This window comes from bacterium, from assembly GCA_021372615.1.
Classification (GTDB): Bacteria; Armatimonadota; Zipacnadia; order Zipacnadales; family UBA11051; genus JAJFUB01.
In genome coordinates this window covers 1-48,184 of the sequence record JAJFUB010000159.1, presented here as the reverse complement: position 1 = coordinate 48,184, position 48,184 = coordinate 1, and the positions used below count along the sequence as shown (strand labels likewise).

At 68.9% G+C, this 48,184-nt stretch carries 42 protein-coding genes and 1 tRNA gene; 21 read left to right on the top strand and 22 right to left on the bottom strand.

Annotated elements, in window-relative coordinates:
• Nucleotides 1-13 precede the first annotated feature (13 nt).
• Complete coding sequence (locus tag LLH23_22540; protein ID MCE5241253.1) at nt 14-1,546, bottom strand: hypothetical protein; 1,533 nt, start codon at nt 1,544-1,546, stop codon at nt 14-16.
• Between the two features lie 167 nt (nt 1,547-1,713).
• Here LLH23_22540 and LLH23_22535 point away from each other — a divergent pair, with 167 nt between their 5' ends.
• Complete coding sequence (locus LLH23_22535; protein MCE5241252.1) at nt 1,714-3,105, top strand: hypothetical protein; 1,392 nt, start codon at nt 1,714-1,716, stop codon at nt 3,103-3,105.
• Between the two features lie 85 nt (nt 3,106-3,190).
• A complete protein-coding gene (rfaE2, locus tag LLH23_22530) occupies nt 3,191-3,691 on the top strand; it encodes a D-glycero-beta-D-manno-heptose 1-phosphate adenylyltransferase (protein ID MCE5241251.1) in 501 nt (166 codons plus the stop codon).
• 113 nt (nt 3,692-3,804) lie between these two features.
• Here rfaE2 and LLH23_22525 read toward each other — a convergent pair whose 3' ends face one another.
• The 4 genes from LLH23_22525 to LLH23_22510 all read right to left on the bottom strand — a co-directional run bounded on the left by LLH23_22525 (nt 3,805) and on the right by LLH23_22510 (nt 8,730).
• Nucleotides 3,805-5,295, bottom strand: a complete 1,491-nt coding sequence (locus LLH23_22525) for a hypothetical protein (GenBank protein ID MCE5241250.1) — start codon at nt 5,293-5,295, stop codon at nt 3,805-3,807.
• Between the two features lie 49 nt (nt 5,296-5,344).
• Nucleotides 5,345-6,682: a hypothetical protein gene (locus LLH23_22520; protein MCE5241249.1), complete on the bottom strand. Its 1,338-nt coding sequence runs from the start codon at nt 6,680-6,682 to the stop codon at nt 5,345-5,347.
• A gap of 3 nt (nt 6,683-6,685) precedes the next feature.
• A complete protein-coding gene (locus LLH23_22515) occupies nt 6,686-7,885 on the bottom strand; it encodes a glycosyltransferase family 9 protein (protein ID MCE5241248.1) in 1,200 nt (399 codons plus the stop codon).
• A 101-nt stretch (nt 7,886-7,986) separates the two neighbouring features.
• Nucleotides 7,987-8,730 (bottom strand): DUF1559 domain-containing protein, encoded by a 744-nt coding sequence (locus LLH23_22510; protein ID MCE5241247.1) that lies wholly within the window; start codon nt 8,728-8,730, stop codon nt 7,987-7,989.
• 317 nt (nt 8,731-9,047) lie between these two features.
• Between LLH23_22510 and pdxS the strand changes: the two genes are divergently transcribed.
• Genes pdxS through LLH23_22490 form a run of 4 tightly spaced genes read left to right on the top strand, consistent with a single transcriptional unit; the run spans nt 9,048 to nt 10,690 of the window.
• Nucleotides 9,048-9,938: a pyridoxal 5'-phosphate synthase lyase subunit PdxS gene (gene pdxS, locus LLH23_22505; GenBank protein MCE5241246.1), complete on the top strand. Its 891-nt coding sequence runs from the start codon at nt 9,048-9,050 to the stop codon at nt 9,936-9,938.
• Complete coding sequence (locus LLH23_22500; protein MCE5241245.1) at nt 9,938-10,180, top strand: type II toxin-antitoxin system HicB family antitoxin; 243 nt, start codon at nt 9,938-9,940, stop codon at nt 10,178-10,180. The genes pdxS and LLH23_22500 overlap by 1 nt, the downstream gene beginning before the upstream one ends.
• Nucleotides 10,180-10,401 carry a type II toxin-antitoxin system HicA family toxin gene (locus tag LLH23_22495; GenBank protein ID MCE5241244.1) on the top strand — a complete coding sequence of 74 codons (222 nt, stop codon included), beginning with the start codon at nt 10,180-10,182 and terminating at the stop codon, nt 10,399-10,401. Before LLH23_22500 ends, LLH23_22495 begins: the two co-directional genes overlap by 1 nt.
• A 34-nt stretch (nt 10,402-10,435) precedes the next feature.
• A complete protein-coding gene (locus tag LLH23_22490; protein ID MCE5241243.1) occupies nt 10,436-10,690 on the top strand; it encodes a hypothetical protein in 255 nt (84 codons plus the stop codon).
• Here the strand turns inward: LLH23_22490 and LLH23_22485 are convergent.
• The gene (locus tag LLH23_22485; GenBank protein ID MCE5241242.1) at nt 10,687-12,882 is read right to left on the bottom strand and encodes a hypothetical protein; all 2,196 of its coding nucleotides are present in this window, start codon (nt 12,880-12,882) and stop codon (nt 10,687-10,689) included. The genes LLH23_22490 and LLH23_22485 overlap by 4 nt on opposite strands.
• Nucleotides 12,883-13,017: 135 nt before the next feature.
• On the opposite strand from LLH23_22485, the gene pdxT reads away from it, so the two are divergent.
• On the top strand, nt 13,018-13,602 hold the full coding sequence (pdxT, locus tag LLH23_22480) for a pyridoxal 5'-phosphate synthase glutaminase subunit PdxT (GenBank protein MCE5241241.1): 585 nt from the start codon (nt 13,018-13,020) through the stop codon (nt 13,600-13,602).
• Between the two features lie 87 nt (nt 13,603-13,689).
• Here the strand turns inward: pdxT and LLH23_22475 are convergent, their stop codons facing one another.
• From LLH23_22475 to LLH23_22465, 3 genes are all read right to left on the bottom strand, one after another.
• Nucleotides 13,690-14,991 carry a sugar ABC transporter substrate-binding protein gene (locus LLH23_22475; protein MCE5241240.1) on the bottom strand — a complete coding sequence of 434 codons (1,302 nt, stop codon included), beginning with the start codon at nt 14,989-14,991 and terminating at the stop codon, nt 13,690-13,692.
• Between the two features lie 79 nt (nt 14,992-15,070).
• Nucleotides 15,071-16,003: a fumarylacetoacetate hydrolase family protein gene (locus LLH23_22470; GenBank protein ID MCE5241239.1), complete on the bottom strand. Its 933-nt coding sequence runs from the start codon at nt 16,001-16,003 to the stop codon at nt 15,071-15,073.
• Nucleotides 16,004-16,018: 15 nt separating this feature from the next.
• A complete protein-coding gene (locus LLH23_22465) occupies nt 16,019-17,782 on the bottom strand; it encodes a glycoside hydrolase family 127 protein (protein ID MCE5241238.1) in 1,764 nt (587 codons plus the stop codon).
• Nucleotides 17,783-17,891: 109 nt separating this feature from the next.
• Here LLH23_22465 and folE2 point away from each other — a divergent pair, with 109 nt between their 5' ends.
• From folE2 to LLH23_22450, 3 genes are all read left to right on the top strand, one after another.
• Nucleotides 17,892-18,665 (top strand): GTP cyclohydrolase FolE2, encoded by a 774-nt coding sequence (gene folE2, locus LLH23_22460; GenBank protein ID MCE5241237.1) that lies wholly within the window; start codon nt 17,892-17,894, stop codon nt 18,663-18,665.
• A 50-nt stretch (nt 18,666-18,715) separates the two neighbouring features.
• Nucleotides 18,716-19,711 (top strand): hypothetical protein, encoded by a 996-nt coding sequence (locus LLH23_22455; protein MCE5241236.1) that lies wholly within the window; start codon nt 18,716-18,718, stop codon nt 19,709-19,711.
• Between the two features lie 81 nt (nt 19,712-19,792).
• A complete protein-coding gene (locus tag LLH23_22450) occupies nt 19,793-20,020 on the top strand; it encodes a hypothetical protein (GenBank protein MCE5241235.1) in 228 nt (75 codons plus the stop codon).
• A gap of 49 nt (nt 20,021-20,069) precedes the next feature.
• Here the strand turns inward: LLH23_22450 and LLH23_22445 are convergent, their stop codons facing one another.
• The 4 genes from LLH23_22445 to LLH23_22430 all read right to left on the bottom strand — a co-directional run bounded on the left by LLH23_22445 (nt 20,070) and on the right by LLH23_22430 (nt 25,204).
• Nucleotides 20,070-22,340, bottom strand: coding sequence for a carboxypeptidase-like regulatory domain-containing protein (locus LLH23_22445; protein ID MCE5241234.1), 2,271 nt, complete (start codon nt 22,338-22,340; stop codon nt 20,070-20,072).
• A gap of 191 nt (nt 22,341-22,531) precedes the next feature.
• Entirely contained in the window at nt 22,532-23,737 is a 1,206-nt protein-coding gene (locus tag LLH23_22440) for a PmoA family protein (GenBank protein ID MCE5241233.1), read from the bottom strand.
• Nucleotides 23,738-23,853: 116 nt separating this feature from the next.
• Nucleotides 23,854-24,984, bottom strand: a complete 1,131-nt coding sequence (locus LLH23_22435) for a M20 family metallopeptidase (GenBank protein ID MCE5241232.1) — start codon at nt 24,982-24,984, stop codon at nt 23,854-23,856.
• A 142-nt stretch (nt 24,985-25,126) separates the two neighbouring features.
• Nucleotides 25,127-25,204 (bottom strand) — tRNA-Pro (locus LLH23_22430).
• 106 nt (nt 25,205-25,310) lie between these two features.
• Between LLH23_22430 and LLH23_22425 the strand changes: the two genes are divergently transcribed.
• The 10 genes from LLH23_22425 (at nt 25,311) to LLH23_22380 (ending at nt 33,714) form a co-directional block, all read left to right on the top strand.
• Nucleotides 25,311-25,868 carry a GNAT family N-acetyltransferase gene (locus LLH23_22425; GenBank protein ID MCE5241231.1) on the top strand — a complete coding sequence of 186 codons (558 nt, stop codon included), beginning with the start codon at nt 25,311-25,313 and terminating at the stop codon, nt 25,866-25,868.
• 84 nt (nt 25,869-25,952) lie between these two features.
• Entirely contained in the window at nt 25,953-26,510 is a 558-nt protein-coding gene (locus LLH23_22420) for a GNAT family N-acetyltransferase (GenBank protein ID MCE5241230.1), read from the top strand.
• A gap of 138 nt (nt 26,511-26,648) precedes the next feature.
• Complete coding sequence (hisC, locus tag LLH23_22415; GenBank protein ID MCE5241229.1) at nt 26,649-27,740, top strand: histidinol-phosphate transaminase; 1,092 nt, start codon at nt 26,649-26,651, stop codon at nt 27,738-27,740.
• Between the two features lie 141 nt (nt 27,741-27,881).
• Nucleotides 27,882-28,904 (top strand): 3-deoxy-7-phosphoheptulonate synthase, encoded by a 1,023-nt coding sequence (gene aroF / locus LLH23_22410; GenBank protein MCE5241228.1) that lies wholly within the window; start codon nt 27,882-27,884, stop codon nt 28,902-28,904.
• Complete coding sequence (cmk, locus tag LLH23_22405; protein ID MCE5241227.1) at nt 28,905-30,458, top strand: (d)CMP kinase; 1,554 nt, start codon at nt 28,905-28,907, stop codon at nt 30,456-30,458.
• Nucleotides 30,451-31,149, top strand: a complete 699-nt coding sequence (locus LLH23_22400) for a 1-acyl-sn-glycerol-3-phosphate acyltransferase (protein ID MCE5241226.1) — start codon at nt 30,451-30,453, stop codon at nt 31,147-31,149. The genes cmk and LLH23_22400 overlap by 8 nt, the downstream gene beginning before the upstream one ends.
• A 32-nt stretch (nt 31,150-31,181) precedes the next feature.
• Complete coding sequence (locus LLH23_22395; GenBank protein ID MCE5241225.1) at nt 31,182-32,090, top strand: sugar phosphate isomerase/epimerase; 909 nt, start codon at nt 31,182-31,184, stop codon at nt 32,088-32,090.
• 21 nt (nt 32,091-32,111) lie between these two features.
• Nucleotides 32,112-32,498 carry a VOC family protein gene (locus LLH23_22390; GenBank protein MCE5241224.1) on the top strand — a complete coding sequence of 129 codons (387 nt, stop codon included), beginning with the start codon at nt 32,112-32,114 and terminating at the stop codon, nt 32,496-32,498.
• A 152-nt stretch (nt 32,499-32,650) separates the two neighbouring features.
• Nucleotides 32,651-33,160: a nitroreductase family protein gene (locus LLH23_22385; GenBank protein ID MCE5241223.1), complete on the top strand. Its 510-nt coding sequence runs from the start codon at nt 32,651-32,653 to the stop codon at nt 33,158-33,160.
• A gap of 20 nt (nt 33,161-33,180) precedes the next feature.
• The gene (locus LLH23_22380; protein ID MCE5241222.1) at nt 33,181-33,714 is read left to right on the top strand and encodes a hypothetical protein; all 534 of its coding nucleotides are present in this window, start codon (nt 33,181-33,183) and stop codon (nt 33,712-33,714) included.
• A 118-nt stretch (nt 33,715-33,832) separates the two neighbouring features.
• On the opposite strand, the gene rbsK is transcribed toward LLH23_22380, so the two are convergent.
• The 7 genes from rbsK to LLH23_22345 form a co-directional block, all read right to left on the bottom strand.
• The gene (gene rbsK / locus LLH23_22375; protein MCE5241221.1) at nt 33,833-34,786 is read right to left on the bottom strand and encodes a ribokinase; all 954 of its coding nucleotides are present in this window, start codon (nt 34,784-34,786) and stop codon (nt 33,833-33,835) included.
• Nucleotides 34,787-34,985: 199 nt separating this feature from the next.
• On the bottom strand, nt 34,986-35,765 hold the full coding sequence (locus tag LLH23_22370) for a YjbH domain-containing protein (protein ID MCE5241220.1): 780 nt from the start codon (nt 35,763-35,765) through the stop codon (nt 34,986-34,988).
• Nucleotides 35,766-35,786: 21 nt separating this feature from the next.
• Nucleotides 35,787-36,773, bottom strand: coding sequence for a hypothetical protein (locus LLH23_22365; GenBank protein MCE5241219.1), 987 nt, complete (start codon nt 36,771-36,773; stop codon nt 35,787-35,789).
• A gap of 3 nt (nt 36,774-36,776) precedes the next feature.
• On the bottom strand, nt 36,777-37,886 hold the full coding sequence (locus LLH23_22360; GenBank protein MCE5241218.1) for a prolyl oligopeptidase family serine peptidase: 1,110 nt from the start codon (nt 37,884-37,886) through the stop codon (nt 36,777-36,779).
• 37 nt (nt 37,887-37,923) lie between these two features.
• On the bottom strand, nt 37,924-39,273 hold the full coding sequence (locus LLH23_22355) for a sulfatase (GenBank protein MCE5241217.1): 1,350 nt from the start codon (nt 39,271-39,273) through the stop codon (nt 37,924-37,926).
• Nucleotides 39,274-39,319: 46 nt separating this feature from the next.
• Entirely contained in the window at nt 39,320-41,731 is a 2,412-nt protein-coding gene (locus LLH23_22350) for a BNR repeat-containing protein (protein MCE5241216.1), read from the bottom strand.
• A gap of 107 nt (nt 41,732-41,838) precedes the next feature.
• The gene (locus tag LLH23_22345; protein MCE5241215.1) at nt 41,839-42,537 is read right to left on the bottom strand and encodes a hypothetical protein; all 699 of its coding nucleotides are present in this window, start codon (nt 42,535-42,537) and stop codon (nt 41,839-41,841) included.
• A 200-nt stretch (nt 42,538-42,737) separates the two neighbouring features.
• Here LLH23_22345 and LLH23_22340 point away from each other — a divergent pair, with 200 nt between their 5' ends.
• Complete coding sequence (locus LLH23_22340; GenBank protein ID MCE5241214.1) at nt 42,738-44,081, top strand: copper amine oxidase N-terminal domain-containing protein; 1,344 nt, start codon at nt 42,738-42,740, stop codon at nt 44,079-44,081.
• A 248-nt stretch (nt 44,082-44,329) separates the two neighbouring features.
• On the opposite strand, the gene LLH23_22335 is transcribed toward LLH23_22340, so the two are convergent.
• Nucleotides 44,330-45,349 (bottom strand): hypothetical protein, encoded by a 1,020-nt coding sequence (locus LLH23_22335; GenBank protein ID MCE5241213.1) that lies wholly within the window; start codon nt 45,347-45,349, stop codon nt 44,330-44,332.
• Between the two features lie 235 nt (nt 45,350-45,584).
• A partial coding sequence (locus LLH23_22330) for a hypothetical protein (GenBank protein ID MCE5241212.1) occupies nt 45,585-48,184 on the bottom strand: 2,600 nt, incomplete at its 5' end.

Below are 48,184 nucleotides of genomic sequence, written 5' to 3'. Positions count from 1 at the left end.
GGGACGGGGGACGTCACGCCTGCACGAGCGCCAGCCGGTCGTGCAGCAGCGCGATGAGCACGGCCTGCGCCAGCACTAGCACCACCAGCAGCGGCCGCGAGGTGCGCTCACCCAACTCGGACAACGCCATCCCCGCGCCGGGCAGCAGCAGCGCCATCAGAAAGAGCCAGATCCTCCCCACCTCGCCCAGCGTCGAGCCGGACAGCCACACCAGGCCCAGACTGACGAACGCCCCGACGAGATAGCAGCGCGCACGCAGCGACAGTTGGCGCGCGAGCGGCAACGCCGCACAGGCCGTGAGCAGCAGCGCCGGGCCCATGAACAGCATCACGTCATAGAGGTTGCCTGTCAGCCAGGCGAAGTAGCTGCGCTTGCTGTGGGCGATGTCCGCCGACTGCCACGCCACCGCCACCCTGATGTTCCCCAGGACGTTGTAGCCGCCACCCAGCAACAGCACGAGGATGACGCCCACGACCGCAGCGGCGACCACAGCGCCGGTGACGATGCGGCGGCGTGAGGCGGGGTCGCGCAGGGATGGGATCGCGCTGGCCGCCATCGCCACTGCCACAGCCAGCAGCCCGAAGGACCAAAGCAGGGCCGCGGCCATCGCCACGCCCGCGCCCACGAACCAGCCGTACCCACGCCCCCCCAGCCCCCGCAGCCATAGCGCCACCGGAACCATCGCCAATACGGCGGCCGCACCGTCAATGCCGGGGATGAAGACGACCGCCGAGGGGACAGCCGCCGCGGCCAGGGCGCCCATCAGCCCGGCCCGGCGACCCTGTAGCGGCGCGAGCGCGAGGTACACCGGCAGGGGTAGCAGCGCTCCGAGCAGCGTGCAGGCCAGCCCGAGTATGACGGCCGGGGCGAAGTGGTACGCCTGTACGCTCGGCATGGCGGTCCAGCGGCTGAGCGCCTGGAAGCGGGCGGGGGTGAGTGCGTAGGCTCGGGCCGCCCAGCTCTCGACGGCCAGCGTCAGCTCCGGCACCTGCTCCAGCACGCGCAGCCCCACGTAGTAGAACAGCACCGGACCAGGCGGGTGGGTCTGCACGCGGGGGGGCATGGACAACTGGCCGCTCTCCCCCGACAGGGCGGCGAAGATGCTGTGGACATCGGGCGTGGCGGTGGCGAAGCTGAAGTAGCCGGTGGCGGGGAGACTGGCAGTCGTGGTGGCCAGGTGCAACGGCCACACCGGCTCATCGGTCTCCAGCACGACGATAGAGCCGGCCGCCGCGAGGCAGCACAGCGCCACGAAGCCCGCCGCGGCGCGGCGTGACACCGTCGGGCGCCGCAGCAGCCACAGCAGCACCACCAGCAGCAGGGCGTACATCGGCACGACCGACCAGGCGCGTCCGGAGCCGCTGAGGCTCGCGTCGCGCCAGGGCCATTCCCACTCACCCGGCACTCCGGTCGGCAGCAGCCTGAGCGCCAGGAGCACGATCACGCCGAGGCTCAGCGCCAGCCCCAGGCCGATCAGCAGCAGCGCCGTGCGCCGCGCCGAGGCGGTGGCCCCGTTGGTCGGGTCAGTATGCTCAGGGCAGCTCATCGTGGGCAGTGAACCTAACACAAAGCGATAACACCGGCGGCCGAAGGACGGGTTCCGCCAGCGAAGCTGCCTGCGCCCGGCCCGAGGCAGGGCCAGTAGCCGCCGATGGGGAAATGCCCCTCAGCCCTGCGGGCGCGTGCCGCAACCACAGGAGGACATGCCAGGCGATGAGCGCGACATGCGGCGTCCCAGAGGACCTGTCACCGCAGCCGAAGACGCCGGGCGGCTGTCTCCGGGAGCACTGGCCACTGCTCGCGGTGCTCGTGCCTGCGCTGGCTCTGTACCTCTACCTCGGTCAGGCGTGCGTCACTCCGGACTATGGCCCGGATGAGCCGTACCACATGGAGTATCTGTACATCGTGGCCAAGGAGCACCGCGTCCCCACGCTGGATGACATCCATCTGGCGCAGCATGGGCCACTGTACTACCTGCTCCTCGCCCCGGCCTATCTGGCGCTGGACCCCCACGTCCGCCCCTTGTCGCTCCCGGTGGGCCCGACGCGGGCGGCGCTGCTGAGCAGTCAGTACCTCCGGGCCCAGCGTGTGCTGCGCGCGACCAGTGCGCTCATGGCCGGTGTCACACTGGTCCTGGTCTATCTGTCGCTGCGGTGCTTCGTGTCCCAACGGCCGCGAGTGGTCTTCCTCGCCCTGGCGCTCCTGGCCTTCATTCCACAGTTTGCTCTGACCGCAGCCGTGGTCAACAACGAGAACCTGGCCTACATCTTCAGCGCGTGGGCCTTCCTACTCCTGGCGCCCATCCTGACCGGGCAGCGGCCGGTCACCTGGCAGCGCTGCCTGTGGCTGGGGGCCGTGATCGGGGTGGGGGGCGTCGTCAAGATGACCGTGTGGTACGTGCTGCCCCTGGTCCTGTGGGCGGTGTACGTCCGGGCGCAGGGGGCCTGGCGTTACCGCGCTCCCGCGGTTCTGCTGGCCGCCTTCGCGGCCGGCGGGGCGTGGCTGCTGGTCCACAACACCCTCACGTACGGGGTGTTCCTGATCCAGTCCAACACCCCCCGCGAGTTGGAGCAGGACCTGCGGAACCTGCTGCTGCTGGATCCGCTGCGGGCCGTCCGGGAGCTGGCGCCGGTCGTGTGGCTGGTGCCGGTGACCGCCATCGTCCCGGAGTGGACGTGGCAGAGCGTCGGCTTCATGCAGAAGATCTGGGTCGGGTGGCTCATCGGCGGGCTGGCTGTCCTGTTCGCGACTGTCATGACTGTGACGCGACTGCGCGTGGCGCGCCTTCCTGATGAGCAGCGCCCCGCCTGGCAGGTGGGGCCGCTGTGCCTGGGCCTGGCCGCAACGGCGCCCTTGCTGCTGTGGGCGATCATCGCCCGACAAGCGCTCCTCTGGGACATTGCGCTCATCGTGGGGGGGCGCTATGCCCTGAACGCCGCGCCCTGGCTCTGCCTCCTGCTCGTGGGCCTGGGCGAGCGGGTGACGTGGCTGGCGGGTCGGCGGTGGGTGAGGGACGTGCTGTTCTGGCTGCTGCTGGTGTTGCTGGCCGCGGTGACCATCTGGATGGCCTCCCACCTCCACGCCTGGTACGCCGCGCTCCACTGAGGGCGTGCCGGCGCCGCCCCGGGAACCGTCGGCCACCGCCGGGCGCTATGCTGAGTGAGACGACGCTTCGTCAGGAGCCACACCCATGGGTCTGATCGTCAGTCGTGAAGCCTTCGCGGCGTTCCGCGATACCCTGAGGCCCACCGCGCGGGTCGTGTTCACCAACGGGTGCTTCGATCTGCTGCACGTGGGCCACATGAGCCTGCTCAACTTCGCCCGCAGCCTCGGCGACACCCTCGTCGTGGGCCTGAACTCGGACGCCTCGGTGAAGCGCTTCAAGGGGCCCGATCGGCCTATCGTCAGCCAGGATGAGCGAGCCGAGGTGCTCGCCGCCCTGCCGCCGGTGGACTTCGTCATCATCTTCGATGAGGACGACCCGCGCGAGACGATCAAGGCCGTCAAGCCGCGCTATCACGTCAAGGGCGCCGACTACGCCGGACGGCGGCTGATCGAGGCCGATGAGGTCGAGGCTCACGGGGGGGAGGTCGTGCTGGCGCAACTGGTGGACAATCGCTCCACCACGCGGCTGATCCAGGGGCTACGCAACGGGAACGACACGGCGCGAGGCGACGAACCGCCGGCCTAGTGTCGTGTCCGGCACATCCCTTGCGGCACTGCAGTAGCGCGGGCGGCCCGCCCGCGCGGGCGGGCGAGCCGCCTGCCCTACTGGATGATCGGGCACCTCAGGCGGACATGACGCTAGAACCCCCACACATGGACGCAGTGCCGCACGATCACGGTGTACGCCGCGGCCATCAGGGCCACCCAGGCGACCCGTGAGCCGGCCCCCTCCTCGGTGCCGGCCACCCCACACGTCAGCGCAAACCACGGCGCCAGCAGGAGCCACATGCGGCTGGTTTCGCCGCGGATCTTGCCGCTGACATCCAGCACGATCAGCATGACCGGCAGGGCGATGATCACCGCGGCCAGCAGCGCGTGGCTTGCCCGGTCGCGCCAGGCCAGCCATGTCCCCCATGCCCCCGCCGCCAGCAACGGCCCGACAAACGCCGCCGCCTCGATGAGGTTGCGCCACAGGAACGGCATGTACGGCCGCCCCCATAGGTGGTTGTAGCCGTACATGCGGTAGGCGTCCGACACCCGCATGACGCTGAGCATGTCATAGCCGGCCACGAGCTTGAGCCCGGCGAAGACGACCAGCACGGGGGCCAGCCCGGCGAGCAACACCGGCCCGAGCCGCCGCAGCAGAGGCACGCGCTCGCTCGCGTCGCGCTGGAGCAGCACCACCAGCCCGATGATGATGACAAAGCCCGCGCCCACGACCCCCATGCCCAGCGACAGGAACAGCCCCAGGGCCAGCAGCAGGCCTGCCAGGAGCGCCCAGCCCACGGCGGCGCGCTGGCGGCCCGCTGCGCAGGCCCGGTAGCCCCGCACGAACCCCAGCATGGTCCCCGCGACCACCAGCGGGTAGGCCTGGTCCATCGCCCCCGAGTACAGCGTCAGGCTGGGCAGCACGGCATAGGCCCCGACGGCGGCGACGGCCAGCTTTCCACCCCCGAGTCCATAGCCCAGCGCGTAGAGCGGAATGAGCGCCAGTGCCGCCAGCAACACCATCGTCCAGCCACACCCCAGCGCCGAAGCCACCTGCTGCGCGGAGATGTCGTAGCTCCAGAACCGCGAGTACTGTTTGGCGAGGAAGTCCCCCGTGACGCCGGGCCGCAGCGCCAGCAGCGTCTCGGCCACCGGCTGCGTCGTCGGCAGGGCATCGAGCAGGCGGCTCAGCAGCCCGAAGCACACAACTGGCCCGGCGCCCTGCGTCTGGGCATGGGAGGAGAAGCCGGTCATCTTGGCATCGTAGTCGCGCAGGAGATCGGACAGGCTGCCGGCTTCGCGGGCCGTCTGATAGTAGCTGTTGCTGGCCGGGTTCAGGACGAGGGCGGGCAGATAGCCGAAGCCCCACTCATGGGTGACCGTCAGGCCGCCAGCCAGCAAGGTCAGCCCAATGACAGCCACGAGCAGATAGGCGCCGACCTGGCGCGTCGGCCCCGGCCGCCGCCACATCTGCATCAGCGCGTACCCTAGCAGCACAAGACCCAGCAGGGGCAGGACCAGCCAGGCACTCGGCGCCAGCACGCGGCGCTGAATCTCCGGCACGATGAGGCGCGCTAGCAGCAGGGCCAACTCCACGAGGCCCACCAGGGCCGCTGCGCAGACCAACCCGAGTCGCTTCATCGGTATCCTCGGAAGCGCGTCCGGCGCAGGGGCACGCGCGGGCGCGGCGTCACTGCAGATGCCCCAGGACGAAGGGATTCCAGTATGTGATCAGCCGGTACCAGGCCAGGGGGCTGAGCGCCAGGAACAGCGCCAGGAAGGTGAGCGCCAGGGGCAGGCGCGGCCGGGGTGGGATGAGGCTCTGCAGGCCCAGTGTCAGGAACGCCGTCAGCCCCGGCAGGAACGGCAGCAGGTAGCGCCCTCCCTGGAAGACCCCCAGGTGTACGAAGGTGGCGATGTACAACGCCGCCGCCAGCAGCAGACCAAAGCCGAGCAGCGGCAAGATCAGGGCCGGGTGGTCCTCCGCCGCGACGACGGCCCTCCGGCGGCAGGCGAGGGCTCGAACCCAACCGGCCAGGGCCAACAGCGTCACGAGCAGCAGTCCCCGGTAGACGAAGGGCGCAGCGGCCGGTGGGAACCACCCCACCTGCGCCCACACGCTCGTCCACAGGCCGTTGACTGCACGCAGTAGCAGCCGCCCGACCAGGCCCACCGCTACGGCTTCGAGCTTGCTCACGCCTTCGGGAATCGGGCGCGCGAACTCCGGCACCGGCACCGGGCTGAACTCACCATAGAGCATGTAGTTGCGCCCCAGCCACCAGCCACACACCAGCAGCGCCACGCCCACCCCGGCGGCCAGCCGCCCCCACAAGCGCCCGTCGGCGTACCAGCGCTTCCCGTGCTGCATCACCAGCGCGGCCGCCAGGACGAGCACCCCCGGCGGCAGGGCCGAGGTCTTCATCAGTGTCGCAAGCCCGACGACCGCGCCCCACAGCGCCGCCGAACCCACATCCCGCCGCTCCCAGTCGCGCACGACGATGAGATACACCAGCAGCGCCGACATGACCAGCAGCCCGACATCATTGTTCAGCGCCCCTGCCGGCACAAACAGGTGCGGCCACCACGCGGTCAGCGCGAAGGCGAACAGCGTGGGACCGCGCCGCCTCCCGCACGCGCGGTACAGCACCGGCAGCCATAGCAGCAGCGTCAGCAGGATCAGCGGCGGTGAGGTCAGCCGCAGGGCGCGCAGCGCCGCCATGTCGCCATACGGCCGGAACAGCAGATACACCGGCGTCAGGAGGGCATAGTACAGCGGCGGGTGGATGTCCAGCGCGCCCCCCTCGGCGCCCTCATCGCCCACGGGCAGACGCCACTGGGTGGCCAGGAACTTGACATACGGGAAGTGGCGCGAGCTTTCGTCCGGCGCGTGCCCCAGAGCCATGGTGAAGCTGTACGTCACCGCGAGGGCCAGATAGACGGCCAGAATAGCCCACACGACGCGGTCGCGCAGGGGCTGCCACCGGGCCGCCGGGGGCGTCTGATCGGCCGAGGCTGTCGGCTGCTCCATGGCTTAGTGTCTCTCCGCCGGTTCAGGTGCGGCCGGGGTGCGCACGATCTCCCGTACCGCCGCCAGCACCTCGCTCACCGTGATGTCCTGCACGCAGCGGTTGTCACAGGTGAAGTCCACGACCTTGTCGTTGAACACACTCAGACAGGGGCTGCAGTACAGGCCCTTATAGATGACGCGGTGGTGAGGCCCGCGTGGCCCGTACAGGACCGGGGTCTCGGTGCTGAAGAGCGCCACCGTGGGCGTGTCCAGACACGCCGCGAGGGCGACGGGACCCGAGTCGCAAGCCGCCAGCGCGCCGGCCAGGCTCAGCACTGCCGCCAGCTCGCCCATGCTCGTCTGGCCGGCCAGTGAGTGGACGCCGGTCGCGGGCGCGCAGAGCGCCGCGATGCCGTCCACATAGGCCACATCGCTCGGGGCGCCGACCATGACACAGGGCAGGCCCGCCTCGCTCCGGAGCCGGTCGGCCAACTCCGCCCACCGCTCCTGGGGCCAGCGCCGCAGCTCGGCGCCGAAGTCGCTGACGTTGGGGGACAGGACGACGAAGGCAGTGTCATCGGCCAGGCCGGCTTCGCGAAGCTTGGCGCGCACGGAGGCCAGGTCGGCCGCCTCCACTCGCGGCGCGACCGGTGTGGCCGCGTCGCAGGGAGCGCCGGCCAGCTCGGACAGGGCGCCGAAGATCTCAGTCACATGGCGGTAGGGGTTGTACGTGCAGCGGTCGGTGAACAGGTCGCCGCAGGACTTGCCGCGGGCCCAGTAGCCCAGGCGGCGCGGCGCACCCGACAGGTACGTGAGCACGGCCGGCAGACGGGAGAAGAACTCGAGGTCCAGCGCCAGGTCCACATGCTCGCGGCGGCAGCGCCGCAGGATCGTGGACAGGTCGCTCAGCGCCCCCAGCACCCCGCGCGTGCCGATCGTCCACACCTCATCCGCCAGGCCCAGGGCCTCGGCGGCCCAACGGTTCTGCGCGAAGGTCAGGAAGATCAGCTTCGCCTGGGGATAGGCTTGCTTGAGGGCCCGCTGGACCGGTCCGGTCAGCAGCACGCTCCCCAGGCCCCACAGCTTGATGAGCAGGATGGCCCGCGGGGGCTGCACCTGTCGCCGGCCAAGCAGGCGCCCCAGCGTGTGGCGATGCCCGGTCAGCAGCCAGCAGGCCAGGATCCCCAGGTAGCGGTCCATCAAACGCATGAAGTGCAGACTCACGGCAGGGCGCGGTCTCCTCGTGGTTGCCAACACAAAGGGATACTGCCGGGGTTCCCCTCCGGCCCCGGCAGTTCCTGCGTTGTCCACCCCCGGTGACAGGCTTACGAGGGGTTGCGCCGCCAGTCATTGCTGCTGTAGCTGTGCCAGGTGTCCTCGACCCGCGTCCACTTGCTGTGGCCGTCGGCGTAGGTCACGTTCGCCCCGCCGTTGTGCCGGGCGATCATGCGCGCCTGCTGCTGCGCGTCCGGCAGTGCCGAGTCATCGAAGGCCCACGGCTGCGGGTACATGCCGCCGCGCGAGGCGACCCCGCTGGCTCGCGCGGCATCCCCCAGGATGATGAACCGCGACGGGTTGGTGATGCTGCCGATGGAGGTCGTCTCGTTGAACCCGAAGTCCGGGTTGGCGATGTACCAGGCCTGCTGGGTCGCGGCGGGAAGATTGGCCTCGTTGTGGTTGTTGCCGTAGTCGGTGGTATACCACTTGCCGGCCGCGGGCGCAGGCCAGGCGGCGGCGGAAGGGCACTTGAAGACTTGCGTGTTCTTGATGTAGGGCTCCAGTTTCGTCCGGTAGCTGTACGGCGCGCGCGCCGCTGCCGTGTCCGGAGTTCCGGACGGGGCGGTGCGCTCGGTCACATGCGGCGGGAAGACCTCGTCATAGTCCTGCAGGTACTGCATGTAGGCGAGGCCGAGCTGCCGCACATTGGACAGACAGCTTGCCTGCCGGGCCTTCTCGCGGGCTTTGGCGAACACCGGGAAGAGGATCGCGGCGAGGATGGCGATGATGGCGATGACGACCAGCAATTCGATCAACGTGAAACCGTGCGTCCGCGACGTCCTGCCAAGCATGGTCCTGTCTCCGTTCGAGCCAGAGGCGTGTAGTCGTTGTGAGTGCCAGGGGGTAACTGCGGACGGGCGGGCCGCAGCGGCAGACTCCCCTGGCACTCATCGAGGACTCTTATAGCACTCTAATCAGAGTGTAGCAAGCGAAATCTGCGCGTGGCCACGTTGGCCGGAGATGCGCCCCAAGGCCGTGTCGGAAGCCGCCCAGCGCCCCTTGCCACTGGGTGCGGTTTGCAGTAAGATGGGTGTCCGTATCAGGAGTTGAATCTCACGACGGCAGCCACACACTGCCGCGTTGTGTTGTGTCTACAGCCCAGGAGGCGATGATGGTGACTGACGTATCCACTTGGCGAAACAAGGTTGGCCTGGCCGAGATGCTGCGGGGCGGCGTGATCATGGACGTGACCACGCCGGAGCAGGCCAAGATTGCCGAAGACGCCGGCGCGGTGTCGGTCATGGCGCTCGAGCGGGTGCCCGCTGACATCCGCAAGGAGGGCGGCGTAGCCCGCATGGCCGACCTGTCGGTGATCGAGAAGATCATGGAGGTCGTGACGATCCCCGTCATGGCTAAGGCCCGCATCGGTCATTTCGCCGAGGCCCAGGTGCTCGAGGCCATCGGCGTGGACTTCATTGACGAGAGCGAAGTGCTGACACCCGCCGACGAGAGCTTCCACATCTGGAAGCACGACTTCAAGGTCCCGTTCGTGTGCGGCTGCACGTGCCTGGCCGAAGCGCTCCGTCGCATCGGCGAGGGCGCGGCGATGATCCGCACCAAGGGCGAGGCCGGCAGCGGCAACATCGTCGAGGCCACCCGCCACATGCGCACCGTGATGACGGAGATGAAGCACCTCACGCAGTTGCGCGATGATGAGCTGATGACCGAGAGCAAGAACCTGGCGGCTCCGTTCGAGCTGGTCAAGCAGATCGCCGAGACGGGCAAGCTGCCGGTGCCGAACTTCTCGGCCGGCGGCATCGCCACGCCCGCCGACGCGGCGCTGATGATGCAGCTGGGCGCCGAGGCCATCTTCGTGGGCAGCGGCATCTTCAAGAGCGAGGACCCGGCCGAGCGCGCGCAGGCCATCGTCCATGCCTGCACGTACTACCAGGACCCGATGGAAGTTGCGAAGGCCTGCCGTGGCCTCAAGGGCGCCATGCCCGGCCTCGACGTCCGCACCATGCCGGAAGAGGAGCGCCTGGCGAACCGAGGGTGGTGATGATGTCAGCACAGTACCTGAACCTGTCTGTGATCATCCGTCTTGACGCAGAGGCCGGGGGCTATGTCGCCGAGTGCCTGGACATCCCCGGGTGTCTGAGTGAGGGTGATACCGTCGAGGAGGCGCTGAGCAACATCCGCGAGGCGGCTCAGGGATGCCTGCTCTCGATGGTCGCTCACGGCGACCCCCTGCCGGCGGGCACGACCTTCCTGGCCAGCGTCCCGGTGGAGGTCGCGAGCTGATGCCCAGGCTGCCGCGCATCTCGGGGCGGAAGGCGCGGGCAGTGTTCGAGAGGGCGGGCTACCGGCACGTCAGGACGCAGGGCAGCCACTTCATACTGCGCCACCCGCAGACGGGCCAGCACCTGTCGGTACCCGACCACGATCTGCTGAAGCCCGGGCTGCTGTCCGCTCTGGTGAAGCGGGCCGACATGACCGTCGAGGAGTTCATTGCGTCCCTGTAGTGAGGCGTGGGCAGCAGGGGGAGGGTGGTGAGCCGTGAGGGTACGTGGGGTGTCGTGGACCCGCGCCTTCCGTATGGTGCTCGCGGCGATCTTCGGCGCGCTGGTCGGGTTCGGCGTCTTCGTGGCGGTGGATGTGGCGATCGCCGGCCATCAGATGGGGCTGGCGCACGGGCAGGAGGCGGCTCCGCAAGTGCGGGAGCACCTGCTCCCCCAGAGCCTCTTGCCGCTGGCGATGTTCGTCGGAGCCGTGGTCGGCGCGTGGCTGGCCCGGGTCGGCAAGCGCGGCTAGCGGCCTACCCCCTCAAGTTGCACAGTCTCCAGAGCCTGCCCCTCGGCCGTAATGGGTAGCGCTATCCCGGTGGCCCTGTCCCGTACGGTCAGGGCCACCGTTCGCCACTCCTGGCCGGTCGGCGGCAACGGCACGTCCTGTATCTCCACTTCGCCGATGTGCCACTGCGCCGGCGCACCGCCGTCAGCCGACAGGGCGACGGTCAGCGCCGAGTCATCTGCCGGCTGCAGCACCACGTCGTAGTCGCCCGGCGCCGTGCGGGCCTGCCAGAAGAGCTCCAGCGTCGCCGGCTTCCGGCCCGGCGAGGGCGGCGCATAGCCCAGGAGCCGCAGCTTCCCCCCGAACTCCGGCCGCGCCACGCCTGCATTCCACGGCGGCAGGGCGACCCGCAGCACGCGCGCATCGTCGAAGTCCTGCAGCGGCTGCAGGCGATCGGCCCAGGCGGGCAGAGCCGCCTGCAGCGCCTCCCACTGCCCCGCCTCGTAGTCTCCCCGGTGTAGGATCACCAGGTCCACCCGCAGCCCCTGCAGCCACCGCAGCGTCGCCTCATCCGGGAAGCGCTGCGACGCGGCGGCAATCGCGCCGTAGGCCCTGGTCAGGAAGCCGCTGTAGCCGTTGACGGTGCGCTGCCAGTGCCCGGTGGAGTAGTACTGCCGGGCGCATTGCGTGAAGGCCTGGAGTGCCGAGTGGCTCGGGATCGGGAGTTCAAGGACGACGGGGCGGTCCGGCTGCTGCCCCAGCCACTGGTACACGGCGGGACCCTGGTTGGGCGGAGGGACGATCACGCCGGGCCAGTTCATGAAGCCGGCCTCGACCATGGCGAGCAGGCACAGGAGCGGGGCCACGTAGCGACGCCACGACCCGACTCGGCCGAGCAGGCGGTGCGCCCCGACGCCGCCCAGGAAGGCGACCAGCAGCGCCACCATCGTGACGAGCCGCGCCGGTGCCCGGATGCTGCGGAAGCCCGGCAGGTAGTCGAAGACGAGGGTATACGGCAGCGACACACTGCCCAGCTTCGGCCCCCACGACAGGACGATCAGCACGGCCGTCACCCCGGCGAACACCCACACCCGCCGCCGCTGTGCACCGCTCTCCGCGCGTCCCAGCAGGGCCAGTAGCGCCAGCCCCCAGGCGATGAGGCCCAGGAAGAGGAAGTGTTCGCCGCCGCGCATCTCGCCCCAGGCGAGCGTCCGGCCCACGCTGCCGTAGAGCCAGTGGGCCGGGTCGGGGGTGAGGTAGTTCAGCGGGGCGGCGCTGAACAACGGCAGGTCGGCCACCGACCGCTGCATCTGCATCTGTCGCGCCAGGGTGAAGTACGGGGCCGCCAGCGGCAGGTTCACGGCCAGCGTCACGGCCAGGAAGGCCCCGCCCTGGAGGAGCAGACGCGGCGACAGCCGAGCCAGCCCCGCTACCAGGTAACCGGCCACCAGCAGAGCGAGCAGCAACGCCGCGAACAGCCCGACGTTCATCCCACACAGGAACTGCAGGCTGAAGAACATTGCCAGCCCCAGCCAGTCCCGCCAGCGCCCCTCGCGCAGCAGGCGGTCAGCGAAGTAGACGATCAGGGGCAGCCACTGCGTCGTCAGCAGTTGCACGTGCGTGAGCGCGGCGAAGCGCTCGAGCTGGAATGCGTACACCGTCCCGGCGATCAGTCCGGCCCAGCCGCTCCCGGTCATCCGACTGACCGCGAAGTACATGCACCAGCCACCCAGAATGAAGCTGGCCAGCACCACGGCATTGCACGCCAGCAGGGGATTGCCGGTGAGGGCGATGAGGGGGCCGGCGAGGGGCAGGTCGCCCAGTAGCGTCTCGGAGTAGGCCAGCGTCAGGGGATACGGGAAGAAGATGTTGGTGTCGAAGAAGTGCCTCAGCCCGCCGGTCAGGGCATGCACGTCCCAGGCCATGATCCAGCCATTGAGGAGGGGATCGCCGGGATCAGGTGCGAAGACGTCGAGGTTCAGCACCATGCGGTAGAGCAGGACGAGGGTGGCGACGGTGAAGAAGCCGAGGGCTGCCAGGTCGCGCCTGACCCGGGGACTGAGCGCCGGCAGGCGGCGGGCGTGCCAGGCGGTCGGAGACGTCGCGGACGGTGCGCTCTGCCTGTCGTCGGCGCCGGTCACGGCCCTACCCTCTCCCCCGGGCGCCACGCAGGCGTCCGGGCAGACTTCCGGCCCCGGCAGATGGGCAGTCATGCCTTGCACGATGGGCCTGGCTGAGCTATTGTAGCACATCGTGCGCCGGCCGGGCACAAGTCGTGGCCCGGGTTGAGCGCCAGCGCCATGCCTGACGGGACCGAGGCCCTGTCTGTAGAGAGTTGAGTTGTCAGTATGAGCAAGCGTATTGGAGTACTCGCCATTCAGGGCGACTTCGCGGAACACATTGCCGCCATGAACGAAGTCGAGGGCGCCGAGGCCTTCCCCGTCAAGAAGGCCGCAGAGATCGCCACCCTTGACGGTCTCATCATTCCCGGGGGCGAATCCACCACCATCGGCAAGCTGTGCGAGCGGTTCGGGGTGGATCAGGCCATCATCGCCGCCCATGCCCGCGGCATGGGCCTCTGGGGCACCTGCGCCGGCCTGATCTACATGGCCAAAGACATCGCCGACTACCCCGAGCAGCAGCGACTGGGGCTGCTCAACTGCCGCGTGAGGCGCAACGCTTTCGGGCGCCAGGTAGACAGCTTCGAGACCGACCTGCCGTTCCGGGGCCTCGAGGGCGGAGAGACGCGCGCGGTGTTCATCCGCGCCCCGTACGTGGAGTCAGCCGGCGAGGGCGTGGAAGTGCTGTCGGTCTTCAACGACCGCATCGTGGCGGTACGGCAGGGGAAGTTGCTGGGGACGGCGTTCCACCCGGAGCTGACGGACGACCGGCGCGTACAGCGGTTCTTCCTGCAGATCGTTGCGGAAGGCTGAACGGCGGCCTACCCCCCAACCCCCTCCCTGAAGGGAGGGGGAGTACGGCGGCCTACCCCCCGGCCCCCTCCGGAGACGCTGCGCGTCTCACAGGGAGGGGGATAGCGGTAGCAGCCAGGCGGTTGCCGGCTGCGCCTCAGCCAGGACCTTGTCCACTCGCTCGTCTATCCGCTGCGTCACCTGCTGGACTGTGGCCTGGCCCGACCATAGCAGGTCGAGTTCCTGCTCCCAGATGTTGCTGATCTCGGTGTAGCGCGTGGTGAAGGGCACGGGGCGCATGACCTTGAGCCCCTGGGCGAAGGCACCGGGGCCGCTGTTCAGCAGGCCGCCGGTGAAGTACTCGGAGTGCACGAGGACCTCACGCGCGGGGGTGGAGAAGCCGCCAGCCAGCAGTTGCTTCTGGCCATCGTTGCCGGCCAGGAAGGAGACGAGCTTCCAGGCGTTCTGCGCATGGGGGGCGCCCTTGACGATGCTGAAGCACGAGCCCAGGCCGAGGTTGGCGGCGACCTTCCCGCGCGGCAGCGGCGCAGTCTCCCAGCGCCCCTCGATCTTGTTCATCTGTACCGTGTCCCAGCGGCCGCAGTAGATCATGGCCACCTGACCGGCGGCAAAGGCCTCGACGCGGCCCATCCCGCGGGTCAGCGACATGCTCGGGGCTACCTTCTCCTTGGCGTGTAGGTCGGCCAGGAACTGCAGCGCCTGCTGGGCGGCCGGAGTGCTCAACGTCGAGCGCCGCGGCGCCTGCACGTCGTCCACCAGCTCTCCCCCATTCTGCCAGACATACACTTGCCACCACGGGCAGATGGTCGTCCCCCAGACATCCACGCGGCCATCGTCGTCCCGGTCCACCGTCATCCCATGGGCCAGCTTCAGGTAGTTGGCCCACGTCCAGTCGGGCTTGGGTGCGGGCGCCGCGGCCACCTCGAACTGGTCCACGTTGTAGGCAATCGCCAGGACGGCCAGATCGTTGGGCAGACCGTAGGTGTCGCCCTGGTACTGGTACGCCTGCCAGGCCGCCGGGAAGAAGTCGTCGGGCTTGATGTCCTGCTGCGCCTTGAGGTACGTGTCGAGGTTCTCGAGTGCGCCCTTGCTGACGAACTCGGGGAAGCGGGTGGACTCCATGAAGACGACATCGGGCGGCTTGCCCCCCGCGATCATCGTCTGCAGCTTGGTGAAGTAGCTGTCGTAGGGCTCGTTCTGGATGGTGACGCCGATCTTGGTCGCTTCCGTGAAGCTCTTGGTGGCTTCCTCCCACACCTTCATCTGGGAGGGCGTGGCCCGCAGCATCAGGACGACATCCGTCGAGGGAGCGGAGGTCCGGCTGACACAGCCGCCCAGCGCGACCAGCATTGGCAGCAGCACAATCAGGCCGATGAGACGCCGCGACATGTCGTTCTCACCCTGTAGGTCCAGTCTCGAAGCACCTATACCGGGCAAACACCCGAGGGGGCCAAGGTGGTTCCTGCGCTCAGGGCTCCGGCGCCACGGGGTTACGCAGCACACCGATGCCCTCAACCTCCACCTCCACCACGTCGCCGGCTTGCAGAGGAACTCCTCGCGCGATGCCCACTCCCGCCGGCGTGCCGGTGGCGATGACATCGCCCGGCTCGAGGGTTAGCATGTGGGAGATGTACTCGATCTGCTGGGCCACGGTGAAGATCATCTGGGCCGTGCTCGTGTTCTGCACGGTCTCGCCGTTGACGCGGGTCACCAGCCGCAGGTCCTGCACATCACCCAGATCAGGGAGGGGCACGGCGCAGGGGCCCATCGGCGCGAAGTTGTCATACCACTTGCCGTTGAGCCAGTCGAAGAAGCGATCCCAGGGGCGGTCCTCCGGGCGGTCCCAGACGTGCAGCCGTCGCTCGGAGACGTCATTGAGGCAGGTGGCGCCGCACACGTAGTCCAGCGCCTCGGCGGCCGGGATATACTTGCCCCCCTTGCCGATGATGACCGCCAACTCGCCCTCGTAGTCCAGGAACTGCGTGGTCCTGGCGACGGGGATGGGGTCGCCCTGGCCACACACGGTGTTCGGGACCGGCTTCATGAACACCCGGGGGGTGGCCCGGTCGGACCCGTGGACCTCCTGCCGGCCACCTTCACGGATGTGCTCCTCATAGTTGCCGGCCAGGCAGAACAGCTTCCCCGGCCGCGGCACGGGGGCCAGGAGCTTCACCGCGTCCAGGGCGATGTGCGGCTCCGCGCCCGCCAGCGCCTCCCGGACCATCGCCAGGCAGTCCGGGCAGCACAGCAGGGCCAGCACCGAGCCGGTGCAGCCACACTCCGCGTCCATCTCTTCGCAGGCCTCGGCCACGTCAATCAGGCCCTCCCCGGCCAGTGCCCCAACGCGGGGCGGGAGATCCGGCCGTTCGGCCAGTAGGTAGTTTGCCAGTCGCAAAGCCATCGTCATGCCTCTTCCCTATCTGTGCTCGAACAGCGGCAGGTACTTGCCGCACGGGTCTACCGCCTCAACCTCGTTGCCCTCCCACTGGACCGTCAAGTCCACCTCGCCCCCCGGCACACTGAGCAGCGTCTGGCGCTGCACGAAGGCCGCCACGGGCCAGTGCACTTGCAGCGTCTCCCCGCGCGCCATGCCGGGACACGCCACGTAGGCGTCGTCGGGGCCGGCCCACTGCACCGGCGCCGGCTGCCCGTTGCGCAGCACCGTCACCCCGGCGCGGTCGGCCCAGGCCGGTGTCCGCACCTGCACATCGGCATCACGTCGCAGCTTCACCACCAGCCAGCCCTGCTCCGGAGCGCCGGCCGTGACGATGGCCGCCGGGTGGTCGCGGTGGAAGGGCAGGTTGACGCGAACGCAACCCGGCAGCTCCTGCACGGTCCACCGCCACGCCTCCCACAGTCCCCGCATCCCCTCAGGCGGGCAGCAGCCCATCATGTCTATCCCGTTGTGAGCGCGTCCCGTGGCGCCCAGCGTGGCGTCGCGCTTGACCCAGTCGTCGGGGGCCGGAGCTGACACGAACCCGCCCTCCAGCTTCCGCAGCTCGGCGAGCGCCTGCTGGAGCGCCCCGCCCGGCCGCTCGGCATGCACGCGCTCGAACAGGGCGACGAACTCGCCGGTGAGGCAGAACTGCGTCCGCCTCAGGTAGTTGTAGATCGTGCGCGCCACATGGTCAAAGACGTGCGGGTGGCGCTGGGCCAGCCACACCCCGATCCCCACCATGTCCCCCACCACGCACGTCTCGGCGCCGTGCTGGGACTGCGGGATGTGCTCGGGGTACCAGCCGTAGTCGGTGCCGTGGCGGCGCACGAACTCATAGGCCTTCTGGGCCCAGTCCAGATAGCGCTGCTCGCCGGTCAGGAGGCCCAGCCGGGCCACGCCGATGAGGGCATGGGTGTGCAGGTGGACATGTCCCTGGAAAGCGCCTGTCTCCGGGTCAATCCGCAGTTCGTCCTGACCGGGCTGGCTGTCAGCCAGGAAGCCCTCGGTCATGGCGATGGCGAAGTCCAGGGCCTCGTTGTCTCCGCACAGCTCGGCATACTCCAGGCACGGCTCGACAACGGCGGGGTAGTTCTTGCTGTGGTGCTCGGCCCAGCCCTGGAGCAGGACCTGGCCGTCCCTGACCGGCACACCGCCGCCGGGATAGAAGGCCCGGGGGCCGTCCCAGAGGGCGAGGCCCTTGAGGCCCTCGAAGAGCTTCCGCGCGCGCTGTTTGGCGACGGCGTCGCCGGTGGCGGCGAAGTCATGGGCCAGCAGCGTCATGATCTTGCCGCCGGCCCACTTGCTGACCCAGTAGCCCTCGACCGGGGACCCGGTCCAGGCGGCGGGGTTGATCCAGGCCTGGCCATCGTCGCCCAGGTAGCCGAGCACCCGCTGTCGCACACCCAACTCCACGGCGCAGGGCGTGTCCTCGCCGGCCATGGCGCGCATCCGCCCGTACTGCAGCATCATGCGGCAGTCGGTGTCGCCCAGGGAGATGGGGTCGTAGCCGTACTCGTTGGGCGGCACGCTCTGGGGGGCATGGGCCGGAATGCCCAGCGGCCCTAGCTCGAACTTGCACTCGTAGTCGCGCGCCGGGTCGGGGTTGCCCCTCAGGTAGTTGAGGGCCTGGCCGGCCATGCGCGTCAGGTCCAGGTCGTCGGTCCGCCGCTCCTCGGGCTCGGCCACGAGCGCGGCGCTCAGGATCTCCCCCTGGAACTGGGAATGCAGCAGCGAGTGGTCCATCGGCTGTCTCCGTCGGTGGAAGTGGCTGCCTGGGTACGGGATGGTTCCGCGTCCGCGGTCGCGGCCCCTTCTTGTCGCCCCGCGCGGGGCAGTGTACAATGCCCTCGACATGCGAGACATTGCCTCTGAAGGCGACCAGCGCGGGATCGAGATTGACCGCGTCGGCATCCGCCAGCTTCATTTGCCGATCATGATCCGTGAGAAGGGGGGCCGGCTGGCCCACCTGCTGGGCGAGTTAGACGCCAGTGTGCAACTGCCCCACAGCGAGCGCGGCACGCACATGAGCCGCTTCTTGCAGATCCTGCTGCAGTGGAGCAAGAAGGCCGTCTCCACCGTGCAGATGGAGCAGATGGTGCGGGAGATCGCGGCGGCGTTCGATGCGCCGGCGGCGCAGGTGGAGCTGTCGTTCCGCTACTTCCTGGACAAGCGCGCCCCGGCCACGGGCGAGCCGTGCCAGATGGACTACGAGTGCCGCTTCCGGGCCGAGTTGGCCGACGGCGCCTACACCTTCACCCTCGGCGTGACGGTGCCCATCCTGACGGTGTGCCCGTGCTCGCTGGAGATCTCCGACCAGGGCGCCCACAGCCAGCGCGCCTCGCTGTCGGTCCGCCTGCGCACCCGCCCCGGGGTCCTCATCTGGCTGGAGGACCTCATCCCGCTGCTGGAGCGACAGGGCAGTTGCGAGATCTACCCCGTGCTCAAGCGCGCGGATGAGAAGTACGTCACGGAAGCCGCCTTCGCCAACCCCAAGTTCGTCGAGGACGTCGTGCGCGACACGGTCCTGGCCCTGCGGGGCCTCGACGGCGTGACCTGGTTCGCGGCGGAGTGCGAGAGCTTCGAGTCGATTCACAACCATGTCGCCTACGCCTACGCGGAAGGATAGGGATCAGTCAGGGACCGGGGATCGCGAACCGGGGACCGGCTGACCACACCATGCAGATTGCCATCGCCATCGTACTGGCCGCCATCGGGGTCTGGCTGTTCGTGCTGATCTTCCGCCTGCTGCGGCGGGCAAAACAGCGCCTGGGAGAGCTGGCCGACCAGCCGCCGCCGCCCCGGATGACGCCAGCGTCCGCCGAGGACCCGGTGCGCGCCGACGGTCTGATCTACCTGTACGCCCATGACTTCGTCAAGCCCGTCGGTCGCCGGCCGATGGGCAGCGCGCCGCGCGACCGGGCGTATGCCTGCCAGACGCAGGACGAGCTGGACACGGACGATTTCGCGCGGCAGTTGCTGTACGCCATGCTGGTGGACCTCATCCACGAGGGCTGCCTGACCTGGCGCTATGCCCGACGCGACGCCACCTTCATGCCGCCCTATCCGCACAAGCAGTGGGAGCTGCGGCTGCGCCAGGAGAAGCCTCTCCCCCCCTCCCCGCTCAATGAGAGCCTGCAGGTGGCTTTCGAGCTGAGCCGCAAGAACCGGACGCGCGGCAAGCAGGATGATGACGAGACCGCCGCCCCGCCCGACGAGCACTTCTCGCTGGAGGAGCTGCTGGAGCGCATGCTGAAGGCTATCCGCCAGGAGATGACCTTCTGGGAGCGTGGCACGTGCTGCAGCGACCTGCGCAGCCATGTCGAGATGGCGTTGATCGCCCAGGGCTATCTGGACGCCCCCAACCGCGCGACCTGGCTGGATACCGTGCGCCGCAACCGCCCGACACTGAACCCCGAGCCCGTGCAGGAACTGGCGCACGAGGCCGAGGCCCTCACGCGACGGCTGGAGACCTTCCGCCGGCGCTTCGGCTCACCGGTGGCGCTGCAGCCCGAGCAGAACGAGCGGGGGCAGATCGTGGACATAGACCCGGCCCTCGCCACGAACACGGGGGATCTGGATGACATGCCGCTGGATGATTGCCTGCGCCTGACCATCCACGAGGCCATCACGGCCATCAAGCAGCTCGAGCCCAGCGGCGAAGCCGGGGTCTGAACGGCAAGAGTGAAGACGGAAGAGTGAAGAGTGAAGGGTGCGCGGTGGCGCCCTGTGTGCTAGCGCCTGACGGGAGTGTCCATGGAACGCGACGAACTGATCGAGTGGATTGTCATCATCGCCTGCATCGTGCTCTGGTGGCCCCTGATCTTCGGCTTCCGCCCGGCCTGGTATCTCCCCACCCTGTGCATCGGTGAGACGGTGGCCCTCCTGGTCATCTTCTTCCGCCGCCTGGCCCGCGTGCGCGCGGGCCTCAAGTACAGCGAAGACGTGATGAAGAACCAGCCGCCGGGCCCGCGTCCGGTCTGAGGCCCCGGTCAACTGCTCCCCGACGGGACGCCAACCACCCGTCCCCCGCTCATTTGGCGCTCAAAGTCACCTCGCCCAGGTCCACGTCCTGGCCGGGCTCGACGTAGAACCCCAGCTCCTGGCTGTTGAACTTCCGATTGCGGTCAATCACCCAGATCTTGTAGGACAGCCCGGAGACGAGGCCCTCCAGGCGCAGGACACCCCCCTCGGTGCTGAAGCCGTAGCTGCCGCTCGCGCCGGCGGCGCTCAGCCGGCAGGCGAGTTCGTCTGAGATCAAGTGCACGCTCTCCATCCCGCTCTCGCCGCACTGGGCGGTGTTCAGCGGCGTGCCGTCGGGCTGCTTGACGCGGACGGTCATGGTGGCCGGCGGCAGGAGCACCAGGCCGGGCTCGACGCTGCCATCGGGCTCAAGGCTCACCCCGGCGAAGAGCGGCTGCGTCGGGTGCATGGCGATGACCCGGGCCTTGCCTTGCAGGGGCAGGCCGCTCAACTCGAAGCGCCCCTGCGCGTCGGTGACGACGGGCCAGGGGCACTTCTCCCCCACCACGAGCGCCCCGGCCTGCGGATGCTGGGCGGCATCGCCCACCCACCCGCGGACCGTGCGCCCCTGTGGTTCCACGACGAGCGGCTCGAGTTGCCGATGTTCGCCGGCCTTGAGGGTGAAGGAAGCCTCGTCCCAGGTGGTCTTGTTCACCCACAGATGCGCCAGGTGGTCGGCGAGCCGCACGCGCAGGGCCACCCCGGCCGGCAGCGGCCCGAGCCGCAACGTGCCGTCGGCGGCACTGCAGGCCCCCGGGATGGCGCAGGTGTGCTCCGTCCCGCACTTCAGCTCGACCGGCCAGCCGGGCACCGGTGCTCCGACGGGGGTCACGACCTTGGTCTCCAGCCAGGCGCCGGGCTGCAACTGGACCGTGAGCGGCTTGTCGGCGCTGGTCGGGAAGGGCATCGCCGCCAGGTCGCGTGCCGCGTCGCGGACCACGATCCCCCACGGCGGCCCGAGGCTGGTGCTCCCCGCGATGACCTGGAGCGCGAAATGCCCCTGTGCGTCGGTCCGGGCGCAGTAGAACTCCGCCGGCGCCACGCCGTAGTCAATGCGCGAGATCGTGCCCACCTGGATGCCTGCCGCCGGCGTGCCGTCGGGCAGGAGCGCTTGTCCCTGCACGGTCGGTTCGACCTCAATGAGAATGTCCGGGGCCTGCCCGGTCTGGCCGGCGGCGAGGTGGAGCTGCTGTACGGACTTGGCGACACCGTACAGCGGCGGTTCGCGCCATTCGGTGTTGCACACGACCTCACTCTCGCCCGGCACGGCCTTGAGGCTGTACGTGCCGTCCGCGGCGCTGACTGCGTTGTCGTAGAAGACGCCGCCGGGCGTCAGGCTGCGGTCCCAGACGCGCGCGCCGGCATAGGGGCGCTTCGTCTTGGCCTCGACGCAGCGGCCCTTGATGATCGCGGCCTGCTGCACGTTGAGCACGACCCCCGTGACGCTTTGGCCAGGGCTGACGCGCACGGGGGCATCACTGACGCCGATGAGGCCCCGGGCGTCCGCGCGGGCCGACAGATCGCGGGTGCCGGGAGCGACGTTGGGGAAGGTGAAGGCGCCGTCTGGCCCGGTGGTCACGGCCTCGGCCCCCTCGGCGGTCACGAGCGCATCGGCGATCGGGCGTCCCTGCCAGAGCACGTGGCCGGAGATGCTGGCCGGGGCGAGCAGGCAGATGTGAACGTCACTGGCCCCCGCCGGAATCTGCCGCCGTGCTGTCTCGGCATAGCCCGGCGCCCTCACCACGAGCGCCGCCTGCGCCCCATCAGGCAGGTTGCCGAGCGCGAAGCGTCCGTGGGCGTCGGTGGTGGTGGCGAGGGGGCTCTCGTCGCCACAGCACAGCTTGCGCCCGTACTCGGACCAATGGAGCTCGTAGCGGCGGATGAGTGTGCCGAGGCGGACGGCAGCGCCGGCGATGGGCGTCCCGGCTTCATCGGTGACCAGGCCCGAGCAGCCGGCGGCGGGGCCCTGCACACAGAGCGCGACGGGTTCGCCCGGGCGCACATTGGCCCAGGCCACCGGGAGAGTCCCGTGGCAGGCCACGACCTGGCAACGGCCACCAGGCTTCAGATTGGGGAGGGTCACGTCGAACGCGCCGTCGGCGCCCGTGGTGGCGGTGGCGGTCTCGTACTTGCCTGCCGTCGTCGAGCCCATCGCGAACACGCGACAGCCAGTGAGTGGCCGGCCATCCGGGCCGGTGACGACGCCGGTCACGACGAGTGGGTCAGCGCTGACGGCAACGACTAGCGCGAGCAGAAACGACAGACCGAGCATCCACCGCATGGGGGCCTCCCGATGGTGCCGTCTGGCACAGCCAGTGAGCCGTTCTTCGTCGGCCCCGGGGGACTGTCCTGCGGGATGCGCTCCTCAGACAGAGGCGGCGGGGCCCGGTCGGATGACCGGGCCCCTGGGGTTCTGCAGAGACGGTTCATAGCGGCAACGTCGCGCTCGCGAGAGCGCGACGGCTGCCGGGGTTACTCGACCACCGTCACCGTGGGCGGGAAGATGAAGTTCATGTACTGGCCCGCCACATCGGCCGCATCGGTGTCGCCGGAGTGGATGAACACGCGGAACTTGAAGGTCAGGGCGTCGCCGTCCTTGACGACCAGGTCGCCGCGCACCGACGGGTCGCCGGTGAAGTCGTGCAGGCCCCACTGGTTGACGGTGAACAGCCCGTAGCTGCGCACATGCCAGTGGGCCGGATAGCCGTGGTTGCCGGGGTGGTCCATGAGCGTCAGGCCCATCTGGACGCCCTCGACCTCACCGTAGTAGTCCACCCATTCGGCCCGCTTACCCCAGTTCTCGGCCTCACTGATGGCGCCGAAGGAGTTGCGGATGGTGCCGGTGTTGCGCTCCTCCATGCTCTCGGCCAGGCGCACCGACAGCGTGCCGGCTTCCTTGGTGTCCCCGAAGAAGAAGCCGCCCTCGGAGGCGTAGAAGGTGATCTCCCAGTCCATGATGCGGGCGTTGCCGGGGGTGTTGTAGACGCGGATACGGGTGTGCTCTTCGAGCAGCTTCTTGTGCACGCCGCGCCGGCCGCTGATCCAGTCGCCGAAGGCCATCAGTTCGCCGAAGACCGGACCCTCGGACAGCACCATCACCTGCTGGGTCTGCGTGGTGGCGTGGTCGTTCAGCTCGCTCCAGTTGTCCTCGCCATCGTTGACGTGGCCCTGAGCGATCCAGATGCCCTTGTGGTGCGGGTGGTCAATGCCTTCCTTCTGGGGGAGGTTGACCTCGCGCACGATGATCTTGCCCTCCGGGCCGAAGACCGGGTAGCAGAACGGGCGGGCGATGCCCTCCTGGAAGACGTAGCTGGTGAACAGCTCGCCGTTGACCTTGAAGTCGGCCTGCCGGGCGTCCTGCAGGTCAATCTCCACGCCGCCGGCGGCCTCGCTCTGGCCCACGCTGATGGCGTAGCGCTTGCTCTCGCCGGCCCTCAGCTCGTCAATCATCCAGACGACTTCGCAGCAGCAGTCGCACTCTTCGTCGCCGCAGCCGCAGAGGTCGCTGAGGCACTGGGCCGGGATCTGCCTGACGGCTTTACCCGCGGCGTCCAGTTCCTCGACGATGTGCCCTGCCTCGCAATCGCACCCGCAGTGGGCGAGATACGAGACGAAGCAGTTCTTGCGGTCATGCGGACCGGCCTTGACCTCAACGACAATGCGGTTCTCTTCAGCCATGTGTCTTCCTCTCCTTGAACCCCCGGGCGAGACGGTCGCCTGCAGGGATGCTTCCTTGGTGTGTGCCGGCCATTTCGCCGGCTGTCCCCCGGCGTCCTCCCCCGGCGGGTGTCATGTCACTGCGGGCAGCACATCAGCCGCCGGTACACCTCGACGGCTGTTTGCACCTGCCCCACCTCGACCCACTCCACCGCCGTGTGCGCCTGGGCGATGTTGCCCGGACCGATGACCACCGACGGCGTGCCGCCCTTGGCCAGCTTGCTGGCGTCGGTGCCGTACTGCACTCCGGCGATCTCGTGGCGGCCCAACACCGCGTCTACGGCCGCCGCTGCCCGCCGGGCGATGGCGCTGTCGGGGGCGCCGTCCATGCCGTTGTCCGCCAGCGTCACCTGCAGCTCCCAGGGCACCGGCGCGTGCTCGGCGAGCCAGGCGCGCAACTCTGCCTCGACCCCGGGGGCTTCCTCGGTAGGCAGGACCCGGCGGTCGAGGGAGATCTCGCAGCGGTCGGGAACGATGTTGGGGGCGTTGCCCCCGCTGATGAGGCCGACGCTGACGGTGGGGCCCTGCAACAGCGGGTGCTTCGGGCGGCGGCTCAGCTCCTGGCCGTACTGCTCGAGTGCCGTGAGGACGCGGGCCATGTGGAAGATCGCGCTCTCGCCTTTGTCCGGCTCGCTGCTGTGCGCGGCCCGGCCGTGGGTGATGATCTGGCCCCGCAGCGCGCCCTTGTGGGCGATGATGACGCGCAGGTCCGTGGGCTCGCCCACGACCCCGCCATCGGCCCGGAAGCCGCTGTCCACCACGTGCTTGACGCCCCGGTAGCGGAACTCCTCATCGCAGGCGGCGACCAGCGTGACGTCGCCGGGGGGCGCGCCCTGGCGGGCCGTCTGCTCCAGCGCCATCAGCATGGCCGCCAGCGAGGACTTGCAGTCGCACGACCCGCGGCCATAGACGCACCCGTCGCGCAGCTCCGGCACGAAGGGCTCGATCTGCATGTTGAGGACTTCGACGGTGTCGGTGTGGGCCTCGAAGACCAGCGAGGGCCCGCCGCGCCCGGCGAGCCGGGCGATGAGGTTGGGCCGACCCGGCAGGGGCTCGGTCAGCTCGAAATCGAGCTGGCGGGCCGCGAGCCAACCGGCCACGAAGTCCACGACCCGCGCTTCGCCATGGGTGTCGTCGAGGGGGCCCCCGCAGGGGTTGATGCTGGGGATGGCGACCAGGTCGCGCAGCAGGCTGACTACTTCAGACATGGCGGAATACCTCGGGATGCGGGGACACGCACGGCAGGTTTCGACGGGGCGAGTATGGCCTCCTGCCCTGGGAGCGCCGGCATCCTGCCGGCACAAAAAAACGAGCTCTTGCGAGCCCGCAGATGTGATGGTGTTGGACAGATGGTCGGGGCGGCCGGACTTGAACCGGCGACCTCACGGTCCCGAACCGTGCGCGCTAGCCAAACTGCGCCACGCCCCGACGGAGAGTTAGCATAGCACGCACCGGACACAGGGTCAAGTGAAAACACCTTGTCTGGCGCCGTCTCCGATCTATACTTCCCCAAACCCACGAAGGGAGGCCGCGCATGGTAGCCGGAGAGAGAATCACCCTCCGTCCGCTGGAGCAGACCGATCTGGAGACCCTGTGGCGCTGGATCAATGACGCCGAGGTTGTCCACACTCTCGGCGGGCGCTTCCCCCGGTCGCTGCTGGAAGAGCAGCGCTGGCTGGAGCGCGAACGCGACAACACCAAGGAGTTGCAGTTCGGGATCCAGATCGCGGAGGGCCAGCTCATCGGCTCCTGCGGATTGCACCGGATTGACCCGGTGAGCCACAATGCCTCGTTGGGCATCATGATCGGCGAGAAGGAGTACTGGGGTCAGGGCTACGGGACCGATGCCATGCTCACGCTGTGTGCGTTCGGCTTCGGGCAGATGAACCTGCACCGCATCGGGCTGCATGTATTCGCGTTCAACCCCCGGGGCATCGCCTGCTACGAGAAGGTGGGCTTCGTGCACGAGGGGCGGCTGCGCGAGGCCTACTACAAGCACGGCGCCTACCAGGACCTGCTGGAGATGGGGCTGCTGCGCGACGAGTTCCGGGTGAAGTGGCCGGAGCGCTGGCCGCAGGCAGCGTCGGAGTGAGGGTAACCGCCGTGGTACGCCCGCTGCCTTGTCTGCCGCGCCGCACAGTCTATGCTTGCCCACACCCCATCGGGGAGGTCCCCCATGATCCGCGGCGAGAAGATCAACTTGCGCGCCCTTGAGCCGGCCGATGCCGAAGCGGTGCAGCGCTGGATGAACGATCCGGAGGTCAACCACACCCTCGGCCGGCGTTTCCCGCGGTCGCTTGCCGATGAGCAACGCTGGGTGCAGCAGGAGCGTGACCCGGCCAAGGAGCTGCTCGTAGGCATCGAGACGCTCGAGGGGCGCCTCATCGGCTCGTGCGGGCTGCACTCCATTGACCCCGTCAGCCGCTGCGCCATGCTCGGTATCTCCATTGGCGAGAAGGAGTACTGGAGCCAGGGCTACGGCACCGACGCCATGGTCACGCTGTGCGGCTTCGGCTTCGCCCAGATGAACCTGCACCGCATCGCCCTGTGCGTCTACGCCTTCAACCCGCGCGGCATCCGCTGCTACGAGAAGGTCGGCTTCGTGCACGAGGGGCGGCTCCGGGAGGCCTTCTACCGCCACGGGGCCTACCAGGACATCCTGGAGATGGGGCTGCTGCGCGACGAATTCCGGGCGAAGTGGCCGGAGCGCTGGCCGCAGGCAGCGTCGGAATAGGGCCTTTCCTTGTAAGCCAGGCCGTTTTGTGTTACAAACGTGGCTAGAGACCTCAGGGCCGAATGGGGCGCCTCCTCATTCGGCCCCTTAGTCGCACCTCGCGGCTGTGCTGCACGGTGCGTTTGACTGGAGAAGCGCATGTCCAAGGACCTCGTCTGTCAGTGTGTACGTCGCATCACTCCGTACTCCCCCGGCAAGTTCTCCCAGGAGGTCATGGAGGAGTTCGGCCTCACCGAAGTCATCAAGCTGGCCTCGAACGAGAACCCCCTGGGGCCGTCACCCAAGGCCGTCGAGGCCATCTGCGCGGCCGCCGGCGATGTCCATGTCTACCCTGACCCGGTCTGCCGCGAGCTGTCGGCCAAGCTGGCCGCGCACATGGGCGTGTCCGCGGACAGCATCATGGTCGGCCGCGGCTCCGACGAACTGATCCACATGCTCGGGCTGGCGTTCCTGAACCCCGGGGATGAGATGATCTACTCCGAGTTCCCCTTCGCGCTCTACCCGATGACCGCGCATGTCTGCGACGCGGTGTGCAAGCAGGTTCCCGCGAAGGGCTTCGACCACGATCTAGACGCCATGCTCGACGCCGTCACGGACCGGACCAAGATCATCATCATCGGTAACCCGTGCAACCCCACCGGCACCATCGTCACCCAGCAGCAGGTGGATGACTTCATGGCGCGCGTGCCCGAGGATGTCATCGTGCTGTTCGACGAGGCGTACTATGAGTATGCCGACGACCCCGCCTTCCCCAATTGCCTGGACTACGTCCGCGCCGGGCGCAACGCTGTCGTCATGCGCACCTTCAGCAAGATCTACGGGCTGGCCGGGCTGCGGGTCGGCTACTGCTCGGCCGGGCCGCGCGTGATCGAGGGCCTGCGCTTCGTGCTCGCGCCCTTCAATGTCAGCACCGTGGGGCAGGCGGCAGCCCTCGCCGCCCTCGATGACGCGGCCCACGTCCGCGCCACGCAGGAACAGGCACGGGAGTCGAAGCAGTACTGGTATGGCGAGTTCGAGGCCATGGGCCTGTCCTATGTGCCCACCCAGGCCAACTTCTTGCTGGTGAACGTCAAGCAGGACTGCCGCGCGGTGTACGACGGGCTGATGCGGCGAGGCATCACGGTGCGCACCGGCGACATCTGGGGCCTGAACACCATGATCCGCGTGTCGTATGGCACCATGGACCAGAACCGTAAGTTCATCGCGGCCCTGCGCGAAGTGCTCGCGTAGGGAGAGCCGTGCTGTAGGGCGGGGGCTTGTACCCCGCCCTCCGTTGGGTATGTGCCATACAGGGCGGGGTACAAGCCCCCTGAGATCGCGAGCGATCTCTACGCCCTACAGTGGCCGCGTCGTAAGGCAGGAGGAGTCGTCGTGATCATCGTCATGGCCCCCGGGGCCACCCAGAAACAGACCCAGGATGTCATCAAGCGCCTGGAGGCCCGGGGGTACGGCCATCACGTCTCGGCCGGCGTCGAGCGCACCATCATCGGGGCCATCGGCGCCAACGAGCGCGAGAAGCAGCAGGTCGCCGAGCAGCTCTCCCAGCTCCCCGCCGTCGAACGCGTGGTGCCGATCCTTAAGTCCTTCAAGCTGGTCAGCCGCGACCATCACCCCCAGGGGACCATCGTGCGGGTGGGTGACGCGGAGTTCGGGTCCGGGCATGTCGGCATCATCGCCGGGCCCTGCACCATCGAGACCGAGAAGCAGGTGCGCGAGGCGGCCAAGGCCGTGAAGGCCGCGGGCGCCCATGTGCTCCGCGGTGGCGCCTTCAAGCCCCGCAGCAGCCCCTACGATTTCCAGGGCCTGCGCGAGGATGGCGTCAAGCTGCTGATGGCGGCCGGCCAGGAAGCGGGCCTGCCCACGATCACCGAGGCCATGGAGCCGCGGCAGATCGAGCTGGTCGCTTCGATGTGCGACGCCATCCAGATCGGGGCCCGCAACATGTCGAACTTCGACCTGTTGCGCGAAGCCGGCGCCACCGGCAAGCCCGTGATGCTCAAGCGCGGCTTTGCCGCTACCGTCGAGGAGTGGCTGAAGGCCGCCGAGTACATCGCCACCACCGGCAACCTCAGCATCATCATGTGCGAGCGCGGCATCCGGTCGTTTGACACGGTGACGCGGTTCACGCTGGACCTGGCGGGGATGGCCGCGGCCAAGCTGGAAACCCACCTGCCGATCATCGTGGACCCCAGCCATGCCACCGGCACCCACCGGCTGGTCGGGCCGATGGCGCTGGCGGCGCTGGCCGGCGGGGCCGATGGCCTCATGGTCGAGGTCCATCCCCACCCCGACCAGGCCCGCTGCGACGGCCCGCAATCCCTCACCCCCAAACGCTTCGCCGTGCTCATGGAGCAGATCCGTCAGGTCGTCCAGATTGTGGGGGCGGAGATGTAGATGTCGGTTCTCTATGAACGTCTCGCCATCGTGGGGCTGGGGCTGATTGGCGGGTCGGTGGGCCTGGCCGCGCACAAGCGCTGCCTGGTCGGGGAGATTGTGGGGTACAGCCGCTCGGAGACCTCGCGGCAGGGCGCGGTAGCTGCCGGCGCGGTGGACCAGGTCAGTGACGACCTCCTGGCCGCCGTGCGCGGCGCCGACCTGGTGTATGTGTCGGCGCCGGTGTGCGCCATCGCCGGCATTCTGGAGCAGATCGCCCCGGCGGTCTCGATCGGTTGCGCGGTCACCGACGCGGGCAGTGTGAAGGGGCAGATCTGCCGCGACGGCGCGCGCTTCCTGCCGGCCAGCTTCATTGGCGGGCACCCCATGGCGGGGTCGGAGAAAAGCGGCATTCAGGCCAGCAGCGCCGACCTGTTCGTGGACCGCTCGTACATCCTGACGCCCCAGGAGGCGGACGAGGAGCTGCTGTCCCGGCTGCTGGAGTTCGTCAGGGCCCTGGGGGCGCGCCCCCTGCTGGCCACTCCCGAAGAGCACGACCACCTGGTGGCCCTGGCCAGCCATCTCCCCCACCTGTGGGCCGCGGCGTTGTCCCTGGGCCTCAGCCGCAGTGACGAGCCCCGCGCGCTGGCGGACTTCTCCGGCGCCGGCCTGCGCGACAGCACGCGCATCGCCGCTTCCTCGCCGGAGTTGTGGAAGGATATCTTCCTGAGCAATCAGGCGCAGGTGCTGCAGGCCTGCACCCGCGCCGAGCAAGCCCTGGCCGACCTGCGCCAGGCCCTGCAAAGCGATGATGTGGCGGCGCTGGTGGGGCTGCTGGCCCAGGCCAAGCAGTTCCGCGACCACCTCACCGCCGCCGGTGGAGGTCGTGACATGCCCTGTCCCGGTGTCAGAGTCGCGATTGACGGCCCGGCTGGAGCCGGCAAGAGCTCGGTGGCGCGCGACGTGGCCCACGAGTTGGGCTACACGATCATTGACACCGGCGCCATGTACCGCGCCGTGGCCTACTTCGCCAAAGGGAAGGGCCTGGCGCCCGGCCTGAATGATGATGAGATCGGCCGCCTTGCCGGCCAGCTCAACTATGAGTTCCGCACCGTGGAAAGCGAGCGCCATCTATTCGTGGACGGGCAGGATGTCGAGTCGGTGGTGCGGCTGCCGGAAGTGGGGCGGTTGTCGTCGCCCGTCTCGGCCATCCCGCTGGTGCGGCACAACCTGGTGATCGCCCAGCGGCAGATGGCGGCCGGCGGGGGGATCGTCATGGAGGGACGCGACATCGGCACCGTGGTGTTGCCCGATGCCGAGGTGAAGATATTCCTGACCGCCAGCCCCCAGGAGCGCGCCCGGCGGCGCTATCGCCAGCTACGCGACATGGGCCTGGAAGTAACCTACGAGGACATCCTCCACGAGCAGAACGTCCGCGACCAGCGCGACTCGTCGCGCGCCGTGGCGCCGCTGCGGCGGGCCGATGATGCCCTCGAGATCTGCAGCGATGACCTCACCGCCGCGCAGGTCGTAGCGCAGATCGTGCAGATCGTGCGGGAGCGGCAACATGCGTAAGACCCCCGAGCCCGTGCGCCGCTGGACGTGGCCCCACTACTACTTCGGCGCCTGGCTCGCGCGGACACTGTGCCGCCTCATGGGTGGCTACCGCGTCACCGGGCGGGCAAACATCCCCTCCCGGGGCGGCGCCGTCATCTGCTCGAACCACATCTCGTACCTCGATCCCCCGGTCCTGGGCGCGGGGTTCGTCCCCCGCCGGACGTACTTCATGGCCAAGAAGGAACTGTTCGAGGTCCCGGTGCTGGGCGAGATGATCCGCAAGTGCTATGCCTTCCCCGTGGACCGCGGCACGACCGACCGCGAGGCCATCCGCCACGGCATCGAGCTGCTGGAGCAGGGCGAACTGCTCGTCGTCTTCCCCGAGGGCGGACGCAGCCCCGACGGGTCGCTGCAACCGGGCAACATCGGGCCGGCGCTGATGGCCACGCGCGCCCATGTGCCGATCATCCCGGCGGCGCTCAAAGAGACGGACAAGATCATACGCCGGGGCAAGGGCGGCCTTCACCGGGGGCGCGTCCAGGTGGACTACGGCGAGCCGATCTCTCCCGACCGCTTCGGGGGCGACCATCCGGACAAGGCCGCGCTCCAGGACCTGACCGAGGCGGTCATGCAGGCCATCTACGAGTTACAGCAAAGGCAGTACGAGCGCGTGGGCGAGGTCGCTCCGCCCCGGACGATAGCGCAGTAGGATCTCCTGCTCTCCCCCTGGAGGCGATGCCGGTGGCGCAGAACGTCTTCGCCGTCAGCCTGAACAGCTACACCTGGGGCCGTTTCGACCTGGCCGAGTGCCTGGCGCAGATCAGGCAGACCTCGCTGCGCCGGGTCGAGGTGCCCGTCGAGCAGACCCGCCCCAAGTCTCTCATCCCCGAACTCATGGTAGATGCGCCGCTGAGCGGGCAGTGGCAGTACAGCCTCCCCGACCTGCGGGCCCTGCTCGCCATCGACGGCTTCGTCGTGGACAGCGTGGATGTGTTCGGCTTCCTGGGCTATCCGGGCGGCGCGGACATCATCAAGCGCCGCGTGGACTTCGCCGTGGCGCTGGGCTGCGACGCGATCGTGCTGGGCTGCCACCGCGAGGACCTGCCGGCGCCCGCCGCCGGCGAGACGCTGCCGGACAATGCGGAGACACGGGCCGCCCGCGCCATCTGCTATGGCCTGCTCCGCGAGGTCGGGCAGTACGCCGCCACCCGGGGCGTGCACCTGGCGCTGGAGGTTCACGGGGCGCTCATGGGCAGCGTTGCCGAGGCCCTGCGCACCATGCAGGAAGTCGGCCTGCCCAACGTGGGGGTCAACCTCGACACGGCCAACATCCTGTTCTACAACGAGAGCCAACCGGCCAGCTACGGCCTGGAGGCCGCGGAGGCCCTCGCGCCCTACATCACCCATGTCCACCTCAAGGACATCATGCGGGGCCAGACGCGGTCCGAGCATGTGCTGCCGCGCCTGGGGCAAGGCGAAGTGGACTTCCGGGGCACCTTTGACATCCTCCACGCCGCCGGCTTCACCGGACCCTTCAGCCTCGAAGTCGAGACCTTCCATCGCGCCACGGAGTCCGACAGCATCGAGGACTACCACGCCGACATTGTGGCCTCGATTGAGTACCTCACGTCGCTGGGCGAGTTCGCCTGATTCACATTTGGGAGTTGAGAGATGCCTGAGCAGATCCACCATTTCGCCGTCGAAGTCAGCGATGCCGAGCGCTCCGCGGAGTTCTACTGCAATCTCCTCGGCTTCACCCGCGGGGCCCGCTTCGACTTCCCCGAGCGGGGCCGCGTCATCATCTTCGTCAGCCTACAGGGCGTGGCTGTCGAGTTGCTGCAGAGCGCCGACCACCAAGCTCATGTCAACCAGCCCAAGATGCTGGGCTTCAAGCACCTGTGCCTGCAGACCAACGACGTGGACGCCGAGGTCGCGCGCCTGAAGGCGGCCGGGGTGAAGATCACCACCGAGCCCTTCGACACGCAGATCAACTCGCGGATCGCGTTCTTTGAGGACCCCGACGGGTTGATGCTCGAGTTGTGGCAGACGCTCGCCTGAGGCGACCTGGAAGTCCGCACTACCGGGTCCCGGGGGAGCGTCGTGGGAGCGCGGGTCTCCAGACCCGCAACGCCTGGCGCGGGCCCATGCGGGTCTGGAGACCCGCGCTCCGACGGCGCCACGCCCGTCACAGGGAACAGGAGGTGGTATTGATGCTCGACGCCATCAAGCAGCGGCGCAGCGTACGGCAGTACAAGCCTGACCCGGTGCCCGAAGAGGCGCTACAGGCCATCGTCGAGGCCGCGTTCTCGGCCCCTTCGGGGGTCAACATCCGCCCCTGGCATATCATCGTCGTGACGGACCGCGCCAAGCGCGAGGCACTGGCGCAGGTGCACCAGTATGCCGGCTTCTGCGCGCAGGCGCCAGTCGTCATGGCGGTGTGCGCCAACGAGTGTGAGTCGGATCACTGGTGGATCGAGGACTGCTCGGCCGCGACCGAGAACGCCATGATCCAGGCCGCCGCCCTGGGCCTGGGCACCTGCTGGGTGGGCATTCGCGGCAGCGACGAGCGCGGCTATGACCGCGAGGACACGGTGCGCAAGGTGCTGGGCATTCCCGACGCCATCCGCGTCCTGTGCATCTTCTCCCTGGGCTTCCCGACTGGAACCGCCGGCAACCAGGGCCCGGGCCCGATGGACCACGTCCACCGCGAGAAGTGGTGAAGGGCGACGGGGAGAACCGCATGAGCTTCCGTACCATCGCGATCGCCTTGCTGCTCGTCGGCCTGGTCTGGCTTGGCGGCATGGCCGCCTTCGTCTTCACCGGCCTGACGGGCGGGCAGTTGCAGGGCCCCGGCCCGGTCATCCTGGGCCTGGTCTTCTTCGGCCTCATCCCGGCCCTGTTCTTCTGGACCGTCGGCGCGGTCTTCTGGCGGCAGAGCAACATCGAGCGGCGCCGCCGCCGCGACGTGCGCCTGCAGGAGAACATTCTCCAGCGCGTGATGACGCGCGGCCGCTGTAAGTTCGAGGAGTTGGCGCAGGAACTGGGCGTCACGCCGCAGGTGGTCGAGGAGGCGCTGTACGCCGTGGTGGGGATGAAGCTGTTCACCGGCTACGTGAACTGGTCGGGGCGCGAGATCATCGCCCTGGAGGCCGAGCAGATCAGCGGGGACAAGTGCCCCAACTGCGGCGGCGCCATCGAGCTGGCCGGCAAGGGCATGGCCCGCTGCCAGTACTGCGGCACCCAGGTGTTCCTGCCGCAGGCAAACGAGTCGTGAGGGGAATGCAGAACGACGAAGTCACGGGGCCCCGTCCGCCTACGCGCCGCGCGCTGTGGCGGACACCCGTGACTCTCTCTGGGGCATGCTCCGGCGTAGTCCTCTCGCCCGCTCCCCCCTACAGCGCGACCGGCTGAACCGCCTCCAGCCCCCCACGCTCCTGCAGGAAGCGCTCCACGTCGCGGCGCTGGGGGAGGCTCGGCTGGGCGCCGAACTTCGTGCAGGCCAGAGCCCCGCAGGCGTTGGCGAAGGCCACGGCCTGGTCCACCGCCAGCCCCTCGGCCAGCGCCACTCCCAACCCCGCCGCGAACGAATCGCCCGCGCCCGTCGTGTCACACACCTCGACCGCGAAGCCGGGGATCAGGCGCGTGCCCTCATCGGTACACACGACGCAGCCTTCGGCGCCCCGCTTGACCAGCGCGATCTTCACGCCGCGGGCGTGGATGTCGCGCGCGGCCTTGACCGCAGTGGCAGTGTCCGGCACGGCATAGCCGACGACCATCTCGGCCTCAGTCTCGTTGGGGGTCAGCACGGTGGCGCGCGTCCAGTTCTGCGGCAGCCGCCCCATCGCCGGGGTGGGGTCCATGATGACCGGGACGCCGTCGTCGGCCGCGATCTTCACGAACAACTCGACACTCGCCAGAGGCACGGCGAACTGCACGAGAGCGACATCGGCATGGCGGATGACCGGGGTAGCGTCCTCGATGTACCGGGGCGCGCACTCCAGATTGGCGCCGCCCACCGACAAGATGCTGTTCTGCCCATCAGGCGCGAGCGCGATGAAGGCCATGCCGGTGGCGACATTGTCATCCGAGCCGACGTAGCGAGCCTCGACGCCCTCGCGGCGCAGGTTCTCCAGCAGGATCGGCCCGAAGGCGTCCTGCCCCACGCGCCCGATCAGGGCCGTCTCGGCCTGCAGGCGGGCGGCGGTGACGGCCTGATTGGCGCCTTTGCCGCCGGCCACGAACTTCACATCGCTCCCCAGGATGGTCTCCCCCGGGCGCGGCATGCGATCAGCCCGCACCACGAAGTCCTGGTTGATGTTCCCCAACACGACGACTCTGGCAGCCATGTGGATCGCTTTCCTGTGGCGGGGGGTGCTGCGCCGACGGCCCTGTAGGGCGTAGAGATCGCTTGCGATCTCAGGGGGCTTGTACCCCGCCCGCCGTTGGGTCAGTGCCGCTCGCGGCGGGGTACAAGCCCCGCCCGCCGACCGCACGACTTGGGCGGGGTACAAGCCCCCGCCCTACAGACACACGCCGCCCTCTGCTCTAGAAACTCGTCTTGGTGATGGCGAAGGTCAGGTCCACGCGCTCGAAATCCACCAGCGAGATCCCGAAGATGCCGTGCCACTCCTCGCTGCTCAGGACATCGTAGGCTCCCCCGACGTTGCCCACCCAGCCGTCATACTCGGCGAACAGCTTGGCGCGCGAGGCGGGCTGGTAGGAGATGCCGCCGAAGGGCCGACAGTGGAAGCGGCCGTTGCCGTAGCCCAGCGTGTAGTACAGCGGCTTGTCGGGTGTGCCGCCCTCGCGGGTGCCGACGATGTAGAACGAGCGGCCGGCGCCCTCCAGGGGGTGGTCCAGCGTGGCGGCGCGGCGATCGAGAATGTCCACGACGCCGATCGCGATGGCCGGGCGGTCCTCGGTCTCCGGCACGATCTCGAACTGGAGGTTCTCGACCGGCTCGAGGCTCTCGTCGCCCTTGCCCGTGCCCATCTCCGAGAACCACAGCCGGTGCTCATTGAACATGCCGAAGCCCACGGTGAGCGTGCCGTTGTTGTCCGTGCCGGAGAAGCCCGTGGGGAAGCCCCCGTTGATCGCCGCGGCGGAGGCGGTGAGCATGAAGTTGCCCCAGCCGGGCGTATAGCCCACGGGGATGTTCAGTTGCATGGCCCCGTCAAACCCGACGTGGCCGTCGGGCGTGACGCCGTGGCTCCCGCCGGGCAGCCCGGAGGCATAGCGGAATTCCGGGTAGTCCCGGAACTCGTCGGCCGAGGCGGCCACGGCGACGAGCAGGCAGACCAACGCGACTGTCAGCAGGCGTTGCATGGGTGGTACCTCCCTGGGTGTCTACACTGGCAGGTTCGACATCTGATGCTCTTCACCTGCCAGGTCCAGCGCCTCGAGGATCGCCGAACGCAACCGCTCATCACAGCGGCTGAGCGCGCCCAGTTGCTCCCGCCGCCGGTCCAGCCAGGACTCATCCTCCGGCAGATGGGCCAGGGCGATGGCATCGGGTGCAGCCAGGAGCGTCTCGGCGAGGGACACGGCGATGTCAGCCGCTTCCGCGGCGGTGTCAAGCGCCTCGGCCAGGTCGTAGTCCGTCGCCGCCGCCGTCTCGGCCAGAAATACGTGCGCGGCGTCTCGAGCCTCGACGACGCAGGCCGTCAGGTGCTGCTCGGCCAGGAAGCGCTCCAGGCGCCCCGCCCCCGCCCCGTAGGGCGCGGGCTCGGCCAGCGCCTCCCGCCACTGCAGCCAGGCTTCCTCAGCCTCGCCCAGCAGGACATCGGCGCGGGCGAGGGCCTGCAGGTTCGCCGCCAGGAGGGGCGGCGGCGCTTCGGCTTCGTCGCACAAGATCAGTTCCTGCACAGGCGGCGTGAGGCGCTCGTAGGGCCTGCCGGAACCGGGGACGCGGCCCAGCAACTCCTCCCCCTTCAGCCCCACGACCGTTGCCCACCCATCGTCTGGCCCGCGGGCCAACACCGGCTGCCCGGCCCGCAACGGCTCGCGGCACAGGGCCAGTGCTTCCTCCACCGGCGACTGCTCGCGCCGCGCCCGCAGGCCCAGCGCTGCCAGAGCCTCGGACAGGTAGCGGTCCACGCGCGCCGCAGACCAACTGGCGACCATGCCCTCCCCCCATGGCGTCATGAACGCCGCCCCGGTCAGGCCCATCACGCGGGCGAGCGACACCTCGCGCCCGAGCAGCCCGAGCGCCTCGTGCAGCGCCTGGCAGAAGTCGCAGGTGGCCTCCGGCGGCGCTACCGGCGGCAGGCCTTCGAGCAACACGATCTCCTCGCCCAGGCCCTGGTCGAGGCCGTCAAAGAGACGCTTGCGCATGGTCTATCCGAAGGTGAGGCGCCAATGTGTCGCGGTTGAGCACGGCGGGAGCGTCAGCAGGCCCTCGGCGCACTCCAGGGCAGAGAGCGGCACAGCCTGGCCGTCCCGCTCCGCGCCTGTGAGCTTCCCGGCCACAAAGCCTGCCGGGTTGACGCGCGTGACGGCGCTGTGCTCGACGGTCAACTCCAGCGTGTCGTCAGCGACCCAGTTCGCGTGGACGTGCGCCAGGGAGAGCGGTGCGTCGGGCTCCAGGTAGAGCCAGAAGTACCACTTGCCCTCATCGCTGACGAGATCGAGGCGGGTCGGCGCCTCGGCCGGCTTGACCTGCTGGGACAGCCAGGCGAAGCCCCACTCGTTGATGATCTCGTGCCCGCCGGTCCAGCTATAGAACTCCACCCGGTGCGGGAGGTCCAGGAGCTTCTCGTAGGTGCGCCAGGTCTGCGCGACATAGATGCAGCGGTCCTTGTCGCCATGGCTGATGCGCACGTGGGTGCTCGCGGCATTGGTGATGAAGGTGCGAGGGCTGCGGCGCTCATACTCGAAGTCCACCTCGGCCGAGGCGCCCGGCGCGCCGCCGCAGACGGCCTCGACATGCGGAGCGTAGCTGTTCCCCTGCTCGTGCCATTCGCGCACGCTGGAGATGGGGCACCAGGAGGACACGCCCGCCCAAAGGTCCGGATACTTGCCGGCCATGAGCAGCGACATGTGCCCGCCGCCGGAGCCGCCGATGACGTAGAGACGCCGTTCATCCACCGTGTACTCACGCTGCATGTGGGCCACGGCATCGGCGATGTCGCGCTGGGCCGCGAGTGAGCCGCCGGCCAGTTGCGCCTGCGGGTTGGACGTCAGGTTCGGCCCGCGGAAGTTGGGCAGGACCATGAGCCAACCGTAGCGTGCACAGAGCGGTCCGAAGGCCTGGGTCTGCTGGCGCACATCGGCTGACCAGGTGTGCAGGCCCACCAACAGGGGGGTGGGTGTGGCGCAGGGGGTCTCGGGGACGCCGATGATGATCGGTTGCGCGGCGCCATCGAGGGACGAAGGGACACTGACCTGAGACAGGCGAAGGCCCGAGATCTGCGGCAGTTCGGTGCTGGTAACGATGGTGTCGCTCATGGCGTGGTTCCTGGTGCGAGTCGGTCTGCTGATGCGGTCAGCTTAGCACACGCGGAGTCGGGTTGTCCACCCAGCCGGACGGGCGCTGGCCGACGCCCTCGCGGTCGAGGTCGCCCAGGTCCTCGCGGGCCTGTTCGGCCAGCGCGAGCAGCCGCGCAACGACCTCGGGATGCTCCGCCGACGCCTCGTGCTCTTCGCTCAGATCGTGCCGTACGTCGTACAGGGCCAACTCACACGGGGCCGTCTTGCCCGACGGGCCGATGATCTTCTCGGCCAGCGGCAGGTACAGCTTCCACTGCCCGGCGCGGACGGCCTGGAGCTGTCCGAGGGCGTAGTAGAAGAACCCACGTTCGTCGTACGCCGAGGTGAACGCGCCGCCGGTCAGCAGCGCGCTGCAGTCCTGCCCGTCAATCGGCCGGTCGGGCAGCGCCGCGCCCGCCAACGAGGCCAGCGTCGGCAGCACGTCCATCGTGGAGGTCAACTCGTCGGTCACGCCGCCAGGGGCGATGTGGCCCGGCCAGCGCGCGACGCACGGCATCCGCATCCCGCCCTCGCTGGTGTCATAGCCCCAGCCGCGCAGCGGCGCATTGCTGCCCTGCACGGGGTTCAGTTCGACCGCCCCGTTGTCCGAGGTCCAGATCACGAGCGTGCTCTCATCCAGGCCGAGTTCATCCAGTGTCCGGAGTATCTCGCCGGTGGACCAGTCCATCTCCTCGACGCAGTCGCCGTAGGGCCCGTTGGCCGACTGGCCCTGGAAGGCGGGGCTGGAGAAGGGCCGGTTGGTGCTGCCGGGCATGGCGTGGGGCAGGTAGATGAAGAACGGCCGGTCGCGATGCTCGCGGATGAAGGTGCAGGTCTCCTCGGTGTAGCGCCGGGTCAGGTAGTCCCGGTCCACGGGGGCGTCAATGACCTCTTCGTTGCGCATCAGGGGCAGCTCGGGCCACAGCGGGAACTGCGGCCGGGCGGTCATGTCGTCGCTGTAGGGGATGCCGAAGTAGTGATCGAATCCGTGGCGGGTAGGCAGGAAGGGGGGCTGGTCGCCCAGGTGCCACTTGCCGATGCAGGCCGTGGCGTAGCCCTGTGCGCGCAGGACATCGCCCACGGTCTGCTCGTCGGGGTGCAGGCCCTTGGGGTCCACCGGCTGTAGCACGCAGCCCCTGACCCCGGTGTGCAGGTTGACCCGCCGCGGGTAGCAGCCGGTCATCATGCTCGCCCGGGAGGGCGTGCACACCCCGGAGGTGCTGTAGAAGCTGGTGAAGCGCACGCCCTCGGCCGCTATACGGTCCACGTGAGGCGTGCGGTGCACGGTCGAGCCGTAGCAGCCGAAGTCGCCATAGCCGAGGTTGTCGGCGAAGATCACGATGAAGTTGGGCTTTGCCGTTGCCATGTCTCCTCCTGGGGGCCGGCTGTCTGCAGACCCGAGCGCTTGTGAGCTACCACAGGCGCCAGGTCTTCCCCCCGTCGGGCGACATCATCACGACGCGGCGGCTGCCGCGGTGGTCATTGCGGTAGAACCAGTACGTGGACCAGTAGTCATACGACAGGTACAGCGCGCCCTTGCGGTCGCAGGTGAGCCGGTGGTAGTAGACGCTGTACTCGGAGAACGGCGGCATGATGAGCGGCGTGGGCGCCTCCCACGGCTGGCCGGGGCGCTTCTGCTGGAGAGCGAGGGCCAGGTATGTGGCGCCGGGGAAGGGGGCGCCGGTGCCGGCCAGGCGGGCTGCGAGGTGCAGCGTATCGTCCGGCCCGCACAGCAGCCCGATGTAAGTCTGCCCGCCATGCTCGGAGGTCGTGACTGCCTCGGTGAACCCGCCGCTGGCGTCGTTGGGCTTCAGGGATCGCGCGTACGGGAAGGGCTGTCCGTGTGTGCCGCCCAGCGCGTGCAGGTAGCCCTGGCTGTCCAGCGTGAGCGACGGCGAGTTGTGCACGTCATTGGCCGGCGGGCCGTAGCCGATCAGCACCGGCTTGGTCACCGTCCGGGTCGCCCGGTCACACGTCGCCACATAGGCCGGCACGCCCGGCACCTTCTCCGCCGGGTCGGTAGCCTCGCCCCAGATGATGTGCACCTTGCCGTCCCGCGAGGCCAGGCAGTTGGGGATGCCGGAGTGCTGCGACGAGCCCAGTGTGCTGCGCGACAGGAGGAGAGGCTCGCCCAGCTCGATCCCGGTGGCGGTCTTGCGGGGCAGGAACAGCTCCAGCTCGCTCACGCGGCGCCAGAACAGCTTCGGGTCCGGCTCCTGCGGAACCGCGGTGTAGCGCAGGATCGGCGGCGGGCCGTCGCACTCGTTGTGCCCGGTGAAGACCTCGATGTCGAAGTGCCGCGAGCGGTCCTCGCGGCCCGGGATCAGGTACGCCGTGAAGGTCCGGCCCTGGTCGCGCGAATGCAGCAACGCCGCCTGCGCGCCCGAGCGCGCGATCAGGTACACGTCGTCATCCCGGTCGAAGGCGATCTTGGTCGAAGGCATCGTGAAGGCGCCGGCCGGAAAGTCCGGCACGCGCTTCGTCACAGCCTGGGCGAGGTCGGTCGTCACCCACTTGCCGTCGCGCTTCGTCGCGATGCCATTGTAGGTGCGGATGTATGGGCGGTTGGCGTGGTCGAAGTACGGCTGGCTGTCGGTCGGGTAGTCGGGCACGTAGCCGAACTGCTCGTTCTCATGCTCGTAGGGGCGCAGGGCAAGCGGCCTCGGCAGCGGCTGGCGTGCCGGGGCCTCGCCCCCGCGGACGGTCAGCGTGCAGTAGGTGCTGAAGCCGGGATCGTCCTCCGGCGTCACGCGGACATGGCAGACGCGCTCCTGCCCGGCGGCGGGGGCTGGCAGGCTCACGGTCACGGGTGCGTCGCCACGCGGGGCGACCACGACGCGCGCCGTGTCCAGGCGGGCGTCCCAGCGCGGGCCGGGGAAATCCAGGCTCAGCCGCACCGCCCGCTCCCTCACGAGGCTGTTGTGCACCTGCAGCGTGACCTGCCCTTGGGCGCCGGGCCGGGCGTAGACCATGCGGCGGTAAGGCGTCAGCAGCCAGCGGTTCTCCAGCAGCGGGAACCACGACTGCGGGTTCGGCGTCCAGCAGGCGAGGTCGCGGTACAGATCGTCGGGCTTCCAGCGGGTCACGCCGTCAATCTGGACGACCCCGCGCCCCTGCGTCAGGTGCAGCCGCCACGGCGTGTGCTCGCGCTGCACGTTGGCGGCGAAGGTGTGCTTCACTTCGCCCTTGGTCACGGCCAGGTCGGCCACGACAGTCCCCGCCGCATCGCTGACGGTGACCTGCGTCACGGCCGCCGGCAGCCCGGCGATGTCCAGGCCGAACTCCCCGGCGCGCGGGAGGAAGCACACATCACATGGCTGGTCCTCGCGCAGCAAGACGATGGGCTCCTCGTGCGCGCGGTCGCGATGCCCGCGCGAGGTCTCGATGAGATAGCGCGGACAGTTGGTCCACAGGCCCCAGATGATGTTGTCACCGTAGCGATCGTTGGAGACGGTGATGTTCAGGCCGTAGACGCCGGGCCGCGTCACCGGCGCGGTCAGGCGCACACGCTGCGCGGGCCCGACGCCGCTGCCCTGCGCCTGCCCGGCGAAGGGGATGGTGACATCTTGCAGCACGGCGCGGTCGGGGCCGACGAGGGTGGCGCGCAGGTCGCTCGGGCGGCCGCTCCGGTTGCGGTCGCGTTTCTCGACCTCGACGATCAACTCGCCGGGTTGCGCGTGGAAGTATGCCCCGCCGCAGCCGCCGATGCCCCAGCTGATCTCCCGACCGGGCAGCACGGGGACGTCCCCCCCGCGCCCCGTCTGCGCCAGCAACGGCGCGCAGGCCAGCAGCGCGGCGAGGCAGATCGCTTCAGTTGTGCTCATGCGGTTCTCCTTGGGCTACTCGGCTCTGCCGTTGGTGCGCGGCTCTCCAGAGCCGCAGCCTCCCGACGACCCGTGCGGCTCTGGAGAGCCGCGCTCCGACGACCTCCTCACGGTCGCGGGGCCAGGTGCGGCATGTCGGTGCACAGGACGTCCACGCCCATCGCCGCGAACTCGTCCCAGCGCGACAGGTCGTTGATCGTCCAGGCGCATACCCGCACGCCGGCGTCATGGGCGGCCCGCACCAGGGCAGCGTCCACGCCGGCGAACTGCAGGTTCAGCCACCCGAGGCCCTCGCGGGCGGCGATCTCCAGGTCCCCGGCGTTGCCGGTGATGAGCGCCAGGGCCGGCTCAGGGGTCAGCGCCTGCACGGCCTGGACGGCGGACAGGTCGAACGAGGAGATCATGCTCTCGGCCAGAATGCCGCCCTCGGACAGGATGGCCACGACGTGCTCGGCGACGTACGGCAGGTCCGGTCCGCCCTTGATCTCCACATTGATCCGCACCTTCTTCCCGACCGCGGCCACCACTTCACGCAGCGTCGGCGCGGGCTCGCCGGCGAACTCGGCGGCCTTCCAGCTTCCGGCGTCGAGGGCCTTGAGTTCGGCCAGTGTCATGGATGAGATCGGGCCGCTGCCATCGGTCGTGCGGTCTACCGTCCCGTCGTGCATGACGATGATCTCGCCATCGGCGCTGGCGTGGACATCGAGTTCGGTCCATTCGGGCCGGTACTGCAGGCACAGCTCAAAGGCTGCCAGCGTGTTCTCGGGCGCCAAGCCTGAGGCGCCACGGTGAGCCATCAGTTCCATCTCGTCTCCTCCTGGTGCGACAGATCTGTAACCAGGGGGACTTTCGCCGGGGCCGAATGGCAAGCCTCCCTGGGGCAAGGGAACTGCACAGAGGCGATGTGATACGGAGGTGTGGGGCCTGACGGTGCGAACCATATTGCTGTGGATACACTTTGGGGGGGCGGTCGTGACCATCCCCCAGCACGATTGGAGCGTGACCCATGAAGAACGCAGTCGGATATCTGGTTCTTGCCGTCTTCGTGTCCCTCTCCGTCATCTGCCCCGGTCTGGCCGCGGCCTTCCCTGAAGCAACGCCCGGCCTCCTGCACGCCATGCTGCTCAAGGGCGTGCAGGTGGACCCGCAGTCAGGCGCCTTCCGCCTCGACCAGTTGCAGGCCCTGTACCTGCCCGAGCCGCCCCAGGGCAGCTACTCCCACCTGTCCGACGACCCGGCCCGGAAGCTCTGGGCCACGCTGTCGCAGGTGGGCGGCACGGAACTCGCCCGCTTCGACTTCGACGCGGAGAAGATGAAGCCGCCGCTGTGGCTGCTGCCCTATAGCAGCGTCACGATCGGTGGCCAGCGAGCGGATGGGGAGACAACCAAGCTGGCAGCCGGAGACTACATGCTGGACTTCTTCCTCACCGCCGGCAAGTTCTACAGCTTCCCCTTCACCGTCAAGCAGGTCGGCGACAAGCTGCTGACGATGGGCGACTGGAACTCCTGGGGCTACTTCCTGTATGGGAACGACGACCCGGAGAACCAGTTCGTGTGGAAGCTCTTCCTGCGCCGCCATGAGACCGGCAACCGCGATGGGGTCGCTCCGCGGACGGAGATCGTGCGAGATGCCGACAAGAAGCTCATCGCGACCGGTCGCCCGGACCTCAAGCTGTGGCTCAACGACAAGTGGACGCGCTACGACCTCGAGTTCGTCTACCCGCCGCAGAGTCCGACGCCCGGTGGGTTCCTCCCGGCCAAGGCCATCCTGTCCCAGGACGGGGCGTACACGCTGAAGATCGCGATGGATGGGGCGCCGTATGGCTCGTGGCCATTCAAGATCGCTGGCGGGAAGCTCGTGCTGGCTGGCCGCGCGGACCGTGAGACGGCCGATCCGCTCACCTTCATCGGCGGCGGGGGCGCGTACTGGTACCAATCCCAGAGCGCCGTGATGGTGGACCCCGGCCAGATGGCCGCCCAGGAGCGCACCTTCACCCAGAAGGGCTTCATCCCCGACTGCAAGACGGTGGTCGTCGGTGGCACGACGCTGGTGATGATGGGCCCGGTGGTGACGTTCCTGGAAGCCCAGAGCCAGTGGAACGCCGGGACCAAGACGCTGAGCATCACGCATGGGGACAAGAGCATCAGGCTGACGCTGGGGAACGCCACGGCACAGAGCAATGCGGGACCGCTGGCGCTGGGCGTGGCGCCGCTGATGAAGGAGGGGGGCTTCTACGCGCCGCTCAAGCCCGTGGCGCAGGCGCTGGGCGCGGAGGTGCAGTGGGACGCGAAGATGCGGCTCCTGATGGTGATTGACGGCGACCGGTGCGGGCTGATCCACGTGCCGTGACGGATGACGGCGACCCACCCCCGCGCCTCCGGCGCGACCCCTCCCCACGGGGGAGGGGCAAGGCCTGTCCCCTCCCTGCGGGGAGGGACGAGGCTACGGCTCGGGGGGCGGCGTGTTGGCCGGTGCTCCTCATGTCTTCGGGGGATGGGAGCGCCGGAGGCGGCGGTGGCGTCATTGCCGTTGACGTTGACGTTACCCCTCCCCCGCGGGGAGGGGGCGCCGCGTAGCGGCGGGGGTGGGCGCCGTGGCTACGGCACCTTCACTTCCGTAATCCACATGATGTTCGGGCGCACGGGGTTGCCCATGCCGTCAGGCTGCAGCAAGCGCAGTCGTGTGGTCTTCACCGGCGCCAGCTCGATCGCCGTGCTCTGTTCGGCCTTGAGGTTCGTCAGCGTCTTCTGCGTCACCCACTGCTTGCCGTCCCAGGTCTGCACCAGCAGCTTCTGCGAGGCATGGTAGGTGCCCTGGTAGGTGGCCCAGAAGATCTCGACCCCGCTCAACGTCTTCTCGCCCGGCCAGGCGAAGACCAGCCAGTGGTCGCCCGGCACTTCCTCGGCGGCCCACGTGCAGCCGTACGTCGTCTCCCCCGGCTTCATTACCTTGCCATCGGTCAGCACGGACAGGTTCTCATAGCCCGAGTACGAACTCTCGGCGATCAGCGTCGGGGACTCCTTCACTGCGCCCAGATGCCGGTAAGTCAGCTTGAAGGCCGCGCCGTTCTGCATGGGGGACACGTCCAGGGCGCGCACCTCGACCGTGTTGACGAAGCGGTCGTCACCGGCCAGCAGGTCTGCCACCGGTAGCACGAGGCGCAGGCTCTTGCCGCCTTGCGAGAACTCGCGGGCATACTGCGACGGCGTCAGTGGCTTGCCGTTCAGCAGCACCTTCAGGGCGGACAGGTCGAGGGCGTTCAGGTCATCGGCGAGACCAATGGTGAGGGTACGGGGCGTCTCCGCCAGCCAGTCCAGGTCGGTGGCGGGGCTGACGCGCACCGCGCGGTCATCCACCTTCACGCCGGTCACGCGCGGCGGCCGCTCGTCATCCAGCACGACGCCCTTCAGCTCGCCGAGCAGCACAGTGGTCGAGCCGCCGCCGATAGCCTTGGGGTCGAGGGTGAACGACACCACGCCCCGGGCCTCGTCCACCGCACACGGCAACGGCAGCCACTTGCCGCTCGCGTGGCGGTAGTGGATCGTCAGGGGGGCGGCCATGAGGGCGCTGGCGAGGCAGAGCAACAGGGCAACGAGACAGAGCCGGCGAGTGTGCATGATGAGCCTCCGGGGGGACCTTTCGACGAGTGCAGCCCGCGACCTGCCGGAACGGCGAACGCCTCCTCACCCCTCCCCCTCTCCCTCGCTACGCTCCGGAGAGGGGACCCTCCGGCCACTGTGTGCCTTCGGAGCCACCAAGCGACATCCGACCGCCCCTCTCCGGAGCGCTCGGCCGCGTCGAGCGCGAGGGAGAGGGGAAGGGGTGAGGACGCCGTCCCTTCCCTCTGCCCCGTCACTTCAGCGCCGCCTCCAGCTTCGCCGGGTCGCCCAGGTAGTACAGCGCGGTCGTGTAGGGCGGCACACCCAGCTTCAGGCTGTCGGTCCGCGGCGACAGCAGCATGTGCCGGAATACGTCATAGACCGGCGTTGCAGCAGGCAGGCGGAGGGTGTCCGTTGCCGGGGCCCCGCCGGTGTGCAGGCACACGAAGTGCCGGTCGGCGCACAGGATGTCGTTGGCGTCGCGGTACACGTGTACCCCGGCCATCTTCGCCAGGTTGCGCATCAGCTCGACGGACAGGTACGGGCAGGCGGAGTACACCGACGTCCACGTCGGCAACTTACGGATCGCGAAGGCTCCCATGTCGTCCCGCACCTTCCCGTCCAAGACCCACCGTCCGATGATCCTCGCGTCGCCCGCCTGGGCGGGGTCGAGGTACGGCAGGGGCTGGAGGGCATTCCCGAAGCGCGCCCAGGTTGCGCCCGGACCAAAGCCACGCGGCGAGAACTCCGCCTGCGGCAGACCGGCCGCCGGCGCAGCGCTCATGTCGGTGAAGCGCATCGTCGGCTCGACCGGCTCGTTGAGCAGCTTCAGGCCCGTCATACCGATGACGCTCTCGACATTCGCCGGCGCCGGGTGCTTGCCCGCCTGGGCCAGGCCGGGCGCCCAGAGCCACACCAGCGTCCGCCCGCCGCCCTTGGCCAGGTCGAGCAGCTTCAGCTCCTCCGACTGCAGGTAGAAGGGATTGAGGAACAGGCACAGCTTGTACTGCGCCAGCTTCCCCGACTCCGCCAGCGTCTTGAGGTCCGCGAGGTTGTACAGGTCGTACGGAGCGCCGATCCGCTGCACACCGTTGATGAGGGTCTCGCGGCCGATCAGCAGGTTGAGCCCCAGCGTGGACATCAGGTCCTGGGCTGTCTGCGACTCGCCGTGGTAGAAGATCGCGATCTGCGCCGAGGGGCCCCGGTCCGGCAGTGTGAGGGCGAAGTCGTAGAGCTGCTTGATCTGCGTCGCCAGCTTGGCGATGTCCGGGTCCATGAACCACTCGGCGGCCGCCGCGCCGCGCTGCCCGGAGGCGAACTCCAGCCACCACCAGCCCGACCCGCGCAGCATCGAGGCGCACGCATCGCGCTTGAGCACCTCCAGCGTCTCCGGCAGGCTGTACTGCTTGGGCACGATGTCCGACAGGTAGGTGCGTGTGTCGGCCTCGTAGACCCACAGCTTGTTGTGCAGGCGCAGACTGTCAATGATGTTGTGACCCCACAGGTGGCCGCCCGCGCGACGCGAGTTGTCATACTCAGCCGGGCTCACATAGATGTCCAGATAGGGCGCCCGGGCGGCGCGATCCACCGCCGTGTGACCGTGGAAGCCCGGCACGGACGTGAAGAGCTGCGCCAGCGTGTAGCCGTAGTAGCAGCCCGTAAGGAGGCGATTGTCCGAGGCTTCCTTGACGGCCTGGCCCCAGGTGTTGAACGAGTCCATCATGGCCTCGGAGAAGCACTGGAAGTAGTCCATCGGCAGCGTGCCCACGCCCGGGGCCAGCGGGTCGCGCATCACGCCCGCGTCCTGCGGCTTGGGGGCCCACATGAGTGTGTTCACGACCTCCTCGCGGACGAAACGGGCCGGCTCGAGGATGTCGTCGAAGTGGATGTTCGGGTTCTGCCAGGCCTGCTGCAGCGCCGCGTCGGTCTTGTACCTGGCGATCAGGAAGTCGCGGAACGTGCGGCGGGCGGCCACGGAGAAGTCGCCAGTGTCCCAGCGCTCGCGGGGCTGGCTGTCATACTCCCCCCGGTCGTTGATGAACAGGTTCAGCTCGTTGCCGCCGTAGTAGTTCTCGCCCGCGCGCCCGGCGAAGAAGATCAGGCCCATGATGTGCGGCGCATACGACTGGGCGCGCATATGCCTGACCAGCCGCGTGAGCGCCTCGGCCCCGGCCTTCCGCCACGCCTGTGACATGAACGTCGGCCGCACTTGCGCCCGGTCGGGCATCTGCAGGACGAGGGGGATCAGCACCTGCCCCCGGCCGCTGAGGAACTGCTCGGAGTTGTTGACGAACAGCCAATCCGGGTTGGGGTCCATGTCCACGGCGGGGATGAGCTTGATCTGCGGATCCACGCTCAGCGCCGCGTTGACCATGCGGTCCACCTGCGCGAACCACCAGCGGTCGTAGTCCTCCTGCTCGCCGGGCGCGGGGATGGCGTCCCCCTCGATGTGTGGGCGGAAGTACTTGACGCCCGTCGCGGCATACTCGGCATAGCGCCGCAGGTTGCCGTACGACGAGGCCCAGATCACGGGGGCCTCGACCTTGCCGTCCACCGTCAGCGTCGGGTTCCCCGCAATCGTCTTGATCTTCGCATCCGGGAAGTCAACCTGCGTCGGGGCCGTGTGGGAGCGGTCACCGACCGCGACCGCCGCCCGCCTCGCGTCGAACGTCACATGCAGCCCCCACGGGTCGCTGGTCGTGCCAGGGAGGCTGCTCGTCAACCCCACCGCGCCGTCGGGCCGCGAGAGCAGCAGTGTCGCCGGGGTGCGCGCGGGAGCCTCCCGAGGGATGTCCACATTCAGCGTGACGGTATGCCGCCCCGGCTGCCAGGCGCTCGTCTTCAGCTCCTCGG

Excerpts from the sequence above, each read along its gene's own strand:
- LLH23_22540 (MCE5241253.1), bottom strand. The coding sequence starts at position 1,546 with ATGAGCTGCCCTGAGCATACTGACCCGACCAACGGGGCCACCGCCTCG.
- LLH23_22535 (MCE5241252.1), top strand. The coding sequence starts at position 1,714 with ATGAGCGCGACATGCGGCGTCCCAGAGGACCTGTCACCGCAGCCGAAG.
- rfaE2 (MCE5241251.1), top strand. The coding sequence starts at position 3,191 with ATGGGTCTGATCGTCAGTCGTGAAGCCTTCGCGGCGTTCCGCGATACC.
- LLH23_22525 (MCE5241250.1), bottom strand. The coding sequence starts at position 5,295 with ATGAAGCGACTCGGGTTGGTCTGCGCAGCGGCCCTGGTGGGCCTCGTG.
- LLH23_22520 (MCE5241249.1), bottom strand. The coding sequence starts at position 6,682 with ATGGAGCAGCCGACAGCCTCGGCCGATCAGACGCCCCCGGCGGCCCGG.
- LLH23_22510 (MCE5241247.1), bottom strand. The coding sequence starts at position 8,730 with ATGCTTGGCAGGACGTCGCGGACGCACGGTTTCACGTTGATCGAATTG.
- pdxS (MCE5241246.1), top strand. The coding sequence starts at position 9,048 with ATGATGGTGACTGACGTATCCACTTGGCGAAACAAGGTTGGCCTGGCC.
- LLH23_22500 (MCE5241245.1), top strand. The coding sequence starts at position 9,938 with ATGATGTCAGCACAGTACCTGAACCTGTCTGTGATCATCCGTCTTGAC.
- LLH23_22495 (MCE5241244.1), top strand. The coding sequence starts at position 10,180 with ATGCCCAGGCTGCCGCGCATCTCGGGGCGGAAGGCGCGGGCAGTGTTC.
- LLH23_22485 (MCE5241242.1), bottom strand. The coding sequence starts at position 12,882 with ATGACTGCCCATCTGCCGGGGCCGGAAGTCTGCCCGGACGCCTGCGTG.
- pdxT (MCE5241241.1), top strand. The coding sequence starts at position 13,018 with ATGAGCAAGCGTATTGGAGTACTCGCCATTCAGGGCGACTTCGCGGAA.
- LLH23_22475 (MCE5241240.1), bottom strand. The coding sequence starts at position 14,991 with ATGTCGCGGCGTCTCATCGGCCTGATTGTGCTGCTGCCAATGCTGGTC.
- LLH23_22470 (MCE5241239.1), bottom strand. The coding sequence starts at position 16,003 with ATGGCTTTGCGACTGGCAAACTACCTACTGGCCGAACGGCCGGATCTC.
- LLH23_22465 (MCE5241238.1), bottom strand. The coding sequence starts at position 17,782 with ATGGACCACTCGCTGCTGCATTCCCAGTTCCAGGGGGAGATCCTGAGC.
- folE2 (MCE5241237.1), top strand. The coding sequence starts at position 17,892 with ATGCGAGACATTGCCTCTGAAGGCGACCAGCGCGGGATCGAGATTGAC.
- LLH23_22455 (MCE5241236.1), top strand. The coding sequence starts at position 18,716 with ATGCAGATTGCCATCGCCATCGTACTGGCCGCCATCGGGGTCTGGCTG.
- LLH23_22450 (MCE5241235.1), top strand. The coding sequence starts at position 19,793 with ATGGAACGCGACGAACTGATCGAGTGGATTGTCATCATCGCCTGCATC.
- LLH23_22445 (MCE5241234.1), bottom strand. The coding sequence starts at position 22,340 with ATGCGGTGGATGCTCGGTCTGTCGTTTCTGCTCGCGCTAGTCGTTGCC.
- LLH23_22440 (MCE5241233.1), bottom strand. The coding sequence starts at position 23,737 with ATGGCTGAAGAGAACCGCATTGTCGTTGAGGTCAAGGCCGGTCCGCAT.
- LLH23_22435 (MCE5241232.1), bottom strand. The coding sequence starts at position 24,984 with ATGTCTGAAGTAGTCAGCCTGCTGCGCGACCTGGTCGCCATCCCCAGC.
- LLH23_22425 (MCE5241231.1), top strand. The coding sequence starts at position 25,311 with ATGGTAGCCGGAGAGAGAATCACCCTCCGTCCGCTGGAGCAGACCGAT.
- LLH23_22420 (MCE5241230.1), top strand. The coding sequence starts at position 25,953 with ATGATCCGCGGCGAGAAGATCAACTTGCGCGCCCTTGAGCCGGCCGAT.
- hisC (MCE5241229.1), top strand. The coding sequence starts at position 26,649 with ATGTCCAAGGACCTCGTCTGTCAGTGTGTACGTCGCATCACTCCGTAC.
- cmk (MCE5241227.1), top strand. The coding sequence starts at position 28,905 with ATGTCGGTTCTCTATGAACGTCTCGCCATCGTGGGGCTGGGGCTGATT.
- LLH23_22400 (MCE5241226.1), top strand. The coding sequence starts at position 30,451 with ATGCGTAAGACCCCCGAGCCCGTGCGCCGCTGGACGTGGCCCCACTAC.
- LLH23_22390 (MCE5241224.1), top strand. The coding sequence starts at position 32,112 with ATGCCTGAGCAGATCCACCATTTCGCCGTCGAAGTCAGCGATGCCGAG.
- LLH23_22385 (MCE5241223.1), top strand. The coding sequence starts at position 32,651 with ATGCTCGACGCCATCAAGCAGCGGCGCAGCGTACGGCAGTACAAGCCT.
- LLH23_22380 (MCE5241222.1), top strand. The coding sequence starts at position 33,181 with ATGAGCTTCCGTACCATCGCGATCGCCTTGCTGCTCGTCGGCCTGGTC.
- rbsK (MCE5241221.1), bottom strand. The coding sequence starts at position 34,786 with ATGGCTGCCAGAGTCGTCGTGTTGGGGAACATCAACCAGGACTTCGTG.
- LLH23_22370 (MCE5241220.1), bottom strand. The coding sequence starts at position 35,765 with ATGCAACGCCTGCTGACAGTCGCGTTGGTCTGCCTGCTCGTCGCCGTG.
- LLH23_22365 (MCE5241219.1), bottom strand. The coding sequence starts at position 36,773 with ATGCGCAAGCGTCTCTTTGACGGCCTCGACCAGGGCCTGGGCGAGGAG.
- LLH23_22360 (MCE5241218.1), bottom strand. The coding sequence starts at position 37,886 with ATGAGCGACACCATCGTTACCAGCACCGAACTGCCGCAGATCTCGGGC.
- LLH23_22355 (MCE5241217.1), bottom strand. The coding sequence starts at position 39,273 with ATGGCAACGGCAAAGCCCAACTTCATCGTGATCTTCGCCGACAACCTC.
- LLH23_22350 (MCE5241216.1), bottom strand. The coding sequence starts at position 41,731 with ATGAGCACAACTGAAGCGATCTGCCTCGCCGCGCTGCTGGCCTGCGCG.
- LLH23_22345 (MCE5241215.1), bottom strand. The coding sequence starts at position 42,537 with ATGGAACTGATGGCTCACCGTGGCGCCTCAGGCTTGGCGCCCGAGAAC.
- LLH23_22340 (MCE5241214.1), top strand. The coding sequence starts at position 42,738 with ATGAAGAACGCAGTCGGATATCTGGTTCTTGCCGTCTTCGTGTCCCTC.
- LLH23_22335 (MCE5241213.1), bottom strand. The coding sequence starts at position 45,349 with ATGCACACTCGCCGGCTCTGTCTCGTTGCCCTGTTGCTCTGCCTCGCC.